This window comes from Haloarchaeobius pelagicus (assembly GCF_051207375.1).
GTDB lineage: Archaea > Halobacteriota > Halobacteria > Halobacteriales > Natrialbaceae > Haloarchaeobius.
Map to the genome: position 1 here is coordinate 613546 of NZ_JBPJZD010000002.1, position 52940 is coordinate 666485.

At 66.7% G+C, this 52940-nt stretch carries 63 protein-coding genes and 1 tRNA gene (2 of these 64 only partly in view); 36 read left to right on the forward strand and 28 right to left on the reverse strand.

The features are described 5' to 3' along the window. Window positions 1-1657: the 3' portion of an SLC13 family permease gene (locus ACSC1S_RS15630; protein ID WP_435365104.1), read on the forward strand. It extends 248 nt beyond the left edge of the window; only the last 1657 of its 1905 coding nucleotides appear in the window; its start codon lies beyond the left edge, outside the window; its stop codon occupies window positions 1655-1657. On the opposite strand, the gene ACSC1S_RS15635 is transcribed toward ACSC1S_RS15630, so the two are convergent. After that, complete coding sequence (locus tag ACSC1S_RS15635; RefSeq protein WP_435319755.1) at window positions 1654-1920, reverse strand: hypothetical protein; 267 nt, start codon at window positions 1918-1920, stop codon at window positions 1654-1656. The two genes, ACSC1S_RS15630 and ACSC1S_RS15635, sit on opposite strands and share 4 nt — an antisense overlap. A gap of 109 nt (window positions 1921-2029) precedes the next feature. Here ACSC1S_RS15635 and ACSC1S_RS15640 point away from each other — a divergent pair. After that, window positions 2030-2100 (forward strand) — tRNA-Pro (locus tag ACSC1S_RS15640). 140 nt (window positions 2101-2240) lie between these two features. Here ACSC1S_RS15640 and ACSC1S_RS15645 read toward each other — a convergent pair. Continuing rightward, complete coding sequence (locus tag ACSC1S_RS15645) at window positions 2241-3047, reverse strand: alpha/beta fold hydrolase (protein WP_435365105.1); 807 nt, start codon at window positions 3045-3047, stop codon at window positions 2241-2243. Between the two features lie 283 nt (window positions 3048-3330). Between ACSC1S_RS15645 and ACSC1S_RS15650 the strand changes: the two genes are divergently transcribed. The 7 genes from ACSC1S_RS15650 to ACSC1S_RS15680 all read left to right on the forward strand — a co-directional run bounded on the left by ACSC1S_RS15650 (window position 3331) and on the right by ACSC1S_RS15680 (window position 10556). Next, window positions 3331-5541 (forward strand): S8 family serine peptidase, encoded by a 2211-nt coding sequence (locus ACSC1S_RS15650; RefSeq protein WP_435365106.1) that lies wholly within the window; start codon window positions 3331-3333, stop codon window positions 5539-5541. A 137-nt stretch (window positions 5542-5678) separates the two neighbouring features. Beyond that, on the forward strand, window positions 5679-7775 hold the full coding sequence (locus ACSC1S_RS15655) for a minichromosome maintenance protein MCM (protein ID WP_435319758.1): 2097 nt from the start codon (window positions 5679-5681) through the stop codon (window positions 7773-7775). Continuing rightward, on the forward strand, window positions 7775-8050 hold the full coding sequence (locus ACSC1S_RS15660) for a DUF7854 family protein (RefSeq protein ID WP_435319759.1): 276 nt from the start codon (window positions 7775-7777) through the stop codon (window positions 8048-8050). Before ACSC1S_RS15655 ends, ACSC1S_RS15660 begins: the two co-directional genes overlap by 1 nt. 68 nt (window positions 8051-8118) lie before the next feature. Continuing rightward, a complete protein-coding gene (locus ACSC1S_RS15665) occupies window positions 8119-8457 on the forward strand; it encodes a DUF7855 family protein (protein ID WP_435319760.1) in 339 nt (112 codons plus the stop codon). A gap of 26 nt (window positions 8458-8483) precedes the next feature. Beyond that, window positions 8484-9317, forward strand: coding sequence for a DUF7856 family protein (locus ACSC1S_RS15670; RefSeq protein ID WP_435365107.1), 834 nt, complete (start codon window positions 8484-8486; stop codon window positions 9315-9317). Between the two features lie 25 nt (window positions 9318-9342). Continuing rightward, the gene (locus ACSC1S_RS15675) at window positions 9343-9882 is read left to right on the forward strand and encodes a DUF7857 domain-containing protein (RefSeq protein ID WP_435365108.1); all 540 of its coding nucleotides are present in this window, start codon (window positions 9343-9345) and stop codon (window positions 9880-9882) included. Next, window positions 9879-10556 carry a MinD/ParA family ATP-binding protein gene (locus tag ACSC1S_RS15680; RefSeq protein ID WP_435319763.1) on the forward strand — a complete coding sequence of 226 codons (678 nt, stop codon included), beginning with the start codon at window positions 9879-9881 and terminating at the stop codon, window positions 10554-10556. Before ACSC1S_RS15675 ends, ACSC1S_RS15680 begins: the two co-directional genes overlap by 4 nt. Here the strand turns inward: ACSC1S_RS15680 and ACSC1S_RS15685 are convergent. Beyond that, window positions 10540-11415, reverse strand: a complete 876-nt coding sequence (locus tag ACSC1S_RS15685; RefSeq protein ID WP_435365109.1) for a transcription initiation factor IIB — start codon at window positions 11413-11415, stop codon at window positions 10540-10542. The two genes, ACSC1S_RS15680 and ACSC1S_RS15685, sit on opposite strands and share 17 nt — an antisense overlap. A 258-nt stretch (window positions 11416-11673) precedes the next feature. Between ACSC1S_RS15685 and ACSC1S_RS15690 the strand changes: the two genes are divergently transcribed. Then, the gene (locus ACSC1S_RS15690) at window positions 11674-12189 is read left to right on the forward strand and encodes a DUF7858 family protein (RefSeq protein WP_435365110.1); all 516 of its coding nucleotides are present in this window, start codon (window positions 11674-11676) and stop codon (window positions 12187-12189) included. On the opposite strand, the gene ACSC1S_RS15695 is transcribed toward ACSC1S_RS15690, so the two are convergent. The 4 genes from ACSC1S_RS15695 to ACSC1S_RS15710 all read right to left on the reverse strand — a co-directional run bounded on the left by ACSC1S_RS15695 (window position 12186) and on the right by ACSC1S_RS15710 (window position 14269). After that, window positions 12186-12578 (reverse strand): pyridoxamine 5'-phosphate oxidase family protein, encoded by a 393-nt coding sequence (locus tag ACSC1S_RS15695; protein WP_435365111.1) that lies wholly within the window; start codon window positions 12576-12578, stop codon window positions 12186-12188. The genes ACSC1S_RS15690 and ACSC1S_RS15695 overlap by 4 nt on opposite strands. A gap of 98 nt (window positions 12579-12676) precedes the next feature. Continuing rightward, window positions 12677-12910 (reverse strand): hypothetical protein, encoded by a 234-nt coding sequence (locus tag ACSC1S_RS15700; protein WP_435365112.1) that lies wholly within the window; start codon window positions 12908-12910, stop codon window positions 12677-12679. Between the two features lie 114 nt (window positions 12911-13024). Further along, the gene (locus ACSC1S_RS15705) at window positions 13025-13786 is read right to left on the reverse strand and encodes a ParA family protein (RefSeq protein ID WP_435365113.1); all 762 of its coding nucleotides are present in this window, start codon (window positions 13784-13786) and stop codon (window positions 13025-13027) included. 60 nt (window positions 13787-13846) lie between these two features. After that, window positions 13847-14269, reverse strand: coding sequence for an HIT family protein (locus ACSC1S_RS15710; RefSeq protein ID WP_435365114.1), 423 nt, complete (start codon window positions 14267-14269; stop codon window positions 13847-13849). Window positions 14270-14366: 97 nt separating this feature from the next. Between ACSC1S_RS15710 and ACSC1S_RS15715 the strand changes: the two genes are divergently transcribed. Then, entirely contained in the window at window positions 14367-15200 is an 834-nt protein-coding gene (locus tag ACSC1S_RS15715; RefSeq protein ID WP_435365115.1) for an amidohydrolase family protein, read from the forward strand. Window positions 15201-15287: 87 nt separating this feature from the next. Continuing rightward, the gene (locus ACSC1S_RS15720) at window positions 15288-16397 is read left to right on the forward strand and encodes a PDDEXK family nuclease (protein WP_435365116.1); all 1110 of its coding nucleotides are present in this window, start codon (window positions 15288-15290) and stop codon (window positions 16395-16397) included. Window positions 16398-16460: 63 nt separating this feature from the next. On the opposite strand, the gene ACSC1S_RS15725 is transcribed toward ACSC1S_RS15720, so the two are convergent. From ACSC1S_RS15725 to ACSC1S_RS15735, 3 genes are all read right to left on the reverse strand, one after another. Then, the gene (locus ACSC1S_RS15725; protein WP_435365117.1) at window positions 16461-16841 is read right to left on the reverse strand and encodes an FAS1-like dehydratase domain-containing protein; all 381 of its coding nucleotides are present in this window, start codon (window positions 16839-16841) and stop codon (window positions 16461-16463) included. A gap of 80 nt (window positions 16842-16921) precedes the next feature. Beyond that, a complete protein-coding gene (locus ACSC1S_RS15730; RefSeq protein ID WP_435365118.1) occupies window positions 16922-17551 on the reverse strand; it encodes a uracil-DNA glycosylase in 630 nt (209 codons plus the stop codon). 1 nt (window position 17552) lies between these two features. Then, complete coding sequence (locus tag ACSC1S_RS15735) at window positions 17553-17777, reverse strand: DUF7860 family protein (protein ID WP_435319773.1); 225 nt, start codon at window positions 17775-17777, stop codon at window positions 17553-17555. 86 nt (window positions 17778-17863) lie between these two features. Between ACSC1S_RS15735 and ACSC1S_RS15740 the strand changes: the two genes are divergently transcribed. From ACSC1S_RS15740 to ACSC1S_RS15760, 5 genes are all read left to right on the forward strand, one after another. After that, window positions 17864-18112, forward strand: coding sequence for a DUF8151 family protein (locus ACSC1S_RS15740; RefSeq protein ID WP_435365119.1), 249 nt, complete (start codon window positions 17864-17866; stop codon window positions 18110-18112). Window positions 18113-18388: 276 nt separating this feature from the next. Further along, on the forward strand, window positions 18389-18541 hold the full coding sequence (locus ACSC1S_RS15745) for a hypothetical protein (protein WP_435365120.1): 153 nt from the start codon (window positions 18389-18391) through the stop codon (window positions 18539-18541). A 156-nt stretch (window positions 18542-18697) separates the two neighbouring features. Then, a complete protein-coding gene (locus tag ACSC1S_RS15750) occupies window positions 18698-18916 on the forward strand; it encodes a hypothetical protein (protein ID WP_435365121.1) in 219 nt (72 codons plus the stop codon). Between the two features lie 64 nt (window positions 18917-18980). Continuing rightward, a complete protein-coding gene (ileS, locus tag ACSC1S_RS15755; RefSeq protein ID WP_435365122.1) occupies window positions 18981-22178 on the forward strand; it encodes an isoleucine--tRNA ligase in 3198 nt (1065 codons plus the stop codon). A gap of 42 nt (window positions 22179-22220) precedes the next feature. After that, the gene (locus ACSC1S_RS15760) at window positions 22221-24371 is read left to right on the forward strand and encodes a CARDB domain-containing protein (protein WP_435365123.1); all 2151 of its coding nucleotides are present in this window, start codon (window positions 22221-22223) and stop codon (window positions 24369-24371) included. Window positions 24372-24400: 29 nt separating this feature from the next. Here ACSC1S_RS15760 and ACSC1S_RS15765 read toward each other — a convergent pair whose 3' ends face one another. The 4 genes from ACSC1S_RS15765 to ACSC1S_RS15780 all read right to left on the reverse strand — a co-directional run bounded on the left by ACSC1S_RS15765 (window position 24401) and on the right by ACSC1S_RS15780 (window position 27209). After that, the gene (locus ACSC1S_RS15765) at window positions 24401-24937 is read right to left on the reverse strand and encodes a heme NO-binding domain-containing protein (protein ID WP_435319778.1); all 537 of its coding nucleotides are present in this window, start codon (window positions 24935-24937) and stop codon (window positions 24401-24403) included. 69 nt (window positions 24938-25006) lie between these two features. Continuing rightward, window positions 25007-25855: a ribose-phosphate diphosphokinase gene (locus tag ACSC1S_RS15770; protein WP_435365124.1), complete on the reverse strand. Its 849-nt coding sequence runs from the start codon at window positions 25853-25855 to the stop codon at window positions 25007-25009. 37 nt (window positions 25856-25892) lie between these two features. Next, complete coding sequence (locus tag ACSC1S_RS15775) at window positions 25893-26357, reverse strand: twin-arginine translocation signal domain-containing protein (RefSeq protein WP_435365125.1); 465 nt, start codon at window positions 26355-26357, stop codon at window positions 25893-25895. A gap of 51 nt (window positions 26358-26408) precedes the next feature. Next, complete coding sequence (locus tag ACSC1S_RS15780; protein WP_435365126.1) at window positions 26409-27209, reverse strand: HVO_0234 family beta-propeller protein; 801 nt, start codon at window positions 27207-27209, stop codon at window positions 26409-26411. Between the two features lie 477 nt (window positions 27210-27686). Between ACSC1S_RS15780 and glmM the strand changes: the two genes are divergently transcribed. Next, window positions 27687-29054: a phosphoglucosamine mutase gene (gene glmM / locus ACSC1S_RS15785; RefSeq protein ID WP_435365127.1), complete on the forward strand. Its 1368-nt coding sequence runs from the start codon at window positions 27687-27689 to the stop codon at window positions 29052-29054. A gap of 49 nt (window positions 29055-29103) precedes the next feature. Here the strand turns inward: glmM and ACSC1S_RS15790 are convergent, their stop codons facing one another. Beyond that, entirely contained in the window at window positions 29104-30210 is a 1107-nt protein-coding gene (locus ACSC1S_RS15790; protein WP_435365128.1) for a DUF7118 family protein, read from the reverse strand. Continuing rightward, window positions 30203-30568 (reverse strand): phosphoribosyl-AMP cyclohydrolase, encoded by a 366-nt coding sequence (hisI, locus tag ACSC1S_RS15795; protein WP_435319784.1) that lies wholly within the window; start codon window positions 30566-30568, stop codon window positions 30203-30205. The genes ACSC1S_RS15790 and hisI overlap by 8 nt, the downstream gene beginning before the upstream one ends. A gap of 702 nt (window positions 30569-31270) precedes the next feature. Here hisI and ACSC1S_RS15800 point away from each other — a divergent pair. Further along, window positions 31271-31495: a hypothetical protein gene (locus ACSC1S_RS15800; protein ID WP_435365129.1), complete on the forward strand. Its 225-nt coding sequence runs from the start codon at window positions 31271-31273 to the stop codon at window positions 31493-31495. On the opposite strand, the gene ACSC1S_RS15805 is transcribed toward ACSC1S_RS15800, so the two are convergent. The 3 genes from ACSC1S_RS15805 to ACSC1S_RS15815 all read right to left on the reverse strand — a co-directional run bounded on the left by ACSC1S_RS15805 (window position 31492) and on the right by ACSC1S_RS15815 (window position 34407). Continuing rightward, the gene (locus ACSC1S_RS15805; RefSeq protein WP_435365130.1) at window positions 31492-32598 is read right to left on the reverse strand and encodes an A24 family peptidase C-terminal domain-containing protein; all 1107 of its coding nucleotides are present in this window, start codon (window positions 32596-32598) and stop codon (window positions 31492-31494) included. The two genes, ACSC1S_RS15800 and ACSC1S_RS15805, sit on opposite strands and share 4 nt — an antisense overlap. Before the next feature lie 103 nt (window positions 32599-32701). Then, window positions 32702-33091, reverse strand: coding sequence for a ferredoxin Fer (fer, locus tag ACSC1S_RS15810; RefSeq protein WP_435365131.1), 390 nt, complete (start codon window positions 33089-33091; stop codon window positions 32702-32704). Between the two features lie 131 nt (window positions 33092-33222). Then, window positions 33223-34407: an inorganic phosphate transporter gene (locus tag ACSC1S_RS15815; RefSeq protein WP_435365132.1), complete on the reverse strand. Its 1185-nt coding sequence runs from the start codon at window positions 34405-34407 to the stop codon at window positions 33223-33225. Window positions 34408-34486: 79 nt separating this feature from the next. Here ACSC1S_RS15815 and hisA point away from each other — a divergent pair, with 79 nt between their 5' ends. Next, complete coding sequence (gene hisA, locus ACSC1S_RS15820) at window positions 34487-35218, forward strand: 1-(5-phosphoribosyl)-5-[(5-phosphoribosylamino)methylideneamino]imidazole-4-carboxamide isomerase (protein ID WP_435365133.1); 732 nt, start codon at window positions 34487-34489, stop codon at window positions 35216-35218. 214 nt (window positions 35219-35432) lie between these two features. On the opposite strand, the gene ACSC1S_RS15825 is transcribed toward hisA, so the two are convergent. Continuing rightward, window positions 35433-35678 (reverse strand): DUF8028 family protein, encoded by a 246-nt coding sequence (locus tag ACSC1S_RS15825; RefSeq protein WP_435319789.1) that lies wholly within the window; start codon window positions 35676-35678, stop codon window positions 35433-35435. 301 nt (window positions 35679-35979) lie between these two features. Here ACSC1S_RS15825 and hisB point away from each other — a divergent pair, with 301 nt between their 5' ends. Next, window positions 35980-36567 (forward strand): imidazoleglycerol-phosphate dehydratase HisB, encoded by a 588-nt coding sequence (hisB, locus tag ACSC1S_RS15830; protein ID WP_435365134.1) that lies wholly within the window; start codon window positions 35980-35982, stop codon window positions 36565-36567. Here the strand turns inward: hisB and ACSC1S_RS15835 are convergent. Then, entirely contained in the window at window positions 36564-37721 is a 1158-nt protein-coding gene (locus ACSC1S_RS15835) for a laminin B domain-containing protein (protein WP_435365135.1), read from the reverse strand. The genes hisB and ACSC1S_RS15835 overlap by 4 nt on opposite strands. Window positions 37722-37844: 123 nt before the next feature. Here ACSC1S_RS15835 and trpY point away from each other — a divergent pair, with 123 nt between their 5' ends. From trpY to ACSC1S_RS15870, 7 genes are all read left to right on the forward strand, one after another. After that, window positions 37845-38348, forward strand: a complete 504-nt coding sequence (gene trpY, locus ACSC1S_RS15840; RefSeq protein ID WP_261648912.1) for a TrpY family transcription regulator — start codon at window positions 37845-37847, stop codon at window positions 38346-38348. A gap of 52 nt (window positions 38349-38400) precedes the next feature. Next, window positions 38401-38910, forward strand: coding sequence for a hypothetical protein (locus tag ACSC1S_RS15845; protein ID WP_435365136.1), 510 nt, complete (start codon window positions 38401-38403; stop codon window positions 38908-38910). Window positions 38911-39140: 230 nt separating this feature from the next. Further along, window positions 39141-39599 (forward strand): hypothetical protein, encoded by a 459-nt coding sequence (locus ACSC1S_RS15850; protein WP_435365137.1) that lies wholly within the window; start codon window positions 39141-39143, stop codon window positions 39597-39599. A gap of 44 nt (window positions 39600-39643) precedes the next feature. After that, window positions 39644-40093: a hypothetical protein gene (locus ACSC1S_RS15855; protein WP_435365138.1), complete on the forward strand. Its 450-nt coding sequence runs from the start codon at window positions 39644-39646 to the stop codon at window positions 40091-40093. Between the two features lie 150 nt (window positions 40094-40243). Next, entirely contained in the window at window positions 40244-40843 is a 600-nt protein-coding gene (locus ACSC1S_RS15860) for an IMPACT family protein (RefSeq protein ID WP_435365139.1), read from the forward strand. A gap of 45 nt (window positions 40844-40888) precedes the next feature. Continuing rightward, complete coding sequence (locus ACSC1S_RS15865; RefSeq protein ID WP_435365140.1) at window positions 40889-42925, forward strand: S9 family peptidase; 2037 nt, start codon at window positions 40889-40891, stop codon at window positions 42923-42925. A gap of 337 nt (window positions 42926-43262) precedes the next feature. Next, entirely contained in the window at window positions 43263-43775 is a 513-nt protein-coding gene (locus ACSC1S_RS15870) for a GNAT family N-acetyltransferase (protein WP_435365141.1), read from the forward strand. On the opposite strand, the gene ACSC1S_RS15875 is transcribed toward ACSC1S_RS15870, so the two are convergent. The 3 genes from ACSC1S_RS15875 to ACSC1S_RS15885 form a co-directional block, all read right to left on the reverse strand. Continuing rightward, the gene (locus tag ACSC1S_RS15875; protein WP_261648917.1) at window positions 43776-43979 is read right to left on the reverse strand and encodes a DUF7569 family protein; all 204 of its coding nucleotides are present in this window, start codon (window positions 43977-43979) and stop codon (window positions 43776-43778) included. A gap of 192 nt (window positions 43980-44171) precedes the next feature. Next, window positions 44172-44849 (reverse strand): uracil phosphoribosyltransferase, encoded by a 678-nt coding sequence (gene upp / locus ACSC1S_RS15880; protein ID WP_435365142.1) that lies wholly within the window; start codon window positions 44847-44849, stop codon window positions 44172-44174. 60 nt (window positions 44850-44909) lie between these two features. Then, window positions 44910-45599, reverse strand: coding sequence for a type 1 glutamine amidotransferase domain-containing protein (locus ACSC1S_RS15885; RefSeq protein ID WP_435365143.1), 690 nt, complete (start codon window positions 45597-45599; stop codon window positions 44910-44912). A gap of 106 nt (window positions 45600-45705) precedes the next feature. On the opposite strand from ACSC1S_RS15885, the gene ACSC1S_RS15890 reads away from it, so the two are divergent. After that, window positions 45706-46122 carry an SRPBCC family protein gene (locus tag ACSC1S_RS15890; RefSeq protein WP_435365144.1) on the forward strand — a complete coding sequence of 139 codons (417 nt, stop codon included), beginning with the start codon at window positions 45706-45708 and terminating at the stop codon, window positions 46120-46122. 71 nt (window positions 46123-46193) lie between these two features. Continuing rightward, complete coding sequence (locus ACSC1S_RS15895) at window positions 46194-46415, forward strand: hypothetical protein (RefSeq protein WP_435365145.1); 222 nt, start codon at window positions 46194-46196, stop codon at window positions 46413-46415. Here ACSC1S_RS15895 and ACSC1S_RS15900 read toward each other — a convergent pair whose 3' ends face one another. After that, entirely contained in the window at window positions 46416-46592 is a 177-nt protein-coding gene (locus ACSC1S_RS15900) for a DUF8107 family protein (RefSeq protein WP_435365146.1), read from the reverse strand. Window positions 46593-46707: 115 nt separating this feature from the next. On the opposite strand from ACSC1S_RS15900, the gene ACSC1S_RS15905 reads away from it, so the two are divergent. From ACSC1S_RS15905 to ACSC1S_RS15920, 4 genes are all read left to right on the forward strand, one after another. Next, window positions 46708-47028, forward strand: a complete 321-nt coding sequence (locus ACSC1S_RS15905; RefSeq protein ID WP_435365147.1) for a hypothetical protein — start codon at window positions 46708-46710, stop codon at window positions 47026-47028. 78 nt (window positions 47029-47106) lie between these two features. Beyond that, on the forward strand, window positions 47107-47406 hold the full coding sequence (locus tag ACSC1S_RS15910; protein ID WP_435319801.1) for a DUF7990 family protein: 300 nt from the start codon (window positions 47107-47109) through the stop codon (window positions 47404-47406). Beyond that, complete coding sequence (locus tag ACSC1S_RS15915) at window positions 47406-48371, forward strand: ArsA family ATPase (protein ID WP_435365148.1); 966 nt, start codon at window positions 47406-47408, stop codon at window positions 48369-48371. The genes ACSC1S_RS15910 and ACSC1S_RS15915 overlap by 1 nt, the downstream gene beginning before the upstream one ends. A 152-nt stretch (window positions 48372-48523) precedes the next feature. Continuing rightward, window positions 48524-50362 carry a carbon starvation CstA family protein gene (locus ACSC1S_RS15920; protein ID WP_435365149.1) on the forward strand — a complete coding sequence of 613 codons (1839 nt, stop codon included), beginning with the start codon at window positions 48524-48526 and terminating at the stop codon, window positions 50360-50362. Here ACSC1S_RS15920 and ACSC1S_RS15925 read toward each other — a convergent pair. Further along, entirely contained in the window at window positions 50359-50949 is a 591-nt protein-coding gene (locus tag ACSC1S_RS15925; RefSeq protein WP_435365150.1) for a DUF8052 family protein, read from the reverse strand. The genes ACSC1S_RS15920 and ACSC1S_RS15925 overlap by 4 nt on opposite strands. Beyond that, complete coding sequence (locus tag ACSC1S_RS15930) at window positions 50942-51322, reverse strand: cupin domain-containing protein (RefSeq protein ID WP_435319805.1); 381 nt, start codon at window positions 51320-51322, stop codon at window positions 50942-50944. The genes ACSC1S_RS15925 and ACSC1S_RS15930 overlap by 8 nt, the downstream gene beginning before the upstream one ends. Before the next feature lie 92 nt (window positions 51323-51414). Here ACSC1S_RS15930 and ACSC1S_RS15935 point away from each other — a divergent pair, with 92 nt between their 5' ends. Both ACSC1S_RS15935 and ACSC1S_RS15940 read left to right on the forward strand, forming a co-directional pair. Next, window positions 51415-51630 (forward strand): DUF8007 family protein, encoded by a 216-nt coding sequence (locus ACSC1S_RS15935; protein WP_435365151.1) that lies wholly within the window; start codon window positions 51415-51417, stop codon window positions 51628-51630. A gap of 169 nt (window positions 51631-51799) precedes the next feature. Continuing rightward, on the forward strand, window positions 51800-52492 hold the full coding sequence (locus tag ACSC1S_RS15940) for a DUF5828 family protein (RefSeq protein WP_435365152.1): 693 nt from the start codon (window positions 51800-51802) through the stop codon (window positions 52490-52492). Window positions 52493-52495: 3 nt separating this feature from the next. On the opposite strand, the gene ACSC1S_RS15945 is transcribed toward ACSC1S_RS15940, so the two are convergent. Then, window positions 52496-52940, reverse strand: the 3' portion of a protein-coding gene (locus tag ACSC1S_RS15945) for a hypothetical protein (RefSeq protein WP_435365153.1). It continues 350 nt past the right edge of the window; only the last 445 of its 795 coding nucleotides appear in the window; its start codon lies beyond the right edge, outside the window; it ends in the stop codon at window positions 52496-52498.

The following is a 52940-nucleotide window of genomic DNA, read 5'->3' on the forward strand; positions in this document are numbered from 1 at the left end:
GACCATCACCGTCCTCGCGATGTTCATCCTGTCGGATGGGGTCCAGCGCACCGGTATCATCCAGATTCTCGGGCGCAAGATCGCGGCGTTCACCCGTGAATCCGAGACCAGGCAGCTGAGCGCGACGATGGGCGTCGTCGCCCCGCTCTCGGGCTTCATCAACAACACCGCCGCGGTCGCCATCCTCCTCCCGATGGTGACCGACATCGCCCACAAGGGCAAGACCTCGCCCTCGAAACTGCTCATCCCGCTCTCCTATGCCTCGATGTTCGGTGGGATGCTCACCCTCATCGGCACCTCCACCAACATCCTCGCCAGCGAGGTCGCCCGCGACATCGCGACCCGGGACGACGCGCCGGTCGGCTCGGCACGGCTCGCCGACGGCTTCTCCATGTTCGAGTTCACCCAGCTCGGTATCGTGGTCGCCATCGTCGGCTTCATCTACCTCCTCGTCTTCAGTCGCTACCTCCTCCCCGAACGCATCAAGGCCCGCGAGGACCTCACCGAGGAGTTCCAGATGGCGGACTACCTGACCGAGGTCGAGGTCCGCGAGGACTCTCCCCTCATCGGCCAGACGGTGCGGGACGCGCTGGTCGAGACCGACTTCGACGTCGACCTGGTCCAGCTCGTCCGCGGCGACGAGGTGTTCCTCGAACCGCTCGGTCCGAAGGCAATCCGGGCCGGCGACATCTTCCTCGTCCGCACCGACCGCGATACCCTCGTCGAACTCATGGACGTCGAAGGGTTCGAGCTCGTCCCGAACTTCGAGGTCACCGAGGAGGAACTCGAACTCGCAGAAGCCGACGAGAACCTCGTCGAGGTCGTCGTCGCCCCCGGCTCCGACCTCGTCGGCGAGTCGCTCACCTCCATGAACTTCCGCCAGCGCTACGACGCCACCGTCCTCGCCCTGCGCCGCGGTGGCGAACTCATCCGCAAGCGTATGGACAACATCGTCCTCCGCGTCGGCGACACCCTGCTCGTGCAGGCGACCGCCGACTCCATCGAGCGCCTGGACTTGAACCGTGACTTCATCGTCGCCCAGGAGATCGAGCGCCACGATTACCGCGAAGAGAAGATTCCGATCGCCATCGGCATCATTGGCGGGGTGGTCGGTCTCGCCGCACTGAACGTCCTCCCCATCGTCGTGAGCGCCCTCGCCGGGGCCCTCGCGATGGTGTTCACGGGCTGTCTCAAACCCGGCGAGGTGTACGACGCGGTCCAGTGGGACGTCATCGTCCTGCTCGCCGGCGTCATCCCGCTCGGCACCGCCATGCAGAACACCGGTGCCGCGCTCTACATCGCCGAGGTCCTCGTCCAGAGCGCCAACGTGCTCCCCCAGATAGCCGTGCTCGGCCTGTTCTACGTCCTGACCGCCGCGCTCACCAACGTCATCTCGAACAACGCCAGCGTCGTCCTCATGATACCGGTCGCGTTCGACGCCGCCGCCAGACTCGGGGCCTCGCCGTACGCGTTCGTCCTCGCGGTCACGTTCGCGGCCTCGACCGCGTTCATGACCCCCGTCGGCTACCAGACCAACCTGTTCGTCTACGGTCCCGGTGGCTACCGCTTCACGGACTACGCCCGGATCGGGACCCCGCTCCAGCTCATCTTCGCGGTCGTCACGACCGTCGGCATCGCCGCCATCTGGGGCATCTAGGCCAGCGGGGCGGCGAGGAACGCCACACCGAACACGTGCAGGAGGAGCACGAGCACCGCTCCCGGTGCGCCCCCGAGTGCAACGACGAGCAGGACCAGCGGCGTGACCGCGACACCGACGCCGAACCACGCCGCCAGCAACAGCACGAGCAACCCGACGACCGTGTTCACGATGAACGGTTTGACCGTGTCGACTACCCGGCGTGCCCCGAGGAAGAACGCGACGACGAGAACGAGGATGGCGAGTTCGATGGTCGTGACCATGGTCGAGAGGAAGGCGCGCGATGGGATAAATCGCGCAGTGTGCTACCGGGTGGGACGAGGGGATGTGGAACGAAACGCTTTACATCGGACGGGAGAAAGGTCCGGGTACGGGACCGTAGGGTAGTGGTATCCTCGGACGTTTGGGACGTCTGGACCTGAGTTCAATTCTCAGCGGTCCCATCCCCGGTTTTTCGTCGAACATAACAAGTCAAGAACCAGATAGTACGCAGTCACTGTCGGTCGAACCCCCAGACAGTCGTCGATATTCTCCGCGTCAAGCCACCGAAGACGGCCCACACCGACATCACCAGGGCAGACGACTACACCTTCGCGACCAGCTGGCCGCCAGCCTGACTCTCACAGCCGACGGGTTCGCCTTCGGCACACAACCATTCGACCACGGCAGCGACGAACTGCTCGTGCGCTTGTGCAGTCGAAATCGTCCCCGGATCGTCGCCCGACTGTCCGCCGTAGTGCCCGAACTGCGAGTGGTTCATGCCCTCGACGGCGACGAACGTCGCGTCGGCGGGGAGGTTCGACCGGCTCGACTCGAAGCGGTCACGGTTCAACACGCCGTCTCGGGTTCCGGTCACCGCGAGCACCGCCAGGTCCGAGTCCGCGATGGACACGTCGCAGTACGACGCCCCGAGCACCAGCCCCTCGACGCGTTCCTGATTGTTGGCGGCGTAGCGGCAGGCCATCGCGCCGCCGAGGGAGTGGCCGCCGACGTACCACGTCTCGACCGATTCGTCGGCCTCGATGACGGCGGTCGCCTTCCCCTGAGCTAGCACCGCAAGGTTGAGCGGAACCTTGGGGACGTACACCGTCACGTCGTGCTCGGCCGCCAGTGGCGCGAGTGTCTCGACGTAGGCATCTGGAGAGACTCGGCCGCCGGGGTAGTACACCAGTCCGACGGTTTCGGCCGCCGAATCCGGGTCGCGGATGACGTAGCCCCCCTGGGCGCGCTCGACCACCACGTCGTGGTCTGCCTCGACCGCCGACATGGGCTCGACGGCGTCGTAGGCCAGCACGTCGAAGTAGACGTAGGCCCCGATGGCCGAAAGCAGGAGCAGTCCGACCAGCGCGAGGGCTGCGTAGGGGGCGTACCGGCGGAGCGTCGTGCGCATCGGGTCGGACTCGGCTCCCCGCGTACTTGTACGTTGGTACGTGCTGGAATATTCACTGGAGTGAGGGTTACGCACGGACACCCCCCTCCCGCCCCGTAACCACGTTACGGTTCGAGAACGTTCAAGCCCGTGAGAGTACTTTCATAAATCTAGTAGGTCACTCGCTCGCGGACCGGCACATCCGGGGAGCCAGCGACCTGGGGGAGACGGACATCATGACACCAAAAGGGGACCACGGGGTGGCATCGCACGGGATAATACCGGAGCAGTGGCGGTGGTTACGGTGAACCGGCGCGCGCTCGCCCTCGCGCTGGCCGTCGTCGTCCTGCTCTCGGCCGTCGCGGGGACCGCGACCGGGAACGGGCACGGTGTCGGAGCCGCACCCGGAGACGGGCCGGGAACCGCACCGGGCAACGGCCCTGGCGATGGGCCCGAAGCAGGCCCTGGCGACCGCCCGGATGACGGACCCGGTGCTGGCGGACCGCCCGTCGGCGTCGGTCCCGACGACATGACCCGGGTCATCGTCGTCTTCACCGACCACGCCGCACGCAGCGCCGCACCCATCGAGGCGGCGGGTGGCTGGGTCACCGGCGGCGAGGACGTCGACCTCGTGCCGGTCGCGTTCGCGATGGTCCCCGGGCGGGCCGTCCGCGGCCTCGAACGCAACCCGAACGTCGCGGGAGTCTACCCCGACGCCATCGCAACCGTCGACCCTGCAGCCGCAACCCAGACCACGCCGTGGGGCATCGACCGCATCGAGGCTCAGGCTGCCGCCACAGCAGGGCTCGACGCCACCGACCAGTCGAACGTCCAGGTCGCGGTCATCGACACCGGTATCGACTACGACCACGAGGACCTCCAGAACAACGTCGACTGGGGCGTTCGCGTGACCTCCGGCCAGGAGTGCTGGTGGATCTTCTGCTGGCCGACCGAAGAACTATCCTACGGCAAGCAGGCGGCCAACGACGACAACGGGCACGGGACTCACGTCGCCGGCACGGTCGCCGCCGAGGACAACGGTCTCGGCGTCGTCGGGGTGGCCCCGCACGTGTCGCTGTACTCCGTCAAGGTGCTCGACAGCTCCGGCAGCGCGCCCTACTCGGTCATCATCACCGGGATGGACGAGGCAGTCAAGGGCCCCGACGGGGTCATCGGCACCGCAGACGACGCGGACGTCCTCTCGATGAGCCTCAGCGGGCCGAGCGAGGGCGGACTCTGCGACGCGGTGAACAGCGCCACCGCCGCCGGGTCGGTCGTCGTCGCGGCGGCCGGCAACAGCGGCGACGGGGATACGTCGAGCGACGACGTGCGCTACCCGGCCAAGTGCGCCGGTGCCATCGCGGTTGCTGCGACCAACAGCAACGACGGCACCCCGACGTGGAGCGCGGAAGGGCCCGACCTCGACGTCGCTGCACCCGGCGTCAGCGTCTACTCGACCGCCCGCGGGAACGGCTACACCACCATGAGCGGCACCTCGATGGCGACCCCGCACGTCTCCGGCACCGTCGCCCTCCTGCTCGCACAGGACCTGCAGGACGGGACGCGTGACCTCTCGCCCGACGACGTCCGGACCAGACTCGTGCAGTCGACGGACGACCTCGGTGCGCCCGGCTTCGACTACGACACCGGCTACGGCCTCGTCATGGTCGACCAGGTGCTCGGCGTCGGGGACCAGGAGCCCACGGCCATCGGCGAGACCGGTCGCGTGACCGTCTCGCAGTCGAGCCGTGACCAGTGGCACACCGTGTCGCTGTCGAACACCTACGCCAACCCGGTCGTCGTCATGGAACCGCCCAGCTACAACGGCGACCACGCACTCCACGTCCGGGTCCGCAACGTCGGCCCGAGCAGCTTCGAGTTCCGCCTCGAGGAGTGGCTCATCGCCGACGGCAGCCACACCACGGAGACCGTCTCGTACATGGTCGTCGAGGCGGGCAGCCACACGCTCGCGGACGGCCGAACCCTGGAAGCCGGCACCGTCGAGGTCGACGAAGCGGACGACTTCGTCGCGTTCGGCACCCAGTTCAGTTCGACCCCCGTCGTGCTGAGTCAGGTCCAGACCGTCGTCGAGGACGACCCGGTCGTGACCCGCATGAAGAGCGTCTCGACGGGCGGATTCACCGTCCGCCTCCAGGAGGAGGAAGCCCGCGGCGGCCACGCCACCGAGACCGTCGGCTACGTCGCCATCGCGAAAGGTGACGGCCAGCTCGACGGCACCGCGGTGCAGGTCGCGTCGACCCCGAACAAGGTGACCCACAGATGGTACCGCATCGACTTCGGCGCGCAGAACTTCGGGACCGCCCCGGTGTTCCTCGCCGCCCAGCAGACCACCGACGGCGGCGACCCCGCCGGCCTCCGGTACCAGACCCTGGACGGCTCCGGTGTCGAGGTGAAGGTCGAAGAGGAGAAGAGTTCGGACACCGAGGTGAACCACACCTCCGAAGTGGTCGGCTACGTCGTCTTCGGGCAGTCCGGGACGCTGTACGGCTACTGAGCGCGCCGACCAGGCGCAAACCGGGCGACGCGGGGACCGGCCAGGCGACTCGAGTTCGAACCGGGCGACCGGGAACTCGAACACTTCCGGCCCGCTTTGCCAACCTTCTTAGGCGGAGACGACTCTAGTCTGGTCCAATGGCTCAAGGGGACAACGCCGAACTCGTCGACGCGTTTCTGGAGTTCTATCGGGACTACTATCGCGACGAAATCGGGGAGCTCGCACGCAAATACCCCAACGAGAAGCGCTCGCTCTATCTCGACTGGAACGACATCTTCCAGTACGACTCCGACCTCGCCGACGACTACCGCAACCAGCCCGAACAGCTCCAGGAGTACGCCGAGGAGGCGCTGCGCCTCTACGACCTCCCGGTCGACGTGAGCCTCGGGCAGGCCCACGTCCGTATCCACCCGCTCCCGGACAGCACCGAGATCCGTGACCTCCGCTCCCGGCACGTCAACACCCTCGTCACGGTCCGCGGTATCGTCCGCAAGGCGACCGACGTCAAGTCCAAGATGGAGGTCGCCGCCTTCGAGTGCCAGCGCTGTGGCACCCTCACCCGCATCCCACAGTCCACCGGCAGCTTCCAGGAACCCCACGAGTGCCAGGGCTGTGAACGACAGGGCCCGTTCATCCTCAACCACGACCAGTCCGAGTTCGTCGACGCCCAGAAGCTCCGCGTCCAGGAGTCCCCCGAAGGCCTCCGCGGCGGGGAGACGCCACAGGCCATCGACATCCACATCGAAGACGACATCACCGGCGAAGTCACCCCCGGCGACCACGTCGCCAGCACCGGCATCCTCCGCCTCGAACAACAGGGCAACCAGCAGGAGAAATCGCCCATCTTCGACCACTACATGGAGGGCGTCTCCGTCAAGGTCGACGAAGAGCAGTTCGAGGACATGGAGATCACCGAGGAGGACAAGAAAGAGATCGTCTCCCTCTCGAACGAGCCCGACATCTACGAGAAGATGGTCGGCTCCATCGCCCCCTCCATCTTCGGCTACGACCAGGAGAAGCTCGCGATGATGTTGCAGCTGTTCTCCGGCGTGACCAAACACCTGCCCGACGGGTCGCGGATTCGTGGCGACCTACATATGCTTCTGATAGGGGACCCCGGTACGGGGAAGAGCCAGATGCTATCATATATCCAGAATATTGCACCCCGGTCGGTGTACACGTCTGGGAAAGGTTCGTCCTCGGCCGGTTTGACCGCAGCTGCGGTTCGCGACGACTTCGGCGACGGCCAGCAGTGGACCCTCGAGGCCGGGGCGCTCGTGCTCGCCGACCAGGGCATCGCGGCGGTGGACGAGCTGGACAAGATGCGACCGGAGGACCGCTCCGCCATGCACGAGGCCCTCGAACAGCAGAAGATATCGGTCTCCAAGGCGGGCATCAACGCGACGCTCAAGTCGCGCTGTTCGCTCCTCGGTGCGGCGAACCCGAAATATGGGAGATTCGACCAGTACGAGCCCATCGGGGAGCAGATCGACCTGGAGCCGGCGCTCATCTCGCGGTTCGACCTCATCTTCACGGTGACGGACAGTCCGGACCCCGAGAAGGACCGCGACCTGGCAGACCACATCCTGACGACGAACTACGCCGGTGAGTTGCACACGCAGCGCAACCACATGACGAACCACGACGTGAGCGACGAGGAGGTCGCGGAGATGACGAAGTCGGTCGACCCGGACATCGACGCGGACCTGGTTCGCAAGTACATCGCCTACGCGAAGCAGAACTGCTACCCGCGGATGACCGAGGAGGCACGCGAGGCCATCCGGGATTTCTACGTGGACCTGCGTTCGAAGGGAGCGGACGAGGACGCCCCGGTGCCGGTGACGGCCCGGAAGCTGGAGGCGCTGGTGCGGCTCTCGGAGGCGTCGGCGCGGATGCGATTGTCGGATACGGTCGACGACTCCGACGCCGACCGCGTCATCACCATCGTGCGCGAGTGCCTGCAGAACATCGGGGTCGACCCAGAGACGGGCGAGTTCGACGCGGACGTCATCGAGACGGGCCAGTCCAAGAGCCAGCGCGACCGCATCAAGAACCTCAAGGGCCTCATCAGCGACATCGAGGAGGACTACGACGAGGGTGCGCCGGTCGACGTGGTGCTCGAGCGGGCCGACGAGATCGGCATGGACCGCTCGAAGGCCGAACACGAGATAGAGAAACTGAAACAGAAGGGCGAGGTGTACGAGCCCCGCACCGACCACCTCCGAACGACCTGATGGACCGAATCTCGGCACTCCGGAACGTCGAGGAGGTCCTCGGCGAGTTCGAACGCGGCGAGGTCGATCTGGCGGGGATGGAGCAGCGCGTCCAGGCCATCCTGCGGACCTACGTCAGCGAGTTCGACGTGCCCGAGCTCGCGGTGTACCGGGTGCAGGGTGACGAGCGTGGCGTGGTGGTCGTCGCCGACGGGCCGACCGATGCCAGAGACCGGGCGCGGGAGCTGTGGGCGGACGCGCCGCAGGCACTGGACGTCGAGCGCGTCTCGGACTGAACCGGCGGACCCGACCCGTCCCCACCGCCGACCGAACAGTTTTTTACACCGATTCGTCAATGAATATTGTGTTCCTCGTCATCACCTACTCGAAGGCGGCGCGCCAGGCCCTGCGGAACGTCTGCAACCGCCACGAGGACGTGGTCGTGCGGCGGTTCGGGCGGGCGGCGCTGTTCGAGGCGACCGAGTTCGGGGCGTTCTGTGCGCTACGACTCCGGGCGACGGGTGAGGGCGACGTGCAGGTGGAACGGACCGAGCCGCTGAACGAGTTCGAATCGCGGTTCGAACGGGCCCGACGGGCCGCGGCTGCGTTCGAGGCACGGGAGTCGCCGTACACACCCTACGCGAAGTTCGCGTCGGGGACCGACCATCCCGCGCCCGAGACGATGCGCGACCGGGAGCTGTGAACCGGGACGGCCCACGACGAGACGTGGTGAGAATCGCGGGAGACGGATGGGTTCGCACCGGGCGGGCGGTCGACCTCCGGGACCGGCCGGTCGAACCGACAGCCGTGGTGGCGGCCATCGCTGGCGAACCCGCCCACGAGCTGACCGTCGAGGCTCCCACGCCGGGGCCGGTCCACGAACACGTCGCTCACCTCGGCCCGAACACGGGATTCTCGCGTCGGCAGGCACTCGCCGCCGTCGCACGGGAGCGCGGCTTCGAGCCGCCACAGGCTGGTGCACTTCAGCGGGTCGAGGACGCGCTGGCCGAGCCAGCCACCCAGACCATCGACCTCCAGCACGCACGTCGGCAGGTCGCCGAGGTGAGCGCGACCGAAGAACGGCTTCGCGAGCGAGTCGCCACGCTCCAGGGCGAACTACGGGCTCGGCGGGACGTCGGTTCCCCGGTCGCAGAGACGCAGGAAGCCCTGCAGGAGGCGCTGCAAGCGCTGACGGACACCGAGACGGCCCGCATCGCCGCCGAGCAGACGCTCGTGCAGGCACGACAGGCCGCCCGGTCGAACCGGGACGACCGCGAGCGACGGCTCCGGCTGGAGGACCGGCGCGACAACCTGCGCCGGGAGGCGACGGCGTGGCTGGTGCGCCAGCTGGACGCTGAGGTCAGGACGGCCCTCGATGCGGTTCCCGGCGCATCTGAACCCGCTGCTGGAGCCAGGGCAGTCGCCGAGACCGACCAGCTGTCGGCCGCGCTCGCCGTCGTTCGGCTGGCGTCCCTCGACGCTCCTGTCGTCCTCTCCACCGACCGGTTCGCCTCGGCCGAGGACGCCGCGCGGGTGCTCGACGCCCCCGTCGTCATCGTTTAAATCCGAACGCGCGGCCAGAGTGGGCATGGTCGAGATACACGTCGAGACGGACAGGCGCGACTGCGTGACGTTCGTGGCGGCGACGGTCGCGAACGACGGGACGAGACCGCGGGAAGTAACGCTCGAGACGGGGCTGGAAACCGTGTGGGAGCCACGTCGGCAGGGCCTCCCCGAGGCAGGGTGGGACGGTGAGTCGGTGACGCTGGTCGTCCCGGCTGGTGGAACCCGCGGCATCGGCTTCGCGAGCCCCGACGCGCCGGAGTCCGTGCGCGATGCCGTGAGCATCCTCTCGGTTGCGGCGGAAGCCCCGACGACACCAGCCGAGGCGGTCCTCCCGCACTCGGCGACCGGGCTGGTCCGGACGCTCGGGGACCCGACGCCACCGGGTGACGCCGTGCCGTCTGCCGAGACTCCGCCTGCCCCGTCGCCCAAGCCACCCCGTGCCGTCGCCGCCTGGTTCGACGCACTCGAAGCGAGGGACGACCCGGACGAGCGCGACCGGAAACGGGCGCAGGCGGTCGCCGACCGCGCAGAGCGACTGCTGGCGACGCTGGAGGCGCGATGAGGCTCGCCGTCACCGGTGGGAAGGGCGGCGTGGGAAAATCGACGGTCGCGTACAATCTGGGGGCAGCGACCGGCGCGGTGGTGGTCGACGGGGACCTCGGGATGGCCGACCTGCCGACGGCGCACGGGCCGGACCTCCACGACGTGCTGGCGGGGCGGGCCGACCCGGTTGAAGCCGTGCGGGAGGACGGGCCCGTGAAGCTGTTGCCCTGTGGGCGGAGCCTGGCGGGTGCTCGCGCTGCCGACGTGACCGAACTCGTCCGGACCGCTGCAGCGGTCGAACACGCCTACGGCGACGTGATACTCGACTGTCCGGCCGGGATGGCCGCCGACGCGGGCATCCCCCTGCTGGTGGCAGACCGGTCCGTGCTCGTCGCGCTCCCCGATGCCTTCGCGCTCCCGGACGCGCTGCGGACGCGGGCGCTGGCACGGGAGCTGGACGCTGGCCTGGCCCAGGTCGTCCTCAACAAGGTCGGCGACCGGCCGCCCGCCGCGGCGGTCGAACGGGCGCTCGGTGCCCCGGTCACGACGATACCAGATTCGGCGGCGGTCCGACGGGCCGGGAGAACCGGGCAGCCGGTGCAGGAGGTGGCCCCGGACGGGCCGGTCGCCCGGGCGTTCGACTCGCTCGCGGCTGCGGTCTCGCCGCGGGACTGCCTTACTCCGACTCGGTGACCGTGTAGAACGCCGACCGGACCGTCACGGTCGAGACGTCGGCGACCTCGGCAGCCGCGGCCTGGGTGAGGTGCGCGTTCGTGTCCCTGGCCGCGGCGTACAGACAGCCCGCGGCGAACCCACTCGGGTTCCGGCCCGAGGCGAGCCCGTCGTCCAGCGCGTCGCCCGCGAGTTCCCTGGCCCGTCGCTCGACCGCGTTCGGGAGGTCGAGTTCGGTCGCAAAGCGCGCGAGGTACTCTCTCGGGTCGATGGGGCCGGTCGGCAGCCCGAGCTCGCGGTTCATCGCGTCGTAGGCGGCCTGCAGTTCCGCCTCGTCGGCCCGGGACTCGTCGACGACCTCGTCGACCGTCCGCGAGATGGACCGGACCCGGCAGGTCGCGTACACCGCGGCCGACGCGAACCCCTCGATGGAGCGCCCACGCAGGAGGTCCTCGTTCTGGGCGGACTCGAACAGGGTACAGGCCTGCTCGCGGATGCTCCGCGGGAGCGAGAGCGACCCGACGATGCGACGGATCTCGGTGAAGCCGTACACCTTGTTCCGGTCGGTCTTGGTGGCGATCCGCGCCCGGTTGTGCTGGCGGCGAAGCCGCGTGAGGGTCCGACGCTTGCGCCCAGTGAGGCGGGTGTCGGTGTTCCCGTAGCCGATTTCGGTTGAGAGCCCGCGGTCGTGACGGGACCGTGTGAGGGGCGCACCGGTTCGCTTGCCAGAGGCATCGCCGTCGGAGAACGACCGCCACTCGGGGCCGCGGTCGATGCGGTCCGCGCCGACGACGAGGCCGCACTGGTCACAGACCGTCTCGTCGCGGTCGCGGTCGAGGGCACCACTGCATTCCGGACAACACTGCATCGCTTTGCTCATACTCGGAACTACGCGCCGACGGGTTATTTAAACGGGAGACGATTGCGACGAAAACCCGAGGTCGGGGCGGGTCGAAGCGACCGGTGACCGGTCGGTTCACGCCGAGAAGGCAGACCGGAGTGAAAGTAGTTTATGGAGCGACACCAACCACAGAAACCGGACGACAGCAACGACATTATATTTCTGTTCGACTCGAAACGAAGGGGTTCGAGTGTCGAACCCTGTGCTTTTTATTTCATGCAGTACAAGAGGCCAACAATGGCGCTGTCGGATATCGCGGATGGGTTGTGTGTGACGACGGAGCAGCGCGACCGCGGGGTCGCCTGCAGTGACGAGACCGACCGGACGCTCACCGAGCGCCTGACCGAGTACGAGGCAGACCTGCCCTGCGATGCCACGGCCGCGGCCGCCGTCGTGGATGCGTACGCCGGTGGAGCGGCCATCGACGCCGCCGGGCACGAGGCGGGCGTGGCACCCATGGACGCCGCCAAGGTGCTCCACCTGCTCGGGCTGGACGGCGTCTCCCCGCTCTCACCACAGGGCCGTCGTCTCGTTCGCGACTGGCTCGACGCGAGAGTCTCCCGTGCGGACGCCCGAGCGCTCACGGGTGCGGGCGAGACCGAGTTCGCCCTCGCGGCGTTCGTCGAGAGCCACGACCCACTCTCCGGGGCCGAGGACGTGGTCACGGGCGCACTCTCGCGGTCTGGCAACGCGGCGGTCCACAAGCGCGACGCGCTGGCGGAGACGATGCGCGGCGCGGACGACTTCTTCTAGTCGTAGGTCCGCAGGCTCGCCGAGCCGACCGCGATTCGGACCAGCACGTTCTCCTCCCAGGCGTCTTCCGGCATGCCGTATCTGCGATTGATTCGCGCGTTCGCTTCCCGGGTCAGTTCCGCGTCGTCGACGACCGTCGCGGTCCCCTGGAGGGTGACCGTCCACTCCGGGACGCCCTCGGTGTCGGCGCTGACCGCCAGCGAGACCCGCGGGTTCTCTCGAAGGTTCGCCAGCTTCCGGCCGGTGGTGACGATCTCGACGACACCGTCCTCGTACCGATACCAGACGGGCGCGACGTGGGGCCGGGTCCCGGTACACGTCGAGAGGTAGGCGACCTGTGACGGGTCGCTCGTGAGGTGTTGCTCGATTTCGGCGGAGACGGCGGGCATGGTCGAGATACGTGCCGGGGCGGCATGAGGGGCCCGCGGCCGTGTCAGAAGGTGAGAGAGACCGTACTGACAGACCACTATATATCCCTCAGTACCCGTCATAGAGCGAGTTCGACGCGCGTCTCTGGCGTGGCGACGACCTTCGACACCCGCCCGAGCGCGTCGTCGACGGCCTCGCAGGTGACGACGCCGTCATCGGCGACTAGCTGGAGCGTCCGCTCGACATCGTCCCGGTCGCGTGACTCGTCTCGGTCGAGAACGACCTCGGCAGCGTCTTCAACCGACAGGCCGGCGAGGTCGTCGGTCCCGGTGTCGCGGGCGTGTTCGCGCATATCCCACGCTTGCCGTGAAACCCGGGTATAGCTTCTGTACGTTTTGTATACAGCGATATTGACCCGATTCGAGCACACAATAGCGGTATATAGGTCGCGCTCGCAGTCGGGTGGTCAGAACCGCGAGGCGAGGCGCTCGCGCAGGCCACCGCGGGGGAACTCGATGCCGAGTTGGGTGTTGAACACGGCTTCGGCCGCGGTGGCGACGGTCTGGGCGAACGGGCCGGTCTCACCGGTGACGCACACCGGGGAGCCAGCCACGTCGGTCACCTCGGACCGGGGGATGGCCACGTCGACTGACTCGACGGGGTGCTCGTCGAGGTCTTCGACCCGATTCGCGAGCACGCGGTCCGCCCCGGCACCGATGTCCGCGAGGCGGTCCTCGGTGCGTCGGAGCGTGTCGACGCCGCGTTTCGACGGCGGGACGACCACGGCGACCCGGTCGGCCGCGTTCACCGCGGCGATAGAGGGGTTGTCCGCGACCGGCGGTGTGTCGACCAGCACGTGGTCGTAGCTCTCGGTGGCCCGACGGATTATCTCGCCGAAGCGGTCGGCGGCCTCCCCGGACTTGGCGCGGGCGAAGCGTTCGAGGGAGGCGTACGCCGGGCAGACCACGACCGGGGCGGGCGTGTCGAGACCGAGGTCGATCATGGCGGCGCGCTGGTGGACCGAGTCGTCGGTCAGCAGGCGCGTCACGTCGATGTCGATGCGGCCGTGGACGTAGTGGCTGAGGCCCTGCGTGGCGAACGAGGCGTCGAAGACGGCGACGCTCCGGCCGTCGCGGGCGAGCGTGGCGGCGAGTTCGACGGTGAGGCGGGTCGCGCCCGCCCCGCCGGTCGCGCCGACGATGGCGGCGGAGCGCTCCTGAGTCGTCATGCTAATTCCTCCGCCGTTTTCGGTTAAAAAATGTCCGGATTCCACGGCCTCTCGCCCCGGTTACTCCGTCGCCGCGATGTCGTCGGCGATGCGGTCCAGTTCCTCGTCGGCCATCTCGCCCGGGCCGTCGAACAGTGCGTGGATGGGGCCGTTCCCGTCGCCGTCGAAGCGCGGGACGATGTGGGCGTGGACGTGCGGGACCTCCTGGCCGGCTGCCTCGCCGTTGTTGAACGCGACCGTCGAGCCGTCGGCGTCGACCGCGGCCTCCACGCGCGGGACGAGGTCGTGCAGCGCCGAGAAGACGGCCGACCCCTCGTCGGCGGGCAGGTCGTTCAGGGTCTCGTGGTGGCTCTTCGGGATGACGAGGGTGTGCCCGGGCGCGAGGGGGTTCACGTCGAGGAACGCGAAGGCGTGGTCGTCCTCGTAGACGGTGCGGCTCGGGATGTCGCCAGCGATGATCTGGCAGAAGATGCAGTCGTCCATGTGCGGGGAGTCTCGTGGCTGGAGTATCAAGGTTTCCCGGCGAGGGCAGCGGGGCACCGGGACAAACCTCATGGTCGCAGGCCGAGCACCCTCGCACATGCCCTTCGCCCCCGCGACCGACGCCCACGTCCACCTCATGCCGGACCGGCTGATGGCCGCCATCCGCGACGCCCTCTCGCGTGACCTCGGCTGGGCCATCGACCACCCGACGGAGCGAACCGCCATGGAGTCAGTGCTGCGCCAGCAGGGCGTCGATCGGTACCTCGCGCTGCCGTACGCCCACGAACCGGGGCTGGCCGCGAAGCTGAACGAGTGGGTGCTGGAGCAGGCCGGGAAGTCCGAGATGGCGGTTCCCTTCGCGACGGTCCACCCCGAGGACGACGTGCGGAGCGTGGTCAGGGACGCGCTGAACGGCGGGGCACGGGGACTCAAACTCCAGTGCCCGGTGCAGGACGCCGCGCCGAACGACCCCAGACTGGACCCGGCGTTCGAGCTCTGTGCCGAGTACAGTCGGCCGGTTCTGTTGCACGCCGGGCGTGCCCCGAACTTCGGAGACTCCGAGACTGTCGGGCTCGGGCCGTTTCGCGAGTTCGTCGCCTCCTATCCTGAAATTCGAGTCTGCTGTGCCCACATGGGCGCGCCGGACGTAGACGGGTTCGTCGCCGAGGCCCGCGCCCACGACCAGGTGTTTCTGGACACGTCGGTCGCGATGTCGGCGGCGATACCCGAGACCATGGACTTCGACCCGGCGAGCGTCGCGGACTCGGTGTTCGAGGAGCTGGCAGGCTCCATCATGTACGGCTCCGACTACCCGAACGTCCCGTACGAGTACGCGAGCGAGCGCGAGCACCTGCTGTCGCGCGACCTGTCGGAGGAGGCACTCGAGGGGTTGTTCCGGGACGCCGCGGCGCGGTTCCTGGGAGAATGGTAAAGATGCCGAAGACTAGAACGTCGTCCAGACGACGTGCTGACTAGTCAGACCCATTAGACAAATATAGGACACAGCCGGACGTATCGTATGCGAGTCTTCGACCGAGTCGAATCTGCTTCAACCCAGAGGACGGAGCAGTACGACAGAGCGGCCGTTCAATCCGAAGAGGAGCTGGAGTCGCTCCTGCACGCGAATCCAGCGATGCTCCTCGACGAGGACGTGTTCATATTTAGTCGCCAATATCCACTCGAAGGCGGTATTCCGGATTTGCTGGCGCTCGATAAGTTCGGAAATGTTCAGGTGTTCGAACTCAAAGCTGGAAAGAGTGGCACAGGGAGTGCGAGCGAGGAAACGATTCTCGGTCAACCGCAGACCTACGCCCAATCGATTCACTCCTACGACTATGCTAGACTAAACGAGGTGTACCAACGTTACAAATCGGACATCGCTCAGGGCCGCTGGGACGTGCCCGAACGTCTGGCCCCTGCAGACGCACTCCGGGATGCTCACGAATCGGTATTCGGTGTCTCACTAAAACCCGACGAGTTCAACTCGGAGCAACGAATGGTCGTCGTCGCCGAAGAGATAACGAGACAAACCGAACAAAATGCACGTTACCTCCTAAACAATGGAATGAACATCCAGTGTGTCGAGGTCCAATGTTTTGAGCGCGATGGGTCCCAACAACGAACTGTCGCCACGAACACAGTCGTCGACTACGACCTGTCCCGTGTTCGGCCAGCGCGTGCAGCGAACCCAACGTACCCCGAAGTCATCTCCGAACTCGTCGACCTCACCTTCCCGAAGGTACGACATCTGGTCGAATCAGGGTCGCCGGGTCTGGCTTTCGAGAACACGGATAGCTATCGGCCGAGACTCCAGTCAAACCATACCGACCATCCAGATGGGTTGAAATACGTGTTCTATCTTCGGCCAGTCGAGTGGAACTCTATCATCGTTGCTATCGACTATATGGGCCAAGACGAGGACACGTTAGACACACTTCTTGCGAACGCAGAGGTCTTCGAGGTCCAGGGATTCCATGTGAATCCGAATAGGTCGCGTGATAGAATCGTAGGATTCAGTTGGGATGTGGACTCCGCTGAAGTATTAAACGACGAGACATTCCTCACCGAGGTTGCAGAGCGGTTCGTCACGCTCGTCGAAACCGGCCACGACGTGTTCACCGCGGACTAATCACGGCCGACGACCGGAAGGCGTGCTCGTCTGCGCCAGCACAGTGGTTCGACCGCTTCCTCGCTATTTCATGATGACGCCGGTCACCTGGGCGCGCAGGACGACCTCGCCGGACTCGTCCCGGCACACTGCCCGGGCGGACAGGATGTACCGCGATTTGCGCTCGGTGACGTGCTCGAACCGCCAGCGGCAGGTTATCTCCTCGCCGGTGTACACGGGGCGGGGGAACTCGAAGTCCATCTCGCGGGCGAGCACGTCGTAGTCGCCGCCGATCTTGGTTGGCAGGGTCGCCGTCAGGAGGCCGTGGACGAGCAGGCGGCCGTCCTCGTCGGGTTCGACGTGGTGCGTGCCCTCGTCTCCGGAGAGGGCGGCGAACTCGCGGACCTCCTCGCGGGTGAACGTTCGCGTGAAGGTGTCCGTGTCGCCGGCTTCGGGGACTTGCACAGCCGAGGGTGGGGATTCGACCGACAAAAAGCCACACCCCAAATCCCCGGTGATTACCAGTACGTGCACCTGATATCAGCCTACCCGACCAGTCTATCCAGCGCGTCACCGAGTGCCGCCACGTACTCGTCGGGTTCGTAGCCCAGCCGTGAGACCCACACGTCCTGATAGGACGGGTGCAAGATGGGCAGCACGACACAGGCCAGTGCCGGCGATTCGACCGGTTCCAGCACCGAGTCGAGGAACCCGTCGATGGAGCGGCCGTCGAAGGCGAAGACGGTCTCGGTGGCGTGCGTTCCCGTCGGGACGACCACGGCGGGGTCGATGCGGGCGAGTTCTGTGTCGAGGTGGGCGCGGCAGTTCGCGAGTTCCTCGGGGGTCGGTTCGCGGTTCGTCCCGCCCTCGGCCGCCTCGGGGAAGCACTTCACCGCGTTGGTGTAGTAGGCGTCGGGGTGGCCTGCTGTGGCGAACAGGTCCCGAACCCGTCGGCCGGAGTGCCGGGAGGTGTACGCCAGCCCGGTCAGGTTGCCGCCCTGCCAGCGGTCCGCGTCGGGGTCGCCGGCAGCCGGGGCTTCACCGACCACGACCACGTCGGCGTCGCGCGGGCCGTTGCCCCACGCGATGCGCTGTCGGCACTCGGCGAGTTGCGGACAGCGGGTACACCCCGGTTCGACGACGAGCGCGTCGTCGGCAGCGGGGAAACGGGGCATCTCACTCGATGAGCGGGAGGACGACGCCGAACACCGCCAGCGAGAAGAACGCGGTCAGGATGCCGAACAGGATGGAGTCCGTGAACAGGGTGTCTTCCCAGGCCGGCAGCGTGTCGTACAGTGCGTGACCGACGACCTCGCCGCCCGCACCGACCACGAACAGGCCGAGACCGAGCAGGAAGCCGAGTTTCGCCAGTTCCGGATACGTTCTCGAACGAGTGCGCATAGCTGAGAGAGGTCTGCCCGTCGTCAAAACCGTTTCGTCGCCGCCACGGCGAAAGGTAGATATTCGGGGAGAGATTCGAGACGGCTATGTTGACGATACTCTCCGAACTGATCCCCGAACTCCTGGCGATACTCGCGTATGCCGTGGTCGCGGTTGCACTCTCGGCCCTGGGCGCGAGCACCGAGCTGGCCGGCCTGCACAATCTGCTCACGGACGGCTTCAGCATCCTCACCGTCTGGTACGCGGTCATCGGTGGCCTGTTGCTCTACAGCGCGGTCTACCTCGTGGGACAGAAGCGCCTGCTCCCCCGTGTGAAGCTTCTCCTCGCCGACTGAGAACCGCGAACCCGGCGGAACCGACGACGACATAATTCTCGCGAGACCGCCCCGAAAATATCTCATTCGGCCAACAGCTTCATATCACACGGGTCGAATCGTCGGATTGAAATGAGTACAGGGGACGCTGGGAGTATCTTCGCCCACGAGAAACGAGAGCCGACGCACGAATTCCCGCAGAGCATCTTCGAGTCGCGAGCCGACGAGTAGGGGGCCGGACCGCCTGAATATTCAGGCCGCGCCTTGATGTAAGCCACCTATGATTTTCTAGACGACATGTCGGGGGACATGGGGTCGATATTCACGGACGAACCGGTGGAACCGTCGCACGAACACCCGGAGAGCATCTTCCGACCGCCGCTCGACGACCACGTCATGACGGTGTTCGAGGACGACGGCTCGTTCTATCGGCTGCGGGTCGACGACTGACCGGACCACCGGACCAGTGGGCTGGCGCGTACCGCGTCACGCCACCGAACGTTGCTACTGCCGACTCCGGAGCGATGCGACCGTGACTGCCACTATAATTCCATAGGTATAGTCCCGAAACTAATATTGTCTTGTGGGAATTATTCTATCCCAAGGATGTCGAAAAGAATGCTCGTGGCCGTGTTCCTCCTGAGCATCGCTGTCGCCGGATTGAGTGCCGGCGTCGTCGTGTCGGACGTGGACCAGTCGCCCGACTCGCCCGTCCCGACCGTTCCGGACCACCACGCCGCCACGGGCCACAGCCACCAGCTCGGCCAGAACGACACGCGGAACTGCTATGGAATCGACGGCTACCCGGCCTGTCCGTTCCGATAGCGTCCGCCACAATCCCACCTGCAGGACCGATTCCCATTTAATGTCGGAGTGAGTCACTCCGCACATGGAACGATTCGGGGAGGTATCCGACCAGTACGACCCCCACGACGTCGAAGACCGTATCTTCGACTACTGGGACGAGGTGGATGCCTACGAGCAGACGAAGACACACCGAGAGGACTGCGAGCCGTTCTTCTTCGTCGACGGCCCGCCGTACACCTCCGGCGCTGCCCACATGGGCACGACCTGGAACAAGTCGCTCAAGGACGCCTTCATCCGCTTCTACCGGATGCAGGGCTACGACGTGACCGACCGGCCGGGCTACGACATGCACGGCCTGCCCATCGAGACGAAGGTCGAGGAGGAACTCGGCTTCGAGAACAAGAAGGACATCGAGGAGTACGGCGAGGAGAAGTTCATCGAGGCCTGCAAGGACTTCGCCAACCGCAACCTCGACGCGATGGACGAGGACTTCCAGTCCTTCGGCGTCTGGATGGACTGGGACGACCCGTACAAGACCCTCTCGCCGGAGTACATGGAGGCCGCCTGGTGGGGCTTCCAGCAGGCGCACGAGCGCGGGCTGGTCGAGCAGGGCAAGCGCTCTATCAACCAGTGCCCACGGTGTGAGACCGCCATCGCCAACAACGAGGTCGAGCGCCACGACGTGCACAAACCAGCGATCTACGTCAAGTTCCCCTTGACCGAGCGCGAAGGCAACCTCGTCATCTGGACGACGACCCCGTGGACCATCCCCGCGAACACCTTCGTCGCCGTCGAGGAGGACGCCACCTACGTCGGCGTGCGCGCGGAGAAGGACGGCGAGAGCGAGGTGCTCTACGTCTCCGAGCCACAGGTCGAGGAGGTCCTCAAGGAGGGCCGTTACGAGGACTACGAGGTCGTCGAGGAAGTCTCGGGAGAAGAGATGGTCGGCTGGGCGTACGAGCACCCGCTGGCCGAGGAGGTCCCGGAACACCCCCACGGCGAGGGCGCTGGCCAGGTGTACACCGCCGAGTACCCCGACGCCAACGACAAGTCCGGGATGGTCCACTCCGCACCCGGGCACGGTGAAGAGGACTTCGAGCGCGGTTCGGAACTCGGCCTCGAGATCTTCTGTCCCGTCAGTGGCGACGGCACCTACACCGAGCAGGCTGGCAAGTACGCCGGCCAGTTCGTCCGCGACGCGAACGCGAACGTCATCGCGGACCTGGAGGCGAAGGGCTTCCTGCTCGGCCACGACGAGAACTACCTCGTCGAGGGCGAGGGGCAGTGCTGGCGCTGTGACACGGACATCGTCCGCCTCGTCACCGACCAGTGGTTCATCACCGTCTCCGACATCAAGGAGGACCTGCTGGACAACATCGAGGACAGCACCTGGTGGCCCCAGTCGGCCCGCGACGAGCGGTTCCGCAACTTCGTCGAGGACTCGCCGGACTGGAACGTCTCCCGCCAGCGCTACTGGGGCATCCCCATCCCCATCTGGGTCCCTGAAAACTGGGACGGCAACATGAGCGATGTCGTGGTCGTCGGCACCCGCGAGGAACTCGCCGAGCGCGTCGACCAGGACGTCGACCCCGACGAGGTCGACCTGCACAAGCCCACCGTGGACGACCTCACCATCACCGAGGACGGGACCACCTACACCCGCGTCCCCGACGTGTTCGACGTGTGGCTCGATTCGTCAGTGGCCTCGTGGGGTACGCTCGACTATCCGAGCGACGACAGCCAGTTCGACGAGCTCTGGCCCGCCGACCTCATCATCGAGGCCCACGACCAGACCCGCGGCTGGTTCTGGTCCCAGCTCGGCATGGGCTCGGCTGCACTCGACGAGGTCCCCTACGACGAGGTCCTCATGCACGGGTGGGCGCTCGCCGAGGACGGGCGCAAGATGTCGAAGTCCATCGGGAACATCGTCGAGCCCAGCGAGGCCATCGAGCGCCACGGGGCCGACGCGATGCGCCTGTTCCTGCTCTCGCGCAACCCGCAGGAGGAGGACATGCGCTTCTCGTGGGACGAGATGGAGAACATGCAGCGCGACCTCAACATCCTCTGGAACGTGTTCCGGTTCCCGCTCCCGTACATGCGGATGGACGGGTTCGTCCCGGAGCACAGTTCGCCCGAGGAGGCCGACACCGAACTCGTCGACGAGTGGGTGCTCGCGCGCCTGCAGAGCGTCAAGGCCGAGATGGCCGAGCAGTGGGAGGACCACCGCCGCCCCGACCGCGCGCTGAACACGCTGCTCCAGTTCGTCGTCGAGGACGTCTCCCGGTTCTACATCCAGGTCGTCCGCGAACGCATGTGGGACGAGGAGGACAGCCCCTCGAAGGAGGCCGCCTACGCGACCTTCTACCGCGTGCTCACCGACGTGGTCAAGCTGCTCGCGCCCTACGCCCCGTTCGTCACCGAGGAGATCTACAACACCCTCACCGGCGACGAGGGCCACGACACGGTCCACATGTGTGACTTCCCCGAGGTCGACGAGTTCTGGGCCGACGAGCAGCTGGAGACCGACGTCCAGCTCCTGCGCGCCGTCGAGGAAGCCGGCTCGAACGCCCGCCAGCAGGCCGACCGCAAGCTGCGCTGGCCCGTCTCGCGCGTCGTCGTCGCCCCGAACGACCCGCGCGCCGCAGAGGCCGTCGAGCGCCACCGCGACCTGCTCGCCGACCGGCTCAATGCCAGGGAGGTCGAACTCGTCTCGCCCGAGCAGGAGTGGGGCGAACTCCAGTACGCGGCCCGCGCCGACATGGGCAAGCTCGGCCCCGCCTTCGGCCAGCGCGCCCCCGAGGTGATGAACGCGCTCAACGAGGCCAGCATCGACAGCACGGACCTCGACGCGCTGCGCGAGGCCGTCGACGAGGACGACCTCACCGAGGAGATGGTCGAGTTCGTCACCCGCACGCCCGAGGGCGTCACCGGCAGCAGCTTCGCCGTGAAGGGTGACGAGAAGGGTGTCGTCTACGTGGACGCCACCCTCACCGAGGATATCGAGAGCGAGGGCTACGCCCGCGAGGTCATCCGCCGTGTCCAGGAGATGCGCAAGGACCTCGAGCTCGACATCGAGGCGCGCATCCGCCTCGAACTCGACGTGGCCGACGACCGCATCGCCGACCTCGTGCGCCGTCACGAGGACCTCATCGCCGAGGAGGTCCGGGCGACCGAGTTCGCGACCGTCGAGGACGGCCACCGCAAGGAGTGGGAGGTCGAGGGCGTCACGATGACGCTCGCCGTCGAACCGCTCGCGGAGGCCGAGGCGTCGGACGACTGAGCAGGCACAAGAGTCTTTTTCGCGGTCTCCGTTTTCGAGGACGTGTACCGACGGCTCCTCGTCGCGCTGCTCGTGCTCGTGTCGCTTCCTGCTGGCACCGCGATGGCGGCACCGACAGCGGACAGTGCCGTCGCGACCGGGCAGGGGTTCGACCGTGACACGCTCGCCGACGGAGCCAGCCAGAACCGGACCACGACCGACATCCAGCGAACGGTTCGCCTCCACCTGACGCCGACGGAGAAAGGCTCGATACAGACCGACGTCGTCTACGACATCCCCAGCGACGTGACCTCGCTGACCGTGACGCTGCAACAGAACGCCGACGTGGTCGAGACCGAGCGGTTCAGACAGACCGGCCCTCGCGAGTACGAGTGGACCGGCAGCGGCGACACCGCGACCATCACGTTCGACGTCGACGCCAACGAGACCGAGGACGCGGGGCGGCGTGACGTGCAGTTCGCAGGCGGGGAACCCACAGCCGACGCCGCGACCGGACCCAACACCGCGACCGACCGACCGGCCGCGCCTCTCCAGATGAAGACGGCCGACGCGACGCCGGCGGCCGAAACCGACGAGGAGACGTACGCGTTCATCGACGTCGGTCCCTGGGCCATCGTCCGCGTCCCGCAGATGGCGACCTCCTGGAAGTGGGTCGGCTCCGGTGCGGTCGGCCTGACGAAGCGCACCGTCGTCGCCGGGGAGGGCGCGACCGGCGGCCAGCTGGCCTATCTCGGCCCGATGACCGAGTACGACACGACGGTCCGCGAGCAGCACATCCGACTGGTCGTGCCGCGGGCCGCCGAGATGCGCGAGAAGCCGACGGCCGTGTTGGACTCGATGGCGGAGGCGAGCGGTCAGCTCCGGGTCGGCGCCCGCGACCCCTCCGTCATGGTGGTCGCCGCACCGACCAGCGTCCGCTGGAGTGTCGCGGGCCTGCAACTGGGTGCCGACGACGCCTGGGTCACGGCGGACTCGCGACTCGACTCCGCCGACAACGTCTGGCTCCACGAGTACGTCCACACGCGACAGGCGTTCAAGCCGACCGAGGACGGCCAGTGGCTCATCGAGGGGAGCGCCGACTACTACGCGGCCCTGCTCGCGTTCGACCAGGGCCACATCTCGTTCTCGCAGTTCCAGTCGAAGCTGGAGCGTGGCGAGGACGACCCGTACGCCGCCGCGGTCCTGTCAGAGCCGACAACGTGGACCAGGGGAGCGGTGTATCTCAAGGGGTCGCTCGTCACGGGTGCCATCGACCGCGAGCTCCGGGATGTGAGCGACCAGAGCAGCAGTTTCCAGAGCGTGTTCAGGGAGTTGAACCGGCAGGACGGGAAGATATCGAACGCGGACATCCTCGCGGCCATCGAGGCCGAATCGACCGCCGAGACCACCGAGCTCGCGGGGCGCTACACCACCACCTCGGCGACGCCCGACATGTGGACGCGGCAGGTCCACGAGAACCTCTTCGGCGTCATCCCCGCCCTGATGCGGACGACCGTCCCGGCCGACGGCGTGGCCGTCACGGGACCGTACCGGAACGAGACGCTCTCCTCGGAGCCGACGCTCGCGGTCGGCGAGCAGTTACAGGTGAACGTCACCGTCGAGAACGTCGGCGGGCGCGCGGGCGAGTTCGAGACGACGTTCCGGGTCGACGGCGAGGTGACGCAGTCGAAGACCGGCAGCCTCGTCCCGGAGGAGACGAAGACGGTCACGTTCACCCGGGAGGCCACCGAACCGGGTACCGCCCGGATTCTCGTCGGTGACCGGGTGCTGAACGTGACGGTTCGTGAGCCCGCGACGCCCACGGTTGCGAGCATCGACGTGCCGAACTCGGTCGCCCCCGGCGAGCAGTTCACCGTCCGGGCGACCATCAAGAACGACGAGGACTGGCCGGGCAGCGCGATGGTCCCGTTCGTCCTCGACGGGGAGACGCAGTTCGCCCGAGCGGTCAAACTTCCCGCCCGGTCCGAACTCACCTACACCGCGACCGCGTCGTTCGACGACCCGGGCGAGCACACGATTCGCGTCGGCGACACGCAGGTGACGGTGCTCGTCGAGCGCGAGCAGTCCGCGGATGCGACCGGCACGGACGACCCCGACTCGCTGGCGATCCCCGGCTTCGGGCCGACCGCTGCGCTCCTCGCACTGGGTGGACTGGTCGGCCTCGGGGCCGTGAATCGGCGGCGACGAACGTGAGTCGGTTGCAGAAATCGGGGTGGAGCGGACTACTCGAAGTCCACCGTCAGCTCGCAGTGGTCGTCGCCGGCGTGCAGACAGACCGCCTCTGAGATCGTCACCTCGTCGCCGTACTCGGCGGCGATTCCCTCGATGATTCCCTTCCCGAGGTCACAGAGGCGCTTCTCCGAGCGGTACTCCAGCACGTAGGTGTCCGGGTCGGGGCGGGTCGTCGAGACCGCTGGGAGGGCGGACTCCTCGTCCTGCGTTCGAATCTGTTTGTAGATCCCGTCCAGCGCCGCGAGAATCTCGCGGGTCCCCCAGCCCTGCTTGACGTGGGCCTTGAACGTCTTCAGGATGTCCGGCGCGAGGAAGCGCCCGACGTCGCGCTGGATGGTCTCCTCGGAGTGGTCGGTCACCGCGGCGATGGCCGCGATTGCGTCCGTGAACTCCTCGTCCGGGTAGCGCGTCACCGGCAGATAGAGCTTCGGCTCGATACCCGCCGCGTCCATCACCTCGTTCCAGGTGGCTTCCGCGACGTTCTCCTCGACGTACCCCTTGAGCGACTTGTGAAGTATCCCATGCATGGTCCCACCCGTGTGCGGTATACAGCCACTAACAGCGAACCGAAGTATAAAGAATCCGTGTTTTAGTTCCTACAGCTTCTCCGCGACAACTTTTGCCACGGACACCTGGGAGACGGGGCGTTCGAGCGTGTCAGTCCCGATGACGGTCTCCACGCCGGCCCGGGCGAGCTTCGTGACGGCGTTCTGGGCGAGCAGCGGGTGGACGCAGGTGACGAACACGCGCGCCGCGTCGCGGTCGTTCAGCACCGCGATGGACTCGCTCATGGTCGAACCGGTGGCGATGATGTCGTCGACGACGACCACGTCCCGGCCGGTGACGTTCGCGTCGCTCGGGGAGATCTCGACCTCCGAACCCGAGAGGCGCTTCTTCTCGAAGTAGTCGGTCTCACCCTCGCCGTAGGCGTCACAGACGGTCTCGGCGAGTTCGATTGCGCCGTCGTCGGGCGCGAGGAAGAGCGGTTCCGTGAGTGTTTCAGGAAGGGGTTCGGCGAGGACCGAGGCAGCGTCGACGGCTTCTGCCACGGGGGCGAAGAACTCGCAGACGGCCTCCTCGTGCGGGTTCACCGTGATGACCCGGTCGGTGTTGGCCGAGATTGCGCGGGCGATGGCCCGCGAGGAGATCGGCTCGCCCGGGTTGAACACCTTGTCCTGGCGGGCGTAGCCCATGTACGGCAGGACGGTAACTATCTCGTCTGCGCCCGCCTCGCGGGCGGCGTCCTGGAGCTGGAGCAGTTCGAGATGGGCGTCACTGGTTGCGGTCGATGCCACGACGACGGCCCGCTCGGGCGAGACGTCCCCGATGCGAGCCATCACCTCGCCGTCGGGGAAGCGCTCGAACTCGACCGGCGCGAGCTCCTCACCGAGTTCGCCGGCGAGTTCGGCCGCGAGCGCCTGCGACCCGGAGCCTGGGAGTATCATGTGCGTTGGGTCATCCGCCGGGGTCTTTCCAGTTTCGTTACGGGGCGGTTCCGGTTGGGCAGGTGGTAGGTGGGTCGACAATGCTGACGAGGCGGAGGACAGAGCCCTCCTCAATGATGGCGTACGGTCGGAGCGCACCCGACCGCTCCGTCCGACTGTCCCATGTCTTCGTCTGTTCCCCGTCGAGCGTCACCGTCAGGACGAACTGCCCCGGGTCGGTCGGAAGGTTCTCGGAGACGACGAAGCCGGGTGGATAGTTGTCGTTCTCTATCGCGTCGAGGTCGCGGATCTGGTCGGTGAGAATTTCGCCGTCCTGCTCGACGGTGATCGAGACGGTGTGGGCCTCGTCGTCCTTGTTCATGACTTCGAGCGAGCAGAGGACGGAGTCTTCAGGTGGGTCCTCACTGGTCGGCAGGTCCGGCCAGAGGTCGAATCGAGTGGCTGCGAGGCCGACCGCGCCGGTGGCGGCGACCGCGCCGAGGAGGTTGCGACGGGAGACCATTCGTGAGTACTTCACCGCCAGCAGACATGAGCTTTGGTAGAGAGTTCGAGGCTACCGGGGAACCGCCACCGCCGCCACGTCAGGCATCCCGAGCAACTGGTGTCGCCAGCCGTCCTCGGCCTCCGCGAAGAACCTGCCATCCGAACTGACCGCGTAGGTCGTGTCGCCGTAGTCGAGGTCGACGAACTCGCCAGCGGGCTGGTGCGGATGGGAGGTCCAGCCGTCGTCGGCCAGCTGGTAGAGTTCGCCGTCGCCGATGGCGTGGCTTCGCTCCCCGTCGCTGGCGACGAGGGTGAACTCGCCCTCGAGGTCGTCCATCCAGCCGTTGCCGAGGTAGTAGAGTCCCGAGGACGTGGCGGCTCTCGGGGTACCCTCCGTGGTCACGTCCCGGGCATCGTCCAGCCCGGCGTGAGTCAGGTCTTCCGTGATTCGGTAGACGCCGTCGCTGGCGGCCACGAGGTCGCCGTCGATGGCGCGAACGTCTCCCGCGCAGGTCCCGAGATCGTGCCAGTCGCCCGATTCCTCGTCGTATCGGGCGACCCGGCCGTCGTCACCCGCGGCGAGCAGACCGTCTTCGGACAGCCCGACCGCGACCGCCGGACCGAAGCCCGACGCCTCGAACGCGCCGGGACCGACCAGCACGTCTTCAGTGGTGGCGACCGCGACCAGCCCGTCGCCCGCGGCCACGTCGCTGGCCTCGCAGCGATGCGCGAGTTCGAAGCCGCCGACGCGCTCTTCGACCACGTCGACCGTCACGACGCCCATCCCGCAGGCGACGTAGACGGTCGTCTCGCGCTTGTCGCCGGAGTAGACCCGCTTCTCGTCGAGGCTGATGTCGTTATCGGCGCTCATACGTGGAGATGTGTGTGGTGGGGTCGAAAACGATGCGGTCTGGTGCTGACAGTGGGTGGTGAATCGAGTCGTGACGAATCGAGATGAGTTGTGACTTCCAGGAGGGAACGTGGTGGTTCCCGTGACGACGAGCAGTTCACTCGCTCTGGTGGCGATGGCCGCACCCGCCCCGGACCGCCACCGCACCACACCCTCCCCAGCCGATTCCCTCCGTTCCGCGATGCTCCACTCCGGTCATCCCTCGCACGTCTACAGGCTGGCACGCTCGCTATCGCTCACTGCCAGCCAAGCGTGCGCCGGGTGGCGAGACGGGTCTCAGGCGGCAGTGTATCCCCGCTCGCCTGCACGACGGAATCACGGGCGGCCACCGTGTCCCCGGGACGACCCATACTCGAAACGCCAGTTTCCGTGCCCGTCATCGCCTCGCCTGCGACAGTTCGGAACCACTTTTGTCTCGGACACCGCAGTATCGCTCGAATGAAGGTATTCGGTTCCAGCGGGACGCGCGGCGTCGCCAACGAGGAGTTGACGCCCGACTTCGTCCTGCGCGTGGCGAAGGCTGCCGGCACGGCGTGGAACGCCGACCGGGTGGCCATCGCCCGCGACACACGAGCGACAGGAGAGATGCTCGCCGACGCGGCCGTCGCTGGGCTGACCAGCGTCGGCGTCGACGTCGACCGCCTCGGGGTCGTCCCGACCCCCGGCGCACAGGTGTACGCCGAGAGCGAGGGCGTGCCCGCGATGATGATAACCGCGAGCCACAACCCGCCGGAGTACAACGGCGTGAAACTCATCGGCACCGACGGGGTCGAACTCGCCGTCTCGGACCTCGAACGCGTCGAGGACATCCTGCTGACCGAGAAGTTCGAGGCCGCGTCGTGGGACGAGGTCGGCCACGTGACCACGGTCGAGGACGCCTGTGACCGCTACGTCGACCAGTTGCTCGACGCGGTCGACACGGAGAAGATCGCCGACGCCGACCTGACCGTCGCGCTCGACCCCGGTCACGGCGCGGGGTCGCTCACCTCGCCCGAGTTCTTCCGTCGCCTCGGCTGCCGGGTCGTCACGGTCAACGCCCAGCCCGACGGGCACTTCCCCGGCCGTGACCCCGAGCCCGTCCCGGAGAACCTCGAAGACCTCGGCCGCCTCGTCCGCGCGACCGGTGCTGACGTGGGAATCGCCCACGACGGCGACGCCGACCGCGCCATCTTCTACGACGAAAATGGAGAATACGTCGAGGGTGACGCCACCCTCGCGGCGCTCGCGGCCGCCGAACTCGGCCCCGGGGACACCACGGTTTCGGCGGTCAACATCTCCCAGCGCCTCGTCGACGTGGCCAACGAGACGGGCGCGACGCTGGAACTCACGCCCATCGGCTCGACCAACATCATCACCCGTATCGAAGAACTCCAGGCGAAGGGCGAACACGTCCCGGTCGCCGGCGAGGGCAACGGTGGCATCTTCTTCCCCGACTACCGGCTCACCCGAGACGGCGCGTACGTCGGCGCACGCTTCCTCGAACTCGTCGCGGACCGTCCCGTCAGCGAGATCGTCGCGCCCTACAGCGGCTACCACAACGTCCGCCGGAACGTCGAGTACGACAGCGAATCCGAGCGCGCCGCCATGCTCGCCGCCGCCGAGCAACGTGCCGAAGCAGACGACGAGGCCGACCTCGACACCAAGGACGGCTACCGCCTCGACTACGGCGACGCCTGGGTGCTCGCGCGCCCCTCCGGAACCGAACCGCTCGTGCGTATCTACGCCGAAGCGAAGGACGAAGATCGCGCCGTCTCGCTGGTCGAAGCGATGCACGAGGCACTCGTCGCCGCGAAGGCAGACGCCTGAAAACGAACCTGCACTCTCGCTCCCGCACCCCCGTACTCCCGCACCCGCTTTATTCCTCGACGCCCAGCGCGTCGCGCAGGTCGTCACGTTCTGCACGCAGGTCTTCCAGTTCGTCGGCGACCGCCCCGGACGCGAGTCGGTCCCGTTCCTCGTCGTCCAGTTCCGCCAGCGCCACCGCGGCCGTCCGTAGCCGCTCGTAGTCGTCACGCCACGTCAGCTCCCGGACCGTCCGGAGCGTCGCGACCACGTCCTCGTCGGCGAACCGCGAGACCAGCGAGATGCGTTCCTCGCAGCGCCGACGCAGCTGCTCGGCCGGCCCCGGCGGCCAGCCCAGTTGCAGGGCCGAGCCGTCGAGGCGGTCGAGGTAGGTCTGGCGGGTCGACACCGCCCTCGTGAGCTCGACCGGGTCATCGACGTAGTGCTCGAGTTTCGAGCGCGAGTAGTCCGCGAGTTCGAGCAGTCGCGGGATGGTCTCGGTGCCGGCCTCGTGGGTTTCGACGTAGTCGGCCAGCTCGACGGGCGGTTCGCGCACGTCGACCAGCGGGTACTCCGCCGCGTCCGTTGCGAAGTCGAGTACCTCGCGGGCGCTCGCGTCGAGCCGGTAGTCCTGGAACGCCTCGACCACGGCCTCGTCGTACGCCTCGACGGGCTCACGGAGGTCCTCGACCGGTGCGTCGAGGTCCGCGTCGCCGAGTTCCTGCAGGCGCTCGCACTCCGCGATACGGTCACGAACCGTCGAGAGCCGCTTCTTCGCGGCCTTCTCGGCTTCTCTGTACGATTCCTTGGCCTCCCGCTCGGCGTCGAGCAGGTCGACCGCATCTTTCGCCGGTTCGAGGGCCTGCCGGGTCGCCTCGAAGTCCGACTCGCTCAGTCGTCGCTTGTCGGTCCGGTCCAGCGCCGTCTCGAAAGCATCCCGGTGCGCCACGTCCTCGGCCAGGCCCTCGACCAGGGTGGCGAAGCGCTCCTGGAACTCGACGTAGGCCTGGAAGTCGCCCGACCCCGTCGCGGTGTCGACGTAGTCGTCGAGCAGTTTCGTCGCCTCGTGGTACGCCTCGGCGACCTGTTCGAGGCCGTCTCGGCCCTGCTCTTCGACCGCCTGGCGGGCCTGCTCGCGCTGGCTGGCTGCCTCCCGAAGCCGGGCCGCCGCCTCACTCATAGACGTCGTCCGGGTCGAAGACACGCTCTCCCACCTCCTCGCCGTCGAGTGTCCGGTAGAAACACGAACGATACCCGGTGTGGCAGGCCCCGCCGGTCTGGTCGATGCGATAGAGGAGCGCGTCGCCGTCGCAGTCCACCCGCACCTCCTCGACGGCCTGGGTGTGCCCGCTGGTCGCGCCCTTCTCCCAGAGTTCGTCGCGCGACCGGGAGTAGTAGTGCGCCCGCCCCGTCTCGCGGGTCTTCGCGACCGCCTCCTCGTTCGCGTACGCGAGCATCACCACCTCGCCGGTCTCCGTGTCCTGGGCGACCACGGGAACCAGCCCGTCCGCACCGAAATCGAGCGAGACTGCTGTCATACCTTGGACGTCGGTTGTTCGCGCTATGTGTCTTTTGCTGCGGGTAGTGTGGTCGGGTTCCGAGACGAGGGCAGCTGGTGGCTGTGGCGACGAGCAGTGAACTCGCACGATGGTAATGGAATCCGCACCACGCCCTCCCCAGCCGATTCCGGTGCTCGGCTACGCCTGCGCTCCTCGTCCAGTGCGAGAGCGAACTCTCGCAAGCCCACGCTCGCGGGCTCGCGTGGACCTCGCACGGTTCGACGGGCGGACAGGCCCGCCCGTCTGCACGCGCCAGAGTGGGTCTTCGGCGGTGGATGCTCGGTGGAGTGTGGATAAGGCGCGCGCTGACTCGCGTGCCGTGCGAGGCACGAAGTGCCTCGATGCGAACGGCGAAGCCGTGAGCGAGGCCGCGAGTCGGAATCGTGCGAGGGACGACCGGAGTGGAGCATCGCGGAACGGAGGGAGTCGGCTGGGGAGGGCGTGGTGCGGGGCGGGGCTGTGCTGTGGCGGTTCCAGTGCCACCAGCGCGAGTGAACTGCTCGTCCTTACCAGCAACAGCACAGCTTCCCGGACCGAAAACAGCAGCGCGAGTGAACTGCTCGTTCTCATCGACACCATCCACACCGAAACCCCAACCAACCCAACGCGAGACGAGCCACGACTCACCAACCGATAGCAGCGACACGCCTAAGCCACCGGCAACACCACGGAAGAACACGAATGGCAAGCATCGCAGAGCAGTTCTCGCAGGCCCCGGTCCTCGTCTCCCTCTCGCTGGCGAGCCTCGTCGCGAGCGTCCTCATGTTCGGCGGAACCCTCGCCTTGCTCCCGACCGGTCTCTCCGATTCGACCGAACCCTTCTGGCTGGCCATCATCGTCGTCGGCGTCGCTATCACGGTTATCTGGAACGTGCTGTATCCGCTGTACGAGAATTTTATAGCCTAGATCAGCCCGAGCGCCCGCAGCGCCCCGATGAGGATGTCGCCGTAGACGAACGCGACGAGCAGGCCGAAGAACACCGGTACCAGGAACGGGATGCCGGGCGTGACCCACAGCTCCTCCTCGGTGACCAGCCGGTCCAGCCCGTCGCGGAGCCGGTCGGGGGAGGTCCCGTAGGCGTCACCCTCGATGTCGTCGAGGAAGGCGGCCGCGCCCCAGGGGTCCGCCATCTCTTCGTCGAGTTCCCCCTCTTCGGGCGAGTCCTCCGTCACGTCAGCCACAGCGTCCTCCGACTCGTCCACCCCGCCGTCGGTCGCCACGTCCGCGTTCTCGGCCGTCGATTCGGGCCCGAGGTGGACCGCGCCGTCGGTCGGGTCGTGCGGTTCGTCCGGGAGGCTCTCGGGGTCGCGGAACCGGTCGGGGTCGGCCCGAATCTCGTCGAGGGTCGCCCCGCGCCAGCGCAGGTACATCCGGACCGCGTCGAGGTCCAGCCCGGACTGGCGGGGATACAGCAGGCCCTTGAGGCGCTCGCCGAGGCCCGCGTCAGAGTCAGACAGGAGCTTCCCGTGGGTGGTCGGGATGGCGTCCCACCGGACCGGAATCCCGACGAACATGCGCCGTCCCTGCTGGCCCATCGCCGTGTTCCGCAGGGCGAGCAGCCCCGGGTAGGCGATGCCCCAGACCACGGCGTTGGTGAGGATGGTGAAGGAGAACACCCGCATCGGGGCGGGGTCGGCGATGGGGAACGTCGTCCCGGCGACCGTGATGGCCGGCCACGTAGGATAGAGCACCGCCATCGTCATCAGCGCCCGGGCGTCCGCGCCGCCGAAGGCTCCTAAAAAGTGGAACAGGTACGCCATCGAGACGACGAAGCCGACGCTGATGGTCGTCGTGATGACGAACAGCCGCCACTCGCGGCCCCCTGCTGCCACCGCGTCCTGGTAGTCCAGCGCGAGCAGCGCGACGCCCAGAGCTGTGAGTGGGACCCACGTCAGGTTGTCGACGCGGCGCGTCTGGATGTCGGTGTACGCCAGGTAGGCGAAGACGGGGACCGTCAGCAGGCGCAGCAGGTCCGGAATCGTCGCGGAGAGGGGGCCGACGTCTACCACTGGCAGAAGAGGCACCGGGGAGGGACCTAACAGTTACGGTCGGCTCAGGTGCCGATACGCAGTGCTGTGGGGGTGCGAAAACGGATGAAGGTGAGAGTCCGTTTCAGATGACGCGGTTCTGCAGGTAGTCGAGGTGCTTCGCGTTGTACACGATCCTGACCTCGTCGGCAGCCGGGCTGCCGATGCAGGTCAGACGGACGTTCTTCTCCTCGACTTCCTCGTCCGAGAGGATCTGCTGCATGTCCATGTCGATGTCACCCTCCGTGACGATAGCTGCGCAGTTCGCGCAGGCACCGGCACGGCACGAGAAGGGCCAGTCGTAGCCCTGGGCCTCTGCGGCCTCGAGGATGTACTCGCCCTGGTTTACTTCGAGGGAGCCGTAGTCCTCGTCACCGAGGCCGGCGTCCGCTGCTTTCTCGAAGAGGTCGTCGTCGTCCATGTCCCAGCCGTTGTCGTCCAGCACTTCGTAATTGAGGTATTCTACCGTGGGCATCACCCGACGATTCGACCCGCTTCCCCTAAGACCTTGCTGTTTTGAGGGTCACGAAAAATACGGAACGTCTCGCCGGGTTCGCGGTCCTGTCCGGGGAATCCCGGTGTGTCACGGGGTGGGGAGAAGTGGGGTCAACCGTAGATGGGGAACACCGAGAACAGCAGGTACGACGCGGCTGCCGAGAGGCTGGGCGTGACGATCCACAGTCCGATGACGCGGCCGGTCGTTCCGGGGTCGAACAGGTCGCTCGCGGCGAGTTCGTCGGGTTTCTCCTCGCCGATTGGCGCGACGGACTCGCCGGGTTTGTCGGCCTGGAGCGCGCCACCGACCGTCTTCTTCTTCTTCTTTTGTGTCTGCTTCGGGCTGGTCACCCGCTCGTGGTCGCCACCGTCGGCCTGCGCCGCCCCCTCGCCCTTGACCGCCTGTTCGGCGGCCTGCGTGATGGTCGTGGTCCGGGTCGCCCGCCCCCAGCCGAGCCCGACGATGGACATCGTCGCCGACACCGCCAGCGAGGCGGGGATACCGATGGAGGAGAGGAAGGTGATGAGGCTCGCACTGACGACCTCGACGATGAGCGCCGCGAGCAGCGGAAGGTCGGTGAGGTCGTTCCCGACCGTGTCGAGCGTGCGCCGGGCGATGGTGAACGCACCCACGCCGATGGCCCCGCCGGCGAGGAGGATACCGGGCCCGACGGCGAGTTCGCCCGCGCCGACCAGCGGGGCGACCGCGTTGGCGACGTTCGACGCCCCCGCGGAGAACGCCATGTAACAGCCGATACCGACGACGAGGAGCTGGCTTATCCGCTGTTTCCGTGAGCCGTCTTCGCCTTCGATGTCGAACCGCACCGAGAGATACGGGTAGAAGTACCGCCCGATGACCGCACAGATCCAGAACGCGGTGACAGGGGCGACGATCCACCACGAGACGATCTCGCCCATCTTGTCCATGTTCAGGGTCCCGCTGGCCGCGCCGAGGCCGGCGATGGCCCCGACCGCGGTCATCGAGGTGGAGGCGGGGACGCCGAACAGGTTGGAGATGAGGAGCGCGAAGCCGACGAAGAAGAGGACGGCGACGCTCGCCGCGAGGGTGAACCGGCTCTGGGGGACGATCTGGCCACCCATGGTCTTGATGACCTCGCGGCCGACCGTCCAGCCGCCGAGCACGGCGAAACAGGTCATCAGCGCGGCGGCGGCCAGTTTCGACACCGTGCCACTCCCGACGGCTGGCCCGAACGCGACCCCGGTGGACGAGCCACCGATGTTGAAGCCGACGAACACGGCCACCGCAAGTCCGACGACGAGGAGGGGTTCGACCATTCTGTTCTGGCGTAAGACGACCGTCGGTAAAAAGGCCGTCATCGGTGTCTTTACACCCATACGACACGCCCACTCACCTGTGACACCCTTCCCCGATTTCGCGGTGATTCCGGCCGTCGATATGCAGGACGGTGAGGTGGTACAGCTGGTCCAGGGCGAGCGCGGCACCGAGAAAACCTACGGTGACCCCGTCGAGGCCGCCGAGGGCTGGGTCGCCCAGGGCGCGACCACGCTCCATCTGGTCGACCTCGACGGCGCGTTCGAGGGCGAGCGCAAGAACGCCGCCGCGGTCACGGCCATCCGCGAGGCGGTCGACGTGGACGTCCAGCTCGGGGGCGGTATCCGCACGGTCGAGGACGCGACGAGCCTGCTCGAAAGCGGCGTCGACCGCGTCATCCTCGGGACGGCCGCGGTCGAGAACCCCGACATCGTCGCCGAGATAACGGCCGATTACCCGGGCAGTGTGATGGTGAGCCTCGACGCCAAGGACGGCGAGGTCGTCGTCTCGGGCTGGACCGAGAGCACCGGCCTCGACCCCGCCGAGGCCGCCACGCGCTACGAGGAACTGGGTGCAGGTGCCATCCTCTTCACGGACGTCGACGTCGAGGGGAAGCTCGACGGCGTCCACACCGACCCCGTCCGGCGGGTCGCCGATGCGGTCGACATCCCCGTCGTCGCCAGTGGCGGTGTCGCGACGCTGGACGACGTGAAGGCGCTCCGGGATGCGGGTGCGGCCGCCGTCGTCGTCGGCAGCGCACTCTACGAGGACCGGTTCACGCTCGAAGAAGCGATGGCCGCCGTCGCGGAGTAAGCGCGGTCTGTTTTCGCGGTCGACCGGGCCTGTCCAGGGTCACGACTGCCGAGTCTACTGAGCGGACAGTCGGTAGGTGGGGGAGAAGGGAGCGAGCGGTGTGGAGGGACACCGCGAGTGGGTGGGAGTGTGGTGGTGTGGGAAAGCGCTGGTGTGGGAAAGCGCTGGTGGGTGGAGGGGTCGCGTGTGGTGGTGTGGGAGCGGCAGGTCGGGCTCACTCGGCACCGTAGCCGTGGCCGGCCACGAGCGCGAACAGGTTCAGCGACAGCAGGACGAGGAACGCCTGCGTCTCCGCTGGCGACTCGATACCTGACGCCAGAAGCGACAGGTGCGCGAACGGGAGCGCGACGGCCAGCCAGAAGCTGGCGGTGCGCAGGGGGGTCAGGAACTTGTCCGAGTCGAGTCGCTCTGCGAGCGAGCCTGGGATCGATGGGAGTTGTTGTGGCGTTGCGGGGGACATCGGGAACACCTCGTGGGCACTCCTTGCTACAATGGGGAACCCCATATAACGAGGCGAGCCTTTGCCCTATTTCGAGACGTTTTACACGGGGTGTCTGAATGTTTTACATCGCTTCAGATTCTTTTAGACGTTTTAGAACCCTTTCTGAGCAGATAACTCATTTCGTGTTACCAACCCACATCATCAGAGTCCTGAGAGTTCAGAATCGCCGTCACTGTCGGGGCGGTCCACCGTCGAGTCCCGCCTGACAGGACTCACCGCGAGCGCAATCGCTTTGCACACGGGGGCGTTCGGATGTGGTATGACCGACCGAGCCGCCGCGGTCACGCGCGAGACCGGAGAGACCGACATCGAGGTGAGCCTCGACGTCGATGGCGACGGCGAGAGCGAGGTCGACACCGGCGTCGGCTTCTTCGACCACATGCTCGACGCGTTCGCCAAACACGGCCTGTTCGACCTCACCGTCGAGTGCGACGGCGACCTGGAGATCGACGACCACCACACGGTCGAGGACGTGGCCATCACCCTCGGCCAGGCGTTCACCGAGGCCCTCGACGACAAGCGCGGTATCGTCCGCTACGCCGACCGGAAGGTCCCGCTGGACGAGGCCGTCGCGGGCGTCGTCGTCGATATCTCTGGGCGTCCGTACTTCGAGTTCGACGGGGAGTTCTCCCAGCCCTACATCGGCGATTTCACGAGCCACATGGCCGAGCACTTCGCGATGTCGCTGGCGATGAACGCCGGGCTGACGCTCCACTGTGAGGTCTCGGGCGACAACGCCCACCACGAGGTCGAGGCGCTGTTCAAGGCGCTGGCGCGCTCGCTGGACGACGCGACCCGCATCGACGAGCGCCGGAGCGACACCCCCAGCACGAAAGGACAGCTCTAGGAACCCGTCTCCGTCGGTTCCTCGTCGCCCGGCCCGGGCGTGAGTGCCACGCTGTCGATATCGCCCACGTCGGAGCCGTCGACGTACTCGCCGCGGATGTGGAGCGTCTCGACCGACCCGAGCACCGATTCGAACGTCTCCCTGTCCGCGGGTTCGCTGCGGTCCAGCCGGCCGTCGTCCGGCACGTCACTCACTCCACCTGCCTCCGTCTCCTGCAGCCATGCGTCCGGCGTCAGCGGAACATCGTACCGGGTCCAGTCGGTCCCCGGATGTGCGGTCTCGTCGCCGAAGTCGTGGTACAGCACCTGCTCGTCCGACGCCAGCACCACGTCCGCCGCGTCGAACTGGTCCTCGGTGGTCGACTGCCGGAGCGAGAACGAGAGCGTCCCGCCGATGTACGGCGATTTCGACCCACGGAACGACCGCGGGGCGACCCAGTACCACACGTCGCCCGTCGTATCGTCCTCCGCCGACAGGTAACTCCCGGTGTCGCCGTCGCCCGATTTCCGGTCCGGGAACACCGAGCCATCCTGCACGTCGCCGACCACGGTCCAGCCCTCGGTGGTGGTCTCGAACGTGCTCTCACGGGGCGTGAAGTCGCTCGCGATGGTGACCGCCCCCGAGTCGGAGACCGCGCCGTTGACTTCGACCCCGACGAGGTACTCGCCGGTTCGCACTGGTGCCGAGACGCCACGGAACTCGACGACGATGGTGTCGGTCGCCGTCAGCGTGACCGACGACCCCGGCGAGAGCGTGAGGGTGGTTCCGTCCGAGCCGACCCGCACATCGTTGATGTTCGCCTGTCGCGTCGGCGACCCCGGGCCGCCGACCCGGACCGCCACGTCGTCGTAGGTGAGACTCCCCGACAGCGAGAACGTCTCGGGGAAGGTGATGACGAGTTCGTCCAGTTCCTGGCCGTCGAGGGTCTGGGTCGCTCGCACGGTGATGGTGTACGCATCGGTGAGCAGCGGCACGCCGAGACTCGGGAGGACCGTCGCGTCGCCCACCGGCTCGGTGATGGTGTGTGGCGGTGGTTGTGTCGTCGCGGTCGAGTTGTTGTCGCCGAACTCCACGTTCCCCTCACAGCCCGCGAGCCCCGTCGCGACCATCGTACTGGCTGCAGCGAGGAGTCGTCGTCGAGTGACTGGTGTCATCGATATCTCGACCTCGGTTCGATAGGGCATAAGCGGAGACGCGAAGTACGACGTGTCCACCCTCCTGCCGGCCCGCCAGGCGTATCCACACGAATAAAGCCACGGGGCGTCTCTGTTCGGGCAATGTTCGACGAGATCATGGAGAAGTTCGAGGGCTCCCCGAGCCAGCAGGCCGTCATCCGGCTGTTGCTCGAACGGGGTTTCTCCGTGAACGACGACGGGCGGGTCGTCTCCGGGGGTATCGAGATTCCAAACACGGGCATCGCCCGCGAGATTGGCGTGGACCGGCGGGTTGTGGACTCGACGACGGACGCCATCCTCGAGGACGAACAGCTCAGACGCATCTTCCAGAACATCTCGCAGGTTCCCAGTCTGATGGACCTCGCGCCCGTGCTCGACCTCACCGTCTTGACGGTCGAGGTGACCGACGCCGAGCAACAGGGTATCGTCGCGACCGTCACCGCCCTCCTGGCCGAACACGACATCTCCATCCGCCAGACCATCAGCGAGGACCCCGAGTTCACCGACGAGCCGAAGCTGCACATCGTCACCGACCAGGAGTTACCGGGCGAACTCATCAACGAGATACGGAACCTCGACTTCGTCCGCAAGATAGAGCTGCAGTAGGGTTCGAGAACCGAACCGACGCGCTATTGGGGCCGGCTTCCAGAGTACGGGTATGGACGAGAAGGTAGAGACAGCCCTCCGCTTCGTCGCCGCACAGCTCGCGGTCGCGACCGCGGGCATCCACCTCTGGCTGGGGTGGCGGGCGCTGTACACCTACATCAACGCCGGGCGGCCCTTCACCGACCCCCGGATGGTCCTGTTCGTCCTCTCCGCCATCGCGGTCCCCGTGGGCATCGGGCTGGCGGCCGCCGGCATGCGCCGTGACTACGTCTACAGCCTCGGCATCGGCCTCATGGCCTGTTACCTGGTCGGCTGGCTGCTGTTCGGCGGGCACCCACAGCCCGGGCAACTGGAAATCGCCCCCGCGTGGCAGGACACCGGCCACGCCCACGGGTCGGTCCTCTCGACGCTCGTCGAGCACCTCTTCTCGCAGTGGGAACTGCTCGCCAGCAAGGTCATCGAGAGCATCCTGCTCGTCGTGCTCGTGGTGTTGCTCCGCGAGGAGCGACGCGATTCGGCCGGCAGTGAGGGCGACGCGACCGACGCGGAGGCCACGGCGTGACCGAGACCTTCCACCACGACTGACACCATCCCCGACTTCGTTCGGAAACTCGAGTTCCAGCAATTTCGGCTATTTTAACCCATATATCAAAACACATACAAGAGTGCCGACGGATACGGAAGAGAAGTTCAGAATAACAGAGCAACCCACAACCCACCAAATGTCATAAATCCACCACACATATAAACGTACTACGCCTCTGAGTTCCCGATAGTGGTGGACACAATCTGATGAACCGGAGCCGTCGCTCGGTCCTCGCCGCGTGTGGAGGAGCGCTAGCGCTCTCTGGGTGTCTCTCGGGAGCGTCCGAAGCGTCCGAAGCGACGCAGATATCCAGACTGCTACTCTCGAACCGCTTGGAGGAGCCGCGTCGAGTCGTCCTCAAACTCACCCGCGACGGTGAGACGGTCCTCGACCGCGAGTTCCGGTTTCCTCCCACCTCTGATGGTGTGATGGGGACACGGATGGTCGAGATGGACTGGCCCGACGACCCCGCGGTGTACGTGCTCGAAGCGCAGTACCCGAGCGGCACCGACTACGATGGTGCCGCGAACGGCCGCGACAGGTTCGAACTCGACCCCGTTCCCGGCGGCGAAAACGACTGCACGTATGTTGACATCCAGATTCTTTCATTGGGAGGACTCACGTACGGCTTCGGCAACAGGTGGTGTCCGGGGACGACGCGTTGAAAACCGATGATTACGGATTCAAGCTGACGCAAGGTATCCATCTGATGGCTCGCAGTCGTCGCTCTGTCCTCGCCGCGTGTGGAGGAGCGCTAGCGCTCTCTGGGTGCCTCTCGGGAGCGTCCGAAGCGACGCGAATATCCAGACTGCTACTCTCGAACTGGCTGGAGGAGCCGCGCCGAGTCGTCCTCGAACTCACCCGCGACGGTGAGACGGTCCTCGACCGCGAGTTCCGGATGCCCCCCTCCGGTGATGTTGTGATGGGGACACGGATGGTCGAGATGGACTGGCCAGACGACCCCGCGGTGTACGTGCTGGAGGCACAGTACCCGACCGACACCGACTACGAGGGGGCTACGAACGGCCGGGACCGGTTCGAACTCGACCCCGTCCCCGGCGGTGAGAACGACTGCACGTATGTCGATATCTCTATCGAGCCAGGCGGCGGGCTCTCGTACTGGTTCGGCAACAAGTGGTGTCCGGGGACCACGCCGTGACGCGCCACGGGACCGACGCGTTGAGGTAGCGCGAACCCGGAGCGTGGGTATGGACGAGAACGTGGATGCGGCGCTGTGCGCGGGCGCGCTCCAGCTCTCGCTCGTCACGGCTGGCAGTGAGGGCGACGCCGCCGACGCGGAGGCCATCGCGTGACCGAGACCTTCCAGACCGTCGCGGGCCCCGGCGAAGCCCGCTTCGAGGTTCGAGGGTCCGAGTTCATCGGCCACGTCAGGCCCGTCGACACGGTCGCGGACGCCGAAGCGTTCATCCAGTCGGTCGAGGCCGAGTACGACGACGCGACCCACAACGTGCCTGCCTACCGGGTCCGGGCCGACCCGCTCCGCGAGTGGTCGAGCGACGACGGCGAACCCACGAGTTCTGCTGGAAAGCCGGCCCTGAACGTCCTCGCCCAGCGCGAGATAGAGAACGTCGTCGCGGTCGTCACCCGCTACTACGGCGGGACGAACCTCGGCGTCGGCGGCCTCGTCCGGGCGTATTCGAGAGCTGTCAAGGAGGCCGTCGACGCTGCCGGCGTGGTCGAGGAACGCCCCCACGAACGGTTCGGCATCACGGTCGACTACGACGATTCCGGCTCTGTACGAGGTATCCTCGAATCCGAAGGCGTCGACTTCGAGGCCGACTACGAGGCCCGCGTCAGCTTCGACGTGCGCGTCGCGGTCGACGACGGCGACGACCTGCGCGACCGCATCCGGAGCGCGACGAGCGGGCGCGCCGAGATCTCGGAGTGACGCGTCACCCACACGTTCTTTGTCCCCCCATTCGTCGTCCGCGCCATGCAGACCGTCGAACCTTCTGACTATCGCGACCTCGCGCTCGCCTCGTCTCCTGCAGTCTCTCCCGGTGGCGAGCGCGTCGCGTTCGTCCGGACGGTGCCGACAGACGACGAGTCCTACGAGGCCACGGTGTACGTCGCCCCGGTCGGCGGCGACGAACCCGAGCGGTTCACGCTCTCGGAGGGCGTCGATTCGGGACCGACGTGGAGCCCGTCCGGCGACCGCCTCGCGTTCGTCAGCACCCGCGGCGAGGACGACGACCGCCAGCAGCTCTGGGTGATGGAAGCCGACGGTGGCGAGGCCAGCCAGGTCACGTCGGTCGTCGGCGGGGTCAACTCGATTACGTGGAGTCCGGACGGCGAGCGAATCGCCTTCCTCCAGCAGGTGACCGCCGAGGACCGCGACGAGGACCGTGACCGGCACGTCGATCCCGAGTACGAACCCGAGGAACCCGACCCGCGGGTCATCGACCGGACCGTCTACCGCGCCGGCGCGCAGTACATGGATGGCCGGCGAACCCACGTCTACGCGGTCACCCTCGCGGACGACTCGGTCCGCCGGCTCACGACCGGTGACGTCGACCACGTCGGCGTCGACTGGGTCGACAGCGAGACCCTGTACTACGGCCGGAAGGTCGGCGAGGACCCCGACGACTCGCTGACCGTCGAAATCGTGGAACAGGACCTCGAGACGGGGACCGAGACGAGCCTGACCACCGACACCAGCTGGGGTGGCCCGCTCCGGGCGACGAGCGACGGCCGGGTCGCGTACTTCCACACGCCCGTCGAGCGGTCGACGCTGCGCCAGACCGAGATCCGCGTCTTCGACCCCGAAACCGGAACGACCCACACCCCGACCGCCGGCCTCGACCGGACGATGGCCTACGACGCCGACATCTGCTGGGGTGCCGACGAGGAACGGCTCTACTTCCCGACCCCGGAAGCCGGCTCGGTGGTCCTCCGCCGAGTCACCTGGGACGAGGGCGAGTCCACCGACGACACGACCATCGTTGCCGGCAGCGGCATGCACCTCACCGACTTCGACGTCGGCCGGGACGTTGCCGCGTTCGTCGCGAGCGAGTGGGACCACCCCGGCGACGTGTTCCTCTCGACGCCCGGCGGCGGCGAAGGTACTCGATTGACGCGGCTCAACTCGGGGTACCTCGACGACAGGGCCGTCTGCCAGCCCGAGGAGCTCACCTTCGAGAACCCGGATGGCGACGAGATCCAGGGCTGGCTGCTCACCCCGCCGGATTTCGACCCCGACGAGACCTATCCCCTGGTGGTCGAGGTCCACGGCGGCCCGCACGTCATGTGGTCGCCCTCGGACACGATGTGGCACGAGTTCCAGTCGCTGGCGGCCGCCGGCTACTGCGTCTTCTTCTGCAATCCCCGCGGCTCCGCGGGCTACGGCGAGGCGTTCATGGCCGCCATCGAGCGCGACTGGGGCGCGGTGACGAGCGCGGACGTGCTCGCGGGGCTCGACGCGGTCTGTACACGGGACAGCATCGACGCCGAGAACGTCTTCCTCACCGGCGGCTCCTTCGGCGGCTACATGACCGCCTGGCTGGCCGGCCACAGCGACCGCTTCCGGGCCACCGTCACCCAGCGCGGCGTGTACGACCTGCTCGGGTTCTACGGTTCGACCGACGTGGCGTACAAGCTGGTCGAGGGCGACTTCGGCACGCGCCCGTGGGACGACCCCGAGTTCCTCTGGGAGCACTCGCCGGCCGCCCACGCCGAGACCATCGACGCGCCGACGCTGGTCATGCACGCCGAGAACGACTTCCGGGTGCCCATCGACGGCGCGGAGCTGCTGTTCCGGTTCCTCCGGAAGGCCGGCACCCCGACCCGGTTCGTGCGCTATCCGCGCGAGGGCCACGAACTCTCGCGCTCGGGCGAACCCGCCCACGTCGTCGACCGCATCGAGCGCATCCAGCGCTGGTTCGACGGCTACTCCGACTACCGGGAGATGCCACCCGCGCTCGAGCGCGACCGCGACGCCGGGCTCTCGGCGGGCGAGGACGACGACGAGTGACGGCGTGCGAAACGAAGCCATCTCGACGGTCGTTTCGTTCGGAACTTCTCTCACATGACCCGTCCCCCGTCGTGCGGTCTAGACCCGAAACAGGGGGGTTCGGTCGCCAGTCGATTTCGCAATCGGGTACCGAACCGGCCTTCGGGAGCCCTCGATAGCACTCGATAGCCATGTGGAGGTCCGTTTCGTCTGGTTCGGGGTGCCAGTGACGGGACCGTAGTCGGGCGGTTCGCACCCGAAACCAGGGGGTTCACGCGGGGCGTGGCACCAGCAAGAATCGACGGTAGCGTCCGCGTATTTCGGAACTCCACTGCTCTTCCCGGTACGAGACGCCACCATGTCACCGGAGTTCACCATCCGCCGCTACCGGCCCGCCGACCACGAGCGCGTGCTCGCACTCCACGAGGAAGCGATGCGACAGGTGGATTCGTTCGTCGAGGGCGCGCCCGACACCGACCTCGAAGCGATAGAGTCGACGTACATCGACGCCGGCGGGGAGTTCCTCGTCGGCGAGGTCGGCGAACGAATCGTCGCGATGGGGGCGATTCTTCCCACCGAGGGCTACCTCACCGAGTTCATCGACGACCTGCCCGACACGGCCGCGACGGTCAAACGGATGCGCGTCGACCCGGCGCACCAGCGCCAGGGCTACGGGGGGCAGATTCTGACGGCGCTCGAACGCCGTGCACGGGACCTGGGGTTCACCGAACTGTTGCTGGATACGTCGCCGAAACAGGAGGGTGCCCAGCGACTGTACGAGTCACACGGGTTCGAGCAGGTGCGACGAGAAGAGGCGCAACTGGCGGAGGAGGAGTTCGTGTTGCTGTGCTACCGGAAATCGCTGACGTAGTCAGTCCACGATGATGTCATCGTCCTCGATGACCGGCCCCTGCTGGGGCTGCATCTCCTCCTGGTAGCGTCGAATCCACGTCGCGAAACAGTCCGGGCAGAGCCGCTGGGCGTCTATCTGTGTCCGGTCGACCGCGAGTTGTACCGTCCGGGACAGCGCATCGGAGACCGGCTCCCCGCAGTCGTCACACGCGTCGTCGCTCATGGGCCAACCCTCGCGGCCCTCCGTTAAAGACGTTCAGGTCGTATCCGCGGGCTCGACTGGCACCTACGTCGAGCGTGGCTCGACGCTATTTTCCGTCAGTCGTGGACTGACGCTATTTTCCGCCAGTCGTGGACTGACGCTATTTTCTGTCAGTCGTGACTGACGCTATTTTCCGTCAGTCGTGGACTGACGCTACGTCGTCCGGAACGCCCGGTCCCCGGCGTCGCCGAGCCCGGGCACGATGAAGCCGTCGTCGTCGAGGTGGTCGTCGATGGCGACCGTCAGCAGGTCGACGTCCGGCACCTCGTTACCGACGCGGAGCAGGCCGTCGGGGGCGCTCACGGCCGAGAGCACGATGAGGTGCTCCGGGTCGGGTGCCTGTTCCTGGACGTGTTCGAGGACGGCACACATGGTCGAGCCGGTCGCGAGCATCGGGTCGGCGACGATGACGGTGTCCTCCTCGTGAATCTCGGGGAGTTTGACGTAGTCGATGGTGATGGGGAACTGGCCGTCCTCGTTGCGGCCGGCCTCCTCGTCGCGCGAGGCGGAGATGACGCCCTGGCGGGCGCGCGGGAACGCCTTGAGCAGCCCCTCGACGAACGGCGTCGCGGCGCGCAGGACGTTGATGATGACGACGTCGTCGAGCCCCTTGACGCGCTCGCCCATCGTCGTCTCCAGCGGCGTCTCTATCTCGACGTACTCGGTCTCCATCCGGCCGTCGATGATCTCGTAGCCACAGATACGGCCGAGCTTGACCAGGCCCTTGCGGAACGCGACCTGCTCCGTCTCGATGCTTCGCAGCTTCGACAGTGTGTCCTTGGCGAGTGCGTGCGTGACGAGGTACGCGTCGCCTCGGTCCTCGATGGTCATACCCCGAAACGGGACGCCTGTGACTTAGAAAGTACCGAATTTCGCGGCAGTCAGGGGCTGTCAGTCCTCGTACTCGATGCCGAGCTCGTCGAGCAGTGTCACCGCGGCCGCGTGCGAGGAGCCCGGCCCCCGTGCCGTGACGAGGGACCCGTCGACCGTGACGGAGGTGTCCTTGTCCAGTTCGGCGTCCCAGTTGCCGCCGGCGGCTTGCACCTCGTCCTCGACCCAGTAGGGCAGCTTCCGGCCGTCGGGCATCAGGTCGTCGTCGTCGACGATTCCCTCCTCCCACTCGTTCGGGAAGCCCGTCACGTTCCGGCCGTCGACGAGGAACTCACCGTCGCTGTCGCGGGTGAACGCGAGGATGCCGACGGCGTGACAGACGACGAGCGCAACCCCGTCACCTTCGACGGTGTCCCGGAGGAGCTTGCGTGCGTGGCTGTCCTGATTGATGTCCCACTCGGTGCCGTGGCCGCCGGGGAACACCACCGTATCGTAGTCGCCGGCGGTCTGGCGGGCGAGTGGCTCCGGGTTCTGGAGGCGCTCGTCGGACTCGTGAACGTCCATCACCCACTCGGCCTGCTCCTCACCGACGTTCTCGGGGTCGGCCGAGCGCTCGTCGATGACCGGCGGGTCGCCGGTCGGTGTCGCGACGGTCACGTCCACGCCGGCGTCCGAAAGCATGGTCAGTGGCTCGATACACTCCTCTCCCCAGTAGCCGTGCTCGCTGACGACGAACAGTGCGGATGGCATACGTCACGCAACGACGCCCAACGGATTAAGTCTCGGGCCTACCCGATGCACCCGCCGGACCCGACACCCCCTACGCCTATGAGATGGGGCTGCGTGGGTGGGTGCAATGGCAGACGTGACCGTGTCGCGCCACCTCGACGTCTCGCGGCCGACCGTCGCCAGTCACCTCGACCCCGGTCGCCTCGTCGAACTGGAGGGGACCTTCGACGTGGCGTCGGTGACCGAGACCGACGAGGGCTGGCGCGTCGAGGCGACGGCACCGGGCATGACCGCCGCGTTCGACGTGCGGGCGCTCGACGACGGCGACGGCTACGAGTACGAGCAGGTCGGCGACCACGGGCCGTTCGCGTCGATGGAGACGCGGCTCGAACTCGCGGCCGCCCCCGACGGGACCGAGGTGACCGCCACCTCCTCGGTCGACCTCGGCCTGCCCCTGACAGCGGTGACCGACCGCGTCGCCGGCTGGAAGCGCCGCGGCGAACTCCGCCGGGCGCTCGACCAGCTCGCCGACGCCGTGGAGTGAGGTCGTGGCCTGTGCGACCGCGACGCACAACTGACCGGGGATTTACGTAGGAGAGCCGTCGACTCCAACGCATGAGTGTGCTTACCACGATAAAGGAGATGCTGCAGGCGTCGACACAGTCGACGAACCGTGGGACCACGACGGAGCAGTCGAAGGGGGCGTACTGGTGTGACGACTGTAGCGAGCGGCTGCTGGACACGGCGGTCGAGGGCGACGAGGCCCCCGAGTGCCCGTCCTGTGGCGAGGAGATGCGGTTCGAGCGCTCGCCCGGGTCGACCGGCTGTGCCTGCTGACTAGCGCGTCGCCAGGTACGTCAGTACCATCATGATTCCCGTGAAAACGGCGAACCGACCCGGCGTGAACTCCGTCACCCCGATGAACTCCGACCCCCAGAGGACGACGGCCGCGAACACCGCCGAGAGCACGAAGTTCATCACGAAGTGAACCCGCGGGTCACCTTTCCTGTCCATGGTCGGAGACGACAGGACGCACCCACTTAGTTCTCCCTCGCACCGCCAGCCTGCTCGCGGGCCGACCAGCCTGCCTAGAACGCTTACAACAGCACGACACGTAGTAACATCCCTCATGCAGTTCCGGAACAGGCGGGGGACACCCATCGATCCCGTGCCCTTCTTCGTCGTCGTCGCCAGTGTCTTCCTCGTCACCTTCTCGTTCGGGCCGATGTACCTGCTGGCGCTGGACCTTCGACTGCCGGTGTCTCTCGGGGTCTGTACCATCGTCTTCCTCGGTGCGTCGGTCCTCGCGTACTACCAGCTCGTCTGGCTGACTCGGCCGGAGTTCCTCGCGGAGGTCCCCGCGGCGGCCCGCCTGCGCCGACTCGCCTACGCCGTTGTCACCGGCATCGCACTGCTGGGACTGCTGTCGATTCCCCTGTTCCTCCGGTAGCTGCGGGGACGCCGACGCTACGTCAGGTGAGCGTCAGGTGACCGTGTCTTTTTGTACCACCACGAGAAGTGTGGACGCATGACACTCGCAGAGCGAATCGCGTCGTTCCGAGACTGGCTCGAAGAGGTCTTCCACGGGCTCTACCACGGGATGATCGAGCACCCGGCGTTCGAGAAGATAGAACAGGAGGCCGAGGACCAGGAGGACTCGTTCTTCTTCGCGTGCTTCTCCGACGCCTTCGGCATCCCGAGCCCCATCTCCTACTACACCTGCGAACTGCTGCCCTACCTCGCAGAGGAGTTCGAGGCCTGGGAGCGCCGGATGTGGGACCGCCAGACGCTGCTCGAACGCAAGGGCGAACAGTACCACTTCCACTGATGAGCAAATTCGTCTTCTTCGGCGGGAAGGGCGGGGTCGGCAAGACCACCGTCTCGAGCGCCTTCGGTCTGAAGAACGCGAACGCGGGGCTGAAGACCCTCGTGGTCTCCACCGACCCTGCCCACAGCACCTCCGACGTGTTCGACCAGCAGTTCGGCGACGACCCCGAACCCGTCGAGGGCATCGAGAACCTCTGGGCGATGGAGATAGACCCCGAGGAGGAGGTCGAGCGCCACCTCCAGGAGACCAAACGGGCCATGGGCGACCAGGTGAGTCCGGCCATCGTCAACGACATCAACCGGCAGATAGACCTCGCGCACAAGACCCCTGGTGCCTACGAGTCCGCGCTGTTCGACCGCTTCATCGACGTGATGCGGAACAGCGACGAGTTCGACCGCGTCGTCTTCGACACCTCGCCCACCGGCGGAACGCTCCGGCTGCTCTCGCTTCCGGAGTTCCTCGGCGACTGGATCGACCGACTGGTCCAGAAGCGCATGAAGAGCATCGACCTGTACGAGAAGGCCGCCATCGGCGAGCGCGAGGCCCGCCTGAAGATGGAGAGCGACCCCATCATCGGCCGGCTCACCGACCGCAAGGAGAAGTTCGAGTTCGCGGGCGACGTGCTCCGCTCGGACGCGACGTTCTACCTCGTGTTGAACCCGGACGAACTCTCCATCCGCGAGACCGACCGCGCCATCGACCAGCTCGCGGAGTACGACCTCTCGGTCGCCGGCCTCGTCGTCAACAAGGTGACGCCGGAACCCGACGAAGACGAAGACGGGACCGGCGCACGCTACCTCCGGGACCGCTGTGCGACCGAGCGCGAGCGCATCGAGCGCGTCCGTGAGGACTTCGAGGAGCCCATCGTCGCGGTCATCGCGACACGCGTCGAGGAGGTGAAGGGGTCGCTCCTCGCCGAGGTGGCGGACGAGCTGGAGATAACGGTCGCGCCGTCAGTTACGTAGCCAGAAAGTATTCAAGCGGAGGTGTTTCGGCTCGAAACACGTTTCCCCCGCGTTCGACCGTTATCCACCCGGAGATTCGGCGTGCTCCTGTTCGGATGCTATAACAAATTATAAATCACAGTTTTCCATTATATGCCCTGAGGCACGATAGCATGGTACAGGCCATATGGTTGGTGGTGTTCGTACTGCTAACGTTCAGCGTCGGTTACATCGGGTACAGCAGGTACCTGGCACGGTTCGTTGACCTGAACGACGAACGCGAGACACCAGCACACAAGTACGAAGACGGTCAGGAGTACGTTCCGGCGAAGAAGCCGGTGCTCCTGGGGCATCACTATTCGAGTATTGCAGGCGGGGCACCCATCGTGGGTCCCATCACGGCCGCGGTGTGGTGGGGATGGGTGCCGGCGTTCCTCTGGATCGCCATCGGGAACCCACTGTTCGGTGCGGTCCACGACTTCATGTCGCTGAGCACGAGCGTGCGACACGACGGGAAGTCGATCGGCTACATCATGGGTGAGTACGTGGGCGAACGCGGCAAGGACATGATCCTGTGGTTCGCGTTCCTCACCATCATCCTGGTCATCGCGGTGTTCGCACTGGTGGTCGCACTGGTGTTCACCGCCTATCCGCAGTCGGCGACGGCGAGCATGGTTTACATCCTGCTCGCGCTGGTGTTCGGGGTCTACCTGTACCAGCTCGATCTCCCCTTCCTGCCTGGGGCGGTCGCGTTCATCGCCGCAGTGTTCGGCGGCGTGTTCGTCGGGGCGCAGTACCCCATCGCACTCACGCCCGGCGCAGGCGGCTTCGCGCCGTACCCGGAGGGTACCATCGTACTGCTCTCGTCGTCACCGCTTCCGGCGGTGCTCGGGAGCACGAACATCGCGACGTGGATTCCCGTGGTCATCATCTACGGGTTCGTCGCCAGCGTGCTGCCGGTGTGGGTCCTTCTACAGCCACGGGACTTCCTCACGTCGAACCTGCTGTACGTCGGCGTCGGCGGCACGCTGCTGGCGGTCATCGTCGGGACCTTCACGGGTGCCGGCGAGACCCTCGCCATCAGTCTCCCCGCGTTCAAGGGGTTCATGGGGGACCCCGAACTCGCGGCGGCACCACTGTTCCCACTGCTGTTCGTGACCATCGCGTGTGGGACAATCAGCGGCTTCCACTCGCTGGTCTCCTCGGGGACGACCGCGAAGCAGCTCAACAAGGAATCCGACGCCCGGATGATCGGCTACGGGGGGATGCTCGGTGAGGGCCTCCTCGCGTCCGTCGCGCTCATCACGGTCGCGGTGTACGCGAACATTCCGGCCGGGAGCGGTATCGGGCTCGCACTCCCGAACTTCGCGACCGGTGGCGGCATCATCCTGAACGCGGCGTTCGGCATCAACCAGACGCTGGCCGCCTCGTTCATGGGACTGGTGCTGGTGAGCTTCCTCCTCACGAGTACGGACACGGCCGTCCGGCTCGGTCGCTACATGATGGAGGAGATCATCGGCACGCCCGAGACCGACCTGCAGCGCTCGCTGTCGAACCGCTACGCGACCGCTGGCATCCAGGTCATCCCGGCGTACGTGCTCGTCGCCAGTGGCCGGTGGGCCGACCTCTGGCCGCTGTTCGGCGGCGCGAACCAGACGCTCGCCGCACTGGCACTGCTCATCGCGACGGTGTGGCTGGCCAACTGGGACGAGAGCAAGCAGCTGCTCAGCACGGGCGTCCCGATGGCCATCATGTTCACCGTCACGACGACCGCACTGCTGTACCTGGCGTTCTACCAGAACCTCTACGTCAAGTTCATCCAGGGCAACTGGCCCGGTGAGGGCGCGCCAGGACTGGTGCCACAGCTCGCGGCCGCGGTCCAGATAATCATCGCACTGACGCTGATATACCTGGCCCTGTCGGTGTTGAAGATGGGGTACGAGAACATCCAGCATGCCAGGGGTTCGGGTGCCGTCGCCGCCGACGGCGGGGAGGTGGAATCGAACGACTAACCCAGCAGCCCACGCAGCTTCGTGACCAGTCCGGTTGTCTCTGGGGTGGCGGACTCCCACAACCGAAACGCGCGTTCGACCTCCGCATTTTCGCTGGCGACGAGTTCCTCTGCTTCGGGAGCGACGACCACGAGGTTGATCTCGTAGTGACCGTAGTAGCCGTACTTCAGCAGGGTGCGGTCGCGGAACCCGTCGACGAAGTCGGCGACCTCGTCCGGAATCTCGGGGACGACGACGACGAACGTGAACTCGGTCTCGAAGTGGTCCTCGTCGAGGGTGATCCAGTCGTCGGCGAGGTCGTGCCCGAGGTCGACAAGGGCTTCGAGGTCGGCCGTCGTCACCGCGTCCGCCCGCCGGACGAACAGGTGCTCGACGGCCTCGTGGTAGCCGTACCGCAAGGCGGCGATGAAGAACTGCTTCTGGTTCTTGATGAGCATCTCGCCGTACAGGGTGAACTCCTCGCCGTCGACCGTGTAGTCCTTCTCGAGGTCGTAGTTGTACATGAGCCGGTCGGAGATGCGGTCGACGTACTCGTCGTCCCAGTCGGGCACGTCCTCCGGCGGCTGCTCGCGTGCGTCGTCACTCATCGTCGGGGTCGTAGGCGTGCGCGTCGTCGTCGACGGCCGGTGCACCGATGGCGAGGACGCGAACCGTGTCCGTGGCCGCCGCCGGGTTGTACGCGCGCTGTGGACTGTCGGGGGTGACCACGACCGCCTCGTCGGGGCCAGCGGTCAGTTCACCGTCCGGTGTCTCTACGTGTAGCGTCCCCGAGAGCACGTAGAACACCTCCTCCTGCTCGTCGTGGTAGTGGTACGCCAGTGGGAGCTGTTCGCCCGGGTCCGCCTCGTACACGTTCACGGCGACATTCGAGAGCCCGGCGGCGTCGCTCAGGCTGCGCTGTACCGATGGCCGGTCTGGTGTGACGTCGAGGTCGTCGACGTCGATGACGTGGTAGCCCATACCCGTCGGAATGGGAGTATCCGATAAATAACCACTGCCACGTGTTCCCATAGACCACAACTTTTGTCACCCTGCACCGCTAGATTCGCTCTATGGGCACGAACGACGAGGCAGAGGCCTGTGGGCGCTGTGCCATGAGTTCGGCGATGGCGACCACAGGGGGCGACCACGGCACCAACCCGTTCGACGGCGACCGCATCGAACTCAGCGACGACGAACTCCGCTCGGCGTCCCGGCACGTCGTCGCGCTCGGAAACCTCAAGCGCCGACTGAACGAGTGGGTCCGCGGCCTCACCTACGGGCGCTGACGGCCACACACGGCGATTCACCCTGGCACGAACACGGCGAGCCTCTGGCTCGTCTCCCGAGGGGGCCGACACCGTTGCTCGCGAACACGTCGTGGAGACGTGGCGAGTGCCTCGTTCACACGTGCGCTGGAAGGTTTATGGCGCGTGGTGGCTTAGGGGCCAACGACCGATGGAAGAGAGCATCTCCGGGTTCAAGGTGCGCGGCGAGTGGCACGACGTCGTCGAACACGGCGAACGGGTAACGCGCGCACTCAGGGACCTCGACGCGAACACCGGGGAGTACGAGAAGGCGTTCGACGCATGGAACAAGTGGCGACCGAAGGCGACGGACACGATCGAACAGGACGTCCCGGAGAAGACCGCCGAGCAGGCGAGTGTCGGCGAAGGCCAGGGCGAGAAGGCCGGGAAGAAGCCGAACGAGGACGTCCAGACCGCGGGCGAGAAGCTGAGCGAGTCCTACGAGAAGTTAGGAGAGGGCGACACCGACAACGCGGTGAACAAGTGGAACGAGTCCATCGAGTACGTCGCGCGGGCGGCCGACTCCGCCGGCCGGAAGGCGCTCCGGAAGGTCGAGAGCACGGTGTACCAGCGCGTGATGACGCAGCTCGCGCCGTACTACTTCGACAACGAACTCGTCTCCGCGAACCTCCAGCAGACCGGCGGGCGCGAGGAGCTGTTCATCTTCGAGGTGAACGTCAACGACGACGCCCTCAAGCCCGAGGTCGCCGACCGCCTCTACGAGTACGAGGACACCGTCGACCGCTGGCACGTCGACGTGGAGAAGGAGACCACCCAGATAGAGGCAGCCGAAGGTGTCGAGCCGCCGAAGTCCGAAGACCGCTCGAAGCACTCGACCAACTGATTCTCAGAACTCGACCCAGTCGGACTGGGTCCGGGCGTCCCCACCTGCACCGACCAGGTCCTCGACGAACAGCATGGTCGCCGCGTTGGCCGCGACCGCGAGTGGCGTCGTCGCGAGCAGGCCGACGACGAGACCGACGATGCCGGTGTTGTACACGACGACCGAGAGCGGGAACGAGACGGCCGCGGTGAACAGCAGGTACTGGAACGCGAAGGAGAGGTACTCCCCACCTTGCCGGGCGAGACCGTAACTGCGCCGGAGTGCGTCGACCGCACCACGGTCTTCGACCACGACGAGGTAGGGTGCCGCATAGAACAGGTAGGCGAGGACGAGCAGGAACGGGATGGCCAGGATCAACAGTCCCGACCCGGCAGCCCCACCGAGAACGAGCAGGAGGACGATGGCGAAGTCGAGCACCACGAGCCCGAACATGGGGACGAACCAGTCG

What these genes read in the sequence shown, in the direction of transcription:
- ACSC1S_RS15635 (WP_435319755.1), bottom strand. Translation starts at nt 1,920, where the DNA reads ATGGTCACGACCATCGAACTCGCCATCCTCGTTCTCGTCGTCGCGTTC.
- ACSC1S_RS15645 (WP_435365105.1), bottom strand. Translation starts at nt 3,047, where the DNA reads ATGCGCACGACGCTCCGCCGGTACGCCCCCTACGCAGCCCTCGCGCTG.
- ACSC1S_RS15655 (WP_435319758.1), top strand. Translation starts at nt 5,679, where the DNA reads ATGGCTCAAGGGGACAACGCCGAACTCGTCGACGCGTTTCTGGAGTTC.
- ACSC1S_RS15660 (WP_435319759.1), top strand. Translation starts at nt 7,775, where the DNA reads ATGGACCGAATCTCGGCACTCCGGAACGTCGAGGAGGTCCTCGGCGAG.
- ACSC1S_RS15675 (WP_435365108.1), top strand. Translation starts at nt 9,343, where the DNA reads ATGGTCGAGATACACGTCGAGACGGACAGGCGCGACTGCGTGACGTTC.
- ACSC1S_RS15680 (WP_435319763.1), top strand. Translation starts at nt 9,879, where the DNA reads ATGAGGCTCGCCGTCACCGGTGGGAAGGGCGGCGTGGGAAAATCGACG.
- ACSC1S_RS15685 (WP_435365109.1), bottom strand. Translation starts at nt 11,415, where the DNA reads ATGAGCAAAGCGATGCAGTGTTGTCCGGAATGCAGTGGTGCCCTCGAC.
- ACSC1S_RS15690 (WP_435365110.1), top strand. Translation starts at nt 11,674, where the DNA reads ATGGCGCTGTCGGATATCGCGGATGGGTTGTGTGTGACGACGGAGCAG.
- ACSC1S_RS15695 (WP_435365111.1), bottom strand. Translation starts at nt 12,578, where the DNA reads ATGCCCGCCGTCTCCGCCGAAATCGAGCAACACCTCACGAGCGACCCG.
- ACSC1S_RS15700 (WP_435365112.1), bottom strand. Translation starts at nt 12,910, where the DNA reads ATGCGCGAACACGCCCGCGACACCGGGACCGACGACCTCGCCGGCCTG.
- ACSC1S_RS15705 (WP_435365113.1), bottom strand. Translation starts at nt 13,786, where the DNA reads ATGACGACTCAGGAGCGCTCCGCCGCCATCGTCGGCGCGACCGGCGGG.
- ACSC1S_RS15710 (WP_435365114.1), bottom strand. Translation starts at nt 14,269, where the DNA reads ATGGACGACTGCATCTTCTGCCAGATCATCGCTGGCGACATCCCGAGC.
- ACSC1S_RS15715 (WP_435365115.1), top strand. Translation starts at nt 14,367, where the DNA reads ATGCCCTTCGCCCCCGCGACCGACGCCCACGTCCACCTCATGCCGGAC.
- ACSC1S_RS15720 (WP_435365116.1), top strand. Translation starts at nt 15,288, where the DNA reads ATGCGAGTCTTCGACCGAGTCGAATCTGCTTCAACCCAGAGGACGGAG.
- ACSC1S_RS15730 (WP_435365118.1), bottom strand. Translation starts at nt 17,551, where the DNA reads ATGCCCCGTTTCCCCGCTGCCGACGACGCGCTCGTCGTCGAACCGGGG.
- ACSC1S_RS15735 (WP_435319773.1), bottom strand. Translation starts at nt 17,777, where the DNA reads ATGCGCACTCGTTCGAGAACGTATCCGGAACTGGCGAAACTCGGCTTC.
- ACSC1S_RS15740 (WP_435365119.1), top strand. Translation starts at nt 17,864, where the DNA reads ATGTTGACGATACTCTCCGAACTGATCCCCGAACTCCTGGCGATACTC.
- ACSC1S_RS15745 (WP_435365120.1), top strand. Translation starts at nt 18,389, where the DNA reads ATGTCGGGGGACATGGGGTCGATATTCACGGACGAACCGGTGGAACCG.
- ACSC1S_RS15750 (WP_435365121.1), top strand. Translation starts at nt 18,698, where the DNA reads ATGTCGAAAAGAATGCTCGTGGCCGTGTTCCTCCTGAGCATCGCTGTC.
- ileS (WP_435365122.1), top strand. Translation starts at nt 18,981, where the DNA reads ATGGAACGATTCGGGGAGGTATCCGACCAGTACGACCCCCACGACGTC.
- ACSC1S_RS15765 (WP_435319778.1), bottom strand. Translation starts at nt 24,937, where the DNA reads ATGCATGGGATACTTCACAAGTCGCTCAAGGGGTACGTCGAGGAGAAC.
- ACSC1S_RS15770 (WP_435365124.1), bottom strand. Translation starts at nt 25,855, where the DNA reads ATGATACTCCCAGGCTCCGGGTCGCAGGCGCTCGCGGCCGAACTCGCC.
- ACSC1S_RS15775 (WP_435365125.1), bottom strand. Translation starts at nt 26,357, where the DNA reads ATGGTCTCCCGTCGCAACCTCCTCGGCGCGGTCGCCGCCACCGGCGCG.
- ACSC1S_RS15780 (WP_435365126.1), bottom strand. Translation starts at nt 27,209, where the DNA reads ATGAGCGCCGATAACGACATCAGCCTCGACGAGAAGCGGGTCTACTCC.
- glmM (WP_435365127.1), top strand. Translation starts at nt 27,687, where the DNA reads ATGAAGGTATTCGGTTCCAGCGGGACGCGCGGCGTCGCCAACGAGGAG.
- ACSC1S_RS15790 (WP_435365128.1), bottom strand. Translation starts at nt 30,210, where the DNA reads ATGAGTGAGGCGGCGGCCCGGCTTCGGGAGGCAGCCAGCCAGCGCGAG.
- hisI (WP_435319784.1), bottom strand. Translation starts at nt 30,568, where the DNA reads ATGACAGCAGTCTCGCTCGATTTCGGTGCGGACGGGCTGGTTCCCGTG.
- ACSC1S_RS15800 (WP_435365129.1), top strand. Translation starts at nt 31,271, where the DNA reads ATGGCAAGCATCGCAGAGCAGTTCTCGCAGGCCCCGGTCCTCGTCTCC.
- fer (WP_435365131.1), bottom strand. Translation starts at nt 33,091, where the DNA reads ATGCCCACGGTAGAATACCTCAATTACGAAGTGCTGGACGACAACGGC.
- ACSC1S_RS15815 (WP_435365132.1), bottom strand. Translation starts at nt 34,407, where the DNA reads ATGGTCGAACCCCTCCTCGTCGTCGGACTTGCGGTGGCCGTGTTCGTC.
- ACSC1S_RS15825 (WP_435319789.1), bottom strand. Translation starts at nt 35,678, where the DNA reads ATGTCCCCCGCAACGCCACAACAACTCCCATCGATCCCAGGCTCGCTC.
- hisB (WP_435365134.1), top strand. Translation starts at nt 35,980, where the DNA reads ATGACCGACCGAGCCGCCGCGGTCACGCGCGAGACCGGAGAGACCGAC.
- ACSC1S_RS15835 (WP_435365135.1), bottom strand. Translation starts at nt 37,721, where the DNA reads ATGACACCAGTCACTCGACGACGACTCCTCGCTGCAGCCAGTACGATG.
- trpY (WP_261648912.1), top strand. Translation starts at nt 37,845, where the DNA reads ATGTTCGACGAGATCATGGAGAAGTTCGAGGGCTCCCCGAGCCAGCAG.
- ACSC1S_RS15845 (WP_435365136.1), top strand. Translation starts at nt 38,401, where the DNA reads ATGGACGAGAAGGTAGAGACAGCCCTCCGCTTCGTCGCCGCACAGCTC.
- ACSC1S_RS15850 (WP_435365137.1), top strand. Translation starts at nt 39,141, where the DNA reads ATGAACCGGAGCCGTCGCTCGGTCCTCGCCGCGTGTGGAGGAGCGCTA.
- ACSC1S_RS15855 (WP_435365138.1), top strand. Translation starts at nt 39,644, where the DNA reads ATGGCTCGCAGTCGTCGCTCTGTCCTCGCCGCGTGTGGAGGAGCGCTA.
- ACSC1S_RS15865 (WP_435365140.1), top strand. Translation starts at nt 40,889, where the DNA reads ATGCAGACCGTCGAACCTTCTGACTATCGCGACCTCGCGCTCGCCTCG.
- ACSC1S_RS15870 (WP_435365141.1), top strand. Translation starts at nt 43,263, where the DNA reads ATGTCACCGGAGTTCACCATCCGCCGCTACCGGCCCGCCGACCACGAG.
- ACSC1S_RS15875 (WP_261648917.1), bottom strand. Translation starts at nt 43,979, where the DNA reads ATGAGCGACGACGCGTGTGACGACTGCGGGGAGCCGGTCTCCGATGCG.
- upp (WP_435365142.1), bottom strand. Translation starts at nt 44,849, where the DNA reads ATGACCATCGAGGACCGAGGCGACGCGTACCTCGTCACGCACGCACTC.
- ACSC1S_RS15885 (WP_435365143.1), bottom strand. Translation starts at nt 45,599, where the DNA reads ATGCCATCCGCACTGTTCGTCGTCAGCGAGCACGGCTACTGGGGAGAG.
- ACSC1S_RS15890 (WP_435365144.1), top strand. Translation starts at nt 45,706, where the DNA reads ATGGCAGACGTGACCGTGTCGCGCCACCTCGACGTCTCGCGGCCGACC.
- ACSC1S_RS15895 (WP_435365145.1), top strand. Translation starts at nt 46,194, where the DNA reads ATGAGTGTGCTTACCACGATAAAGGAGATGCTGCAGGCGTCGACACAG.
- ACSC1S_RS15900 (WP_435365146.1), bottom strand. Translation starts at nt 46,592, where the DNA reads ATGGACAGGAAAGGTGACCCGCGGGTTCACTTCGTGATGAACTTCGTG.
- ACSC1S_RS15905 (WP_435365147.1), top strand. Translation starts at nt 46,708, where the DNA reads ATGCAGTTCCGGAACAGGCGGGGGACACCCATCGATCCCGTGCCCTTC.
- ACSC1S_RS15910 (WP_435319801.1), top strand. Translation starts at nt 47,107, where the DNA reads ATGACACTCGCAGAGCGAATCGCGTCGTTCCGAGACTGGCTCGAAGAG.
- ACSC1S_RS15915 (WP_435365148.1), top strand. Translation starts at nt 47,406, where the DNA reads ATGAGCAAATTCGTCTTCTTCGGCGGGAAGGGCGGGGTCGGCAAGACC.
- ACSC1S_RS15920 (WP_435365149.1), top strand. Translation starts at nt 48,524, where the DNA reads ATGGTACAGGCCATATGGTTGGTGGTGTTCGTACTGCTAACGTTCAGC.
- ACSC1S_RS15925 (WP_435365150.1), bottom strand. Translation starts at nt 50,949, where the DNA reads ATGAGTGACGACGCACGCGAGCAGCCGCCGGAGGACGTGCCCGACTGG.
- ACSC1S_RS15930 (WP_435319805.1), bottom strand. Translation starts at nt 51,322, where the DNA reads ATGGGCTACCACGTCATCGACGTCGACGACCTCGACGTCACACCAGAC.
- ACSC1S_RS15935 (WP_435365151.1), top strand. Translation starts at nt 51,415, where the DNA reads ATGGGCACGAACGACGAGGCAGAGGCCTGTGGGCGCTGTGCCATGAGT.
- ACSC1S_RS15940 (WP_435365152.1), top strand. Translation starts at nt 51,800, where the DNA reads ATGGAAGAGAGCATCTCCGGGTTCAAGGTGCGCGGCGAGTGGCACGAC.